At 64.5% G+C, this 55,467-nt stretch carries 53 protein-coding genes and 1 tRNA gene (1 of these 54 only partly in view); 30 read left to right on the top strand and 24 right to left on the bottom strand.

Going from position 1 to position 55,467, the window contains the following annotated elements:
- Nucleotides 1-45: 45 nt before the first annotated feature.
- Complete coding sequence (locus BBA01S_RS27350; protein ID WP_027819229.1) at nucleotides 46-822, bottom strand: enoyl-CoA hydratase; 777 nt, start codon at nucleotides 820-822, stop codon at nucleotides 46-48.
- 139 nt (nucleotides 823-961) lie between these two features.
- Here BBA01S_RS27350 and paaN point away from each other — a divergent pair, with 139 nt between their 5' ends.
- The 5 genes from paaN (at nucleotide 962) to paaK (ending at nucleotide 6,652) form a co-directional block, all read left to right on the top strand.
- Complete coding sequence (paaN, locus tag BBA01S_RS27355) at nucleotides 962-2,662, top strand: phenylacetic acid degradation protein PaaN (RefSeq protein ID WP_027819230.1); 1,701 nt, start codon at nucleotides 962-964, stop codon at nucleotides 2,660-2,662.
- 97 nt (nucleotides 2,663-2,759) lie between these two features.
- Nucleotides 2,760-3,962, top strand: coding sequence for a 3-oxoadipyl-CoA thiolase (gene pcaF / locus BBA01S_RS27360; RefSeq protein WP_027819231.1), 1,203 nt, complete (start codon nucleotides 2,760-2,762; stop codon nucleotides 3,960-3,962).
- A gap of 67 nt (nucleotides 3,963-4,029) precedes the next feature.
- Nucleotides 4,030-4,821 (top strand): 2-(1,2-epoxy-1,2-dihydrophenyl)acetyl-CoA isomerase PaaG, encoded by a 792-nt coding sequence (gene paaG / locus BBA01S_RS27365; RefSeq protein WP_027819232.1) that lies wholly within the window; start codon nucleotides 4,030-4,032, stop codon nucleotides 4,819-4,821.
- Between the two features lies 1 nt (nucleotide 4,822).
- A complete protein-coding gene (gene paaI / locus BBA01S_RS27370; protein ID WP_027819233.1) occupies nucleotides 4,823-5,290 on the top strand; it encodes a hydroxyphenylacetyl-CoA thioesterase PaaI in 468 nt (155 codons plus the stop codon).
- A 63-nt stretch (nucleotides 5,291-5,353) separates the two neighbouring features.
- Nucleotides 5,354-6,652 carry a phenylacetate--CoA ligase PaaK gene (paaK, locus tag BBA01S_RS27375; protein ID WP_027819234.1) on the top strand — a complete coding sequence of 433 codons (1,299 nt, stop codon included), beginning with the start codon at nucleotides 5,354-5,356 and terminating at the stop codon, nucleotides 6,650-6,652.
- Nucleotides 6,653-6,748: 96 nt separating this feature from the next.
- On the opposite strand, the gene mltA is transcribed toward paaK, so the two are convergent.
- Together mltA and apaG are read right to left on the bottom strand one after the other, a co-directional pair.
- On the bottom strand, nucleotides 6,749-8,068 hold the full coding sequence (gene mltA, locus BBA01S_RS27380; RefSeq protein WP_084162579.1) for a murein transglycosylase A: 1,320 nt from the start codon (nucleotides 8,066-8,068) through the stop codon (nucleotides 6,749-6,751).
- Nucleotides 8,069-8,190: 122 nt separating this feature from the next.
- Entirely contained in the window at nucleotides 8,191-8,565 is a 375-nt protein-coding gene (apaG, locus tag BBA01S_RS27390; RefSeq protein ID WP_027819237.1) for a Co2+/Mg2+ efflux protein ApaG, read from the bottom strand.
- 334 nt (nucleotides 8,566-8,899) lie between these two features.
- Between apaG and rpe the strand changes: the two genes are divergently transcribed.
- The 8 genes from rpe (at nucleotide 8,900) to BBA01S_RS27430 (ending at nucleotide 16,558) form a co-directional block, all read left to right on the top strand.
- Nucleotides 8,900-9,595 carry a ribulose-phosphate 3-epimerase gene (rpe, locus tag BBA01S_RS27395; protein ID WP_027819238.1) on the top strand — a complete coding sequence of 232 codons (696 nt, stop codon included), beginning with the start codon at nucleotides 8,900-8,902 and terminating at the stop codon, nucleotides 9,593-9,595.
- A complete protein-coding gene (locus tag BBA01S_RS27400) occupies nucleotides 9,592-10,299 on the top strand; it encodes a phosphoglycolate phosphatase (RefSeq protein WP_027819239.1) in 708 nt (235 codons plus the stop codon). Before rpe ends, BBA01S_RS27400 begins: the two co-directional genes overlap by 4 nt.
- Before the next feature lie 490 nt (nucleotides 10,300-10,789).
- Nucleotides 10,790-12,283 carry an anthranilate synthase component I gene (gene trpE / locus BBA01S_RS27405; RefSeq protein ID WP_027819240.1) on the top strand — a complete coding sequence of 498 codons (1,494 nt, stop codon included), beginning with the start codon at nucleotides 10,790-10,792 and terminating at the stop codon, nucleotides 12,281-12,283.
- 18 nt (nucleotides 12,284-12,301) lie between these two features.
- Entirely contained in the window at nucleotides 12,302-12,877 is a 576-nt protein-coding gene (locus BBA01S_RS27410) for an anthranilate synthase component II (RefSeq protein ID WP_027819241.1), read from the top strand.
- A gap of 25 nt (nucleotides 12,878-12,902) precedes the next feature.
- The gene (gene trpD / locus BBA01S_RS27415) at nucleotides 12,903-13,931 is read left to right on the top strand and encodes an anthranilate phosphoribosyltransferase (RefSeq protein WP_027819242.1); all 1,029 of its coding nucleotides are present in this window, start codon (nucleotides 12,903-12,905) and stop codon (nucleotides 13,929-13,931) included.
- A 37-nt stretch (nucleotides 13,932-13,968) separates the two neighbouring features.
- A complete protein-coding gene (gene trpC, locus BBA01S_RS27420) occupies nucleotides 13,969-14,754 on the top strand; it encodes an indole-3-glycerol phosphate synthase TrpC (RefSeq protein ID WP_027819243.1) in 786 nt (261 codons plus the stop codon).
- Nucleotides 14,755-14,775: 21 nt separating this feature from the next.
- The gene (locus BBA01S_RS27425; RefSeq protein WP_027819244.1) at nucleotides 14,776-15,402 is read left to right on the top strand and encodes a CYTH domain-containing protein; all 627 of its coding nucleotides are present in this window, start codon (nucleotides 14,776-14,778) and stop codon (nucleotides 15,400-15,402) included.
- A gap of 184 nt (nucleotides 15,403-15,586) precedes the next feature.
- Nucleotides 15,587-16,558 (top strand): uracil-DNA glycosylase, encoded by a 972-nt coding sequence (locus BBA01S_RS27430; RefSeq protein ID WP_027819245.1) that lies wholly within the window; start codon nucleotides 15,587-15,589, stop codon nucleotides 16,556-16,558.
- A 139-nt stretch (nucleotides 16,559-16,697) separates the two neighbouring features.
- Here the strand turns inward: BBA01S_RS27430 and BBA01S_RS27435 are convergent, their stop codons facing one another.
- The 4 genes from BBA01S_RS27435 to BBA01S_RS27450 all read right to left on the bottom strand — a co-directional run bounded on the left by BBA01S_RS27435 (nucleotide 16,698) and on the right by BBA01S_RS27450 (nucleotide 21,584).
- Entirely contained in the window at nucleotides 16,698-17,294 is a 597-nt protein-coding gene (locus tag BBA01S_RS27435) for an FMN-dependent NADH-azoreductase (protein WP_027819246.1), read from the bottom strand.
- Between the two features lie 224 nt (nucleotides 17,295-17,518).
- Nucleotides 17,519-19,309: a M61 family metallopeptidase gene (locus BBA01S_RS27440; RefSeq protein ID WP_027819247.1), complete on the bottom strand. Its 1,791-nt coding sequence runs from the start codon at nucleotides 19,307-19,309 to the stop codon at nucleotides 17,519-17,521.
- A gap of 184 nt (nucleotides 19,310-19,493) precedes the next feature.
- Nucleotides 19,494-20,225, bottom strand: coding sequence for a DsbC family protein (locus BBA01S_RS27445; RefSeq protein ID WP_027819248.1), 732 nt, complete (start codon nucleotides 20,223-20,225; stop codon nucleotides 19,494-19,496).
- A 186-nt stretch (nucleotides 20,226-20,411) separates the two neighbouring features.
- Entirely contained in the window at nucleotides 20,412-21,584 is a 1,173-nt protein-coding gene (locus BBA01S_RS27450) for a UbiH/UbiF family hydroxylase (RefSeq protein WP_027819249.1), read from the bottom strand.
- A 370-nt stretch (nucleotides 21,585-21,954) separates the two neighbouring features.
- Here BBA01S_RS27450 and ychF point away from each other — a divergent pair, with 370 nt between their 5' ends.
- From ychF to BBA01S_RS27470, 4 genes are all read left to right on the top strand, one after another.
- A complete protein-coding gene (ychF, locus tag BBA01S_RS27455) occupies nucleotides 21,955-23,049 on the top strand; it encodes a redox-regulated ATPase YchF (RefSeq protein ID WP_027819250.1) in 1,095 nt (364 codons plus the stop codon).
- A gap of 104 nt (nucleotides 23,050-23,153) precedes the next feature.
- The gene (locus BBA01S_RS27460) at nucleotides 23,154-23,471 is read left to right on the top strand and encodes a DUF3761 domain-containing protein (RefSeq protein ID WP_027819251.1); all 318 of its coding nucleotides are present in this window, start codon (nucleotides 23,154-23,156) and stop codon (nucleotides 23,469-23,471) included.
- A 202-nt stretch (nucleotides 23,472-23,673) separates the two neighbouring features.
- On the top strand, nucleotides 23,674-25,338 hold the full coding sequence (ettA, locus tag BBA01S_RS27465) for an energy-dependent translational throttle protein EttA (protein WP_027819252.1): 1,665 nt from the start codon (nucleotides 23,674-23,676) through the stop codon (nucleotides 25,336-25,338).
- Nucleotides 25,339-25,494: 156 nt separating this feature from the next.
- Nucleotides 25,495-26,694 carry a DUF748 domain-containing protein gene (locus BBA01S_RS27470; RefSeq protein WP_042297999.1) on the top strand — a complete coding sequence of 400 codons (1,200 nt, stop codon included), beginning with the start codon at nucleotides 25,495-25,497 and terminating at the stop codon, nucleotides 26,692-26,694.
- Between the two features lie 8 nt (nucleotides 26,695-26,702).
- On the opposite strand, the gene BBA01S_RS27475 is transcribed toward BBA01S_RS27470, so the two are convergent.
- The 3 genes from BBA01S_RS27475 to BBA01S_RS27485 all read right to left on the bottom strand — a co-directional run bounded on the left by BBA01S_RS27475 (nucleotide 26,703) and on the right by BBA01S_RS27485 (nucleotide 29,566).
- A complete protein-coding gene (locus tag BBA01S_RS27475; RefSeq protein ID WP_027819254.1) occupies nucleotides 26,703-27,326 on the bottom strand; it encodes an HAD family hydrolase in 624 nt (207 codons plus the stop codon).
- A gap of 78 nt (nucleotides 27,327-27,404) precedes the next feature.
- Nucleotides 27,405-29,219, bottom strand: a complete 1,815-nt coding sequence (locus tag BBA01S_RS27480) for an aminopeptidase P family protein (protein ID WP_027819255.1) — start codon at nucleotides 29,217-29,219, stop codon at nucleotides 27,405-27,407.
- Nucleotides 29,220-29,293: 74 nt separating this feature from the next.
- Nucleotides 29,294-29,566, bottom strand: a complete 273-nt coding sequence (locus BBA01S_RS27485) for a hypothetical protein (RefSeq protein WP_027819256.1) — start codon at nucleotides 29,564-29,566, stop codon at nucleotides 29,294-29,296.
- A 196-nt stretch (nucleotides 29,567-29,762) separates the two neighbouring features.
- Here BBA01S_RS27485 and BBA01S_RS43030 point away from each other — a divergent pair, with 196 nt between their 5' ends.
- From BBA01S_RS43030 to BBA01S_RS27520, 7 genes are all read left to right on the top strand, one after another.
- Nucleotides 29,763-30,509: a response regulator transcription factor gene (locus BBA01S_RS43030; RefSeq protein ID WP_042298000.1), complete on the top strand. Its 747-nt coding sequence runs from the start codon at nucleotides 29,763-29,765 to the stop codon at nucleotides 30,507-30,509.
- A 27-nt stretch (nucleotides 30,510-30,536) separates the two neighbouring features.
- Nucleotides 30,537-31,907 carry a glutamyl-tRNA reductase gene (gene hemA / locus BBA01S_RS43035; protein ID WP_084162580.1) on the top strand — a complete coding sequence of 457 codons (1,371 nt, stop codon included), beginning with the start codon at nucleotides 30,537-30,539 and terminating at the stop codon, nucleotides 31,905-31,907.
- A 142-nt stretch (nucleotides 31,908-32,049) separates the two neighbouring features.
- A complete protein-coding gene (gene prfA, locus BBA01S_RS27500; protein WP_027819257.1) occupies nucleotides 32,050-33,132 on the top strand; it encodes a peptide chain release factor 1 in 1,083 nt (360 codons plus the stop codon).
- 14 nt (nucleotides 33,133-33,146) lie between these two features.
- Nucleotides 33,147-33,995 carry a peptide chain release factor N(5)-glutamine methyltransferase gene (gene prmC / locus BBA01S_RS27505; protein WP_245641605.1) on the top strand — a complete coding sequence of 283 codons (849 nt, stop codon included), beginning with the start codon at nucleotides 33,147-33,149 and terminating at the stop codon, nucleotides 33,993-33,995.
- 124 nt (nucleotides 33,996-34,119) lie between these two features.
- Nucleotides 34,120-34,431, top strand: coding sequence for a Grx4 family monothiol glutaredoxin (gene grxD / locus BBA01S_RS27510; RefSeq protein WP_027819259.1), 312 nt, complete (start codon nucleotides 34,120-34,122; stop codon nucleotides 34,429-34,431).
- A gap of 33 nt (nucleotides 34,432-34,464) precedes the next feature.
- The gene (locus tag BBA01S_RS27515; RefSeq protein WP_027819260.1) at nucleotides 34,465-35,076 is read left to right on the top strand and encodes a UbiX family flavin prenyltransferase; all 612 of its coding nucleotides are present in this window, start codon (nucleotides 34,465-34,467) and stop codon (nucleotides 35,074-35,076) included.
- Between the two features lie 141 nt (nucleotides 35,077-35,217).
- A complete protein-coding gene (locus BBA01S_RS27520; protein WP_027819261.1) occupies nucleotides 35,218-36,015 on the top strand; it encodes a DODA-type extradiol aromatic ring-opening family dioxygenase in 798 nt (265 codons plus the stop codon).
- Nucleotides 36,016-36,115: 100 nt separating this feature from the next.
- On the opposite strand, the gene BBA01S_RS27525 is transcribed toward BBA01S_RS27520, so the two are convergent.
- A complete protein-coding gene (locus BBA01S_RS27525; RefSeq protein WP_027819262.1) occupies nucleotides 36,116-37,711 on the bottom strand; it encodes an APC family permease in 1,596 nt (531 codons plus the stop codon).
- A 434-nt stretch (nucleotides 37,712-38,145) separates the two neighbouring features.
- Here BBA01S_RS27525 and BBA01S_RS27530 point away from each other — a divergent pair, with 434 nt between their 5' ends.
- Entirely contained in the window at nucleotides 38,146-38,349 is a 204-nt protein-coding gene (locus BBA01S_RS27530) for a cold-shock protein (RefSeq protein ID WP_027819263.1), read from the top strand.
- 155 nt (nucleotides 38,350-38,504) lie between these two features.
- Here the strand turns inward: BBA01S_RS27530 and BBA01S_RS27535 are convergent, their stop codons facing one another.
- The 3 genes from BBA01S_RS27535 to BBA01S_RS27545 all read right to left on the bottom strand — a co-directional run bounded on the left by BBA01S_RS27535 (nucleotide 38,505) and on the right by BBA01S_RS27545 (nucleotide 41,954).
- Nucleotides 38,505-39,767 (bottom strand): Hsp70 family protein, encoded by a 1,263-nt coding sequence (locus tag BBA01S_RS27535; RefSeq protein WP_027819264.1) that lies wholly within the window; start codon nucleotides 39,765-39,767, stop codon nucleotides 38,505-38,507.
- Between the two features lie 189 nt (nucleotides 39,768-39,956).
- Nucleotides 39,957-40,559, bottom strand: a complete 603-nt coding sequence (locus BBA01S_RS27540) for a nitroreductase family protein (protein WP_027819265.1) — start codon at nucleotides 40,557-40,559, stop codon at nucleotides 39,957-39,959.
- A 111-nt stretch (nucleotides 40,560-40,670) separates the two neighbouring features.
- Nucleotides 40,671-41,954, bottom strand: coding sequence for an MFS transporter (locus tag BBA01S_RS27545; RefSeq protein WP_027819266.1), 1,284 nt, complete (start codon nucleotides 41,952-41,954; stop codon nucleotides 40,671-40,673).
- A gap of 131 nt (nucleotides 41,955-42,085) precedes the next feature.
- Between BBA01S_RS27545 and BBA01S_RS27550 the strand changes: the two genes are divergently transcribed.
- Together BBA01S_RS27550 and BBA01S_RS27555 are read left to right on the top strand one after the other, a co-directional pair.
- Nucleotides 42,086-42,739, top strand: a complete 654-nt coding sequence (locus BBA01S_RS27550) for a TetR/AcrR family transcriptional regulator (protein WP_027819267.1) — start codon at nucleotides 42,086-42,088, stop codon at nucleotides 42,737-42,739.
- 17 nt (nucleotides 42,740-42,756) lie between these two features.
- Entirely contained in the window at nucleotides 42,757-43,344 is a 588-nt protein-coding gene (locus BBA01S_RS27555) for a DUF1415 domain-containing protein (protein ID WP_027819268.1), read from the top strand.
- Nucleotides 43,345-43,379: 35 nt separating this feature from the next.
- On the opposite strand, the gene BBA01S_RS27560 is transcribed toward BBA01S_RS27555, so the two are convergent.
- The gene (locus BBA01S_RS27560; RefSeq protein WP_027819269.1) at nucleotides 43,380-44,240 is read right to left on the bottom strand and encodes a class I SAM-dependent methyltransferase; all 861 of its coding nucleotides are present in this window, start codon (nucleotides 44,238-44,240) and stop codon (nucleotides 43,380-43,382) included.
- A gap of 374 nt (nucleotides 44,241-44,614) precedes the next feature.
- Between BBA01S_RS27560 and BBA01S_RS27565 the strand changes: the two genes are divergently transcribed.
- Nucleotides 44,615-44,935, top strand: coding sequence for a hypothetical protein (locus tag BBA01S_RS27565; protein ID WP_027819270.1), 321 nt, complete (start codon nucleotides 44,615-44,617; stop codon nucleotides 44,933-44,935).
- Between the two features lie 159 nt (nucleotides 44,936-45,094).
- Here BBA01S_RS27565 and BBA01S_RS27570 read toward each other — a convergent pair whose 3' ends face one another.
- Nucleotides 45,095-46,240, bottom strand: a complete 1,146-nt coding sequence (locus BBA01S_RS27570; protein ID WP_027819271.1) for a methyltransferase — start codon at nucleotides 46,238-46,240, stop codon at nucleotides 45,095-45,097.
- A 248-nt stretch (nucleotides 46,241-46,488) separates the two neighbouring features.
- On the opposite strand from BBA01S_RS27570, the gene BBA01S_RS27575 reads away from it, so the two are divergent.
- A complete protein-coding gene (locus BBA01S_RS27575) occupies nucleotides 46,489-48,783 on the top strand; it encodes an Eco57I restriction-modification methylase domain-containing protein (protein WP_027819272.1) in 2,295 nt (764 codons plus the stop codon).
- 18 nt (nucleotides 48,784-48,801) lie between these two features.
- Here BBA01S_RS27575 and BBA01S_RS27580 read toward each other — a convergent pair.
- The 7 genes from BBA01S_RS27580 to BBA01S_RS27610 all read right to left on the bottom strand — a co-directional run bounded on the left by BBA01S_RS27580 (nucleotide 48,802) and on the right by BBA01S_RS27610 (nucleotide 54,074).
- Nucleotides 48,802-48,877, bottom strand: a tRNA-Thr gene (locus BBA01S_RS27580).
- Nucleotides 48,878-48,895: 18 nt separating this feature from the next.
- On the bottom strand, nucleotides 48,896-49,390 hold the full coding sequence (locus BBA01S_RS27585) for a ClpXP protease specificity-enhancing factor (protein ID WP_027819273.1): 495 nt from the start codon (nucleotides 49,388-49,390) through the stop codon (nucleotides 48,896-48,898).
- Nucleotides 49,391-49,475: 85 nt separating this feature from the next.
- Nucleotides 49,476-50,087: a glutathione S-transferase N-terminal domain-containing protein gene (locus tag BBA01S_RS27590; protein WP_027797364.1), complete on the bottom strand. Its 612-nt coding sequence runs from the start codon at nucleotides 50,085-50,087 to the stop codon at nucleotides 49,476-49,478.
- Between the two features lie 114 nt (nucleotides 50,088-50,201).
- Nucleotides 50,202-50,978, bottom strand: coding sequence for a cytochrome c1 (locus BBA01S_RS27595; RefSeq protein WP_027819274.1), 777 nt, complete (start codon nucleotides 50,976-50,978; stop codon nucleotides 50,202-50,204).
- Between the two features lie 24 nt (nucleotides 50,979-51,002).
- Nucleotides 51,003-52,400: a cytochrome b gene (locus BBA01S_RS27600; protein ID WP_027819275.1), complete on the bottom strand. Its 1,398-nt coding sequence runs from the start codon at nucleotides 52,398-52,400 to the stop codon at nucleotides 51,003-51,005.
- Nucleotides 52,400-53,020, bottom strand: a complete 621-nt coding sequence (gene petA / locus BBA01S_RS27605) for a ubiquinol-cytochrome c reductase iron-sulfur subunit (RefSeq protein ID WP_027819276.1) — start codon at nucleotides 53,018-53,020, stop codon at nucleotides 52,400-52,402. The genes BBA01S_RS27600 and petA overlap by 1 nt, the downstream gene beginning before the upstream one ends.
- Before the next feature lie 307 nt (nucleotides 53,021-53,327).
- The gene (locus BBA01S_RS27610; RefSeq protein ID WP_027819277.1) at nucleotides 53,328-54,074 is read right to left on the bottom strand and encodes a Nif3-like dinuclear metal center hexameric protein; all 747 of its coding nucleotides are present in this window, start codon (nucleotides 54,072-54,074) and stop codon (nucleotides 53,328-53,330) included.
- Nucleotides 54,075-54,093: 19 nt separating this feature from the next.
- Here BBA01S_RS27610 and BBA01S_RS27615 point away from each other — a divergent pair, with 19 nt between their 5' ends.
- Entirely contained in the window at nucleotides 54,094-55,311 is a 1,218-nt protein-coding gene (locus BBA01S_RS27615; RefSeq protein WP_027819278.1) for a Do family serine endopeptidase, read from the top strand.
- Between the two features lie 103 nt (nucleotides 55,312-55,414).
- Here the strand turns inward: BBA01S_RS27615 and tatC are convergent, their stop codons facing one another.
- Nucleotides 55,415-55,467 carry the 3' end of a twin-arginine translocase subunit TatC gene (tatC, locus tag BBA01S_RS27620; protein WP_027819279.1) on the bottom strand. Its footprint extends 730 nt past the window's final position, so only the last 53 of its 783 coding nucleotides appear in the window; its start codon lies beyond the right edge, outside the window; its stop codon occupies nucleotides 55,415-55,417.

Consider the following 55,467-nt stretch of genomic DNA (forward strand, 5'->3'; position numbering starts at 1 on the left):
TAGCGGGAAATAAAACCGCCCGCCCCCGGCAAGCACATCAACCGATCACTTGTTCTTGAACGCCGGCTTGCGCTTTTCGACGAACGCGGCCATGCCTTCCTTCTGGTCTTCCGTCGCGAACAGCGAATGGAACATGCGACGCTCGAAGTGGACGCCTTCGGCGAGCGTTGTCTCATATGCGCGGTTCACCGCTTCCTTGGCCATCATGACCGCCGGAAGCGAGTATTCGCTGATCGTCGTCGCGGCGGCGATCGCGTCGTTGAGCAGATCCGCCGCCGGAATCACGCGCGACACCAGCCCCGCGCGCTCCGCTTCCGCCGCATCCATCATGCGCGCCGTCAGGCACAGATCCATCGCCTTCGCCTTCGACACGGCGCGCGGCAGACGCTGCGTCCCGCCAGCCCCCGGAATAACGCCCAGCTTGATCTCTGGCTGGCCGAACTTTGCCGTATCCGCCGCAAAAATCATGTCGCACATCATCGCCAATTCACAGCCGCCGCCCAGCGCGAAGCCGGCGACCGCCGCGATGATCGGCTTGCGGATCGAGCGGATCGTCTCCCAGTTACGCGTGATGTAGTCACCCTTATAGACATCCATGAAGCTGTAGGTCGCCATCATGCCAATGTCGGCGCCCGCAGCGAACGCCTTCTCGCTACCCGTGATGACGATTGCGCCGATGTCTTCGTCCGCGTCAAACGCCTTCAGCGCCGCGCCCAGTTCGTCCATTAGCGCATCGTTCAGCGCGTTGAGCGCTTTCGGGCGATTCAAGGTGATCAAGCCGACTTTGCCGCGCGTCTCAACCAGGATGTTTTCGTACCCCATACGTCCTCCGTCCATCTAAAGAAAGTCCCCAAAAAAATTTTTCACGCCGTACTTTGACTAATGCTAACATTTGCCAACCAACCGGTCGGTCAATTAATTGGCGCGGGCCTCTACTCACCTCTCAATTCAAAGTCGAGCCATGACACATCCGTTGTTCGCCAAGCACGAAGGCCAGCTGCTGAAAGCGTTGGCCGCCATCGAGACGCGCGGTTACTGGAGCCCGTTCGCCGAAATGCCGAGCCCCAAAGTGTACGGGGAAACCGCCAGCGCAGACGGTGAAGCCGCTTTCAAGGCGCATCTCGACCGCACCTTCGCACTCGACCAGCCGTCCACCGGCGAAGCCGTCGGCAGCGAAGCGTCGCCGTTCGGTTTTGCACTTGGCGCACGCTATCCGAAATCGACGCCCGATCAATTGATCGACGCCGCTCAGAAGGCACAACGCGACTGGCGCGCAGCTGGCCCGCGAGCGTGGGTCGGCGTGAGCCTGGAGATTCTCGAACGTCTGAACCGCGCAAGCTTCGAAATTGCGTTCAGCGTGATGCACACGACCGGCCAGGCCTTCATGATGGCCTTCCAGGCAGGCGGCCCGCACGCGCAGGATCGCGCGCTGGAAGCCGTCACCTACGCATGGGATCAGCTGCGCCGCATTCCCGCCGACGCTCATTGGGAAAAGCCGCAAGGCAAAAACCCAGCGCTTGCGATGCAAAAGCGCTTTACCGTCGTGCCGCGTGGCGCCGGTCTCGTGCTCGGCTGCTGCACGTTCCCGACATGGAACGGTTATCCCGGCCTGTTCGCCGACCTCGCGACAGGCAACACCGTGATCGTCAAGCCGCACCCCGGCGCGATCCTGCCGCTCGCCATTACCGTACGCATTGCACGTGACGTGCTGCGTGAAGCCGGTTTCGATCCGAACGTCGTGACGCTTCTGGCCACCGATCCCAACGACGGTGCACTCGTCCAGCAACTCGCGCTGCGCCCCGAAATCAAGCTGATCGATTTCACCGGCAGCACCCAAAACGGCGACTGGCTCGAACGTCACGCGCATCAGGCACAGGTCTACACCGAGAAAGCCGGCGTGAACCAGATCGTGATTGATTCCGTGGCTGACCTGAAAGCGGCTGCACGCAACATCGCATTCTCGCTCTCGCTCTACTCGGGCCAGATGTGCACCGCGCCCCAGAACATCTATGTACCGCGCGACGGCATCCAGACCGCCGATGGCCACATGAGTTTCGAAGCCGTCGCGCAGGCGATCGCCGGTGCCGTCACGAAGTTCGTGGCCGATCCCGCCCGCGCCGTGGAAGTGCTCGGAGCAATCCAGAACGACGGCGTCACCGCCCGCATCGACGAAGCCCGCAAGCTGGGCGCCGTGCTTGCTGACAGCCAGACGCTCGAACACCCGCAATTCCCCGCTGCGCGCGTGCGCACCCCACTCGTGCTCTCGCTCGACGCAGCACGCGACGCGGCCTCGTTCACGCGCGAATGGTTCGGCCCGATCTCGTTCGTGATCGCCACTGATTCGACCGCGCAATCGCTCGAACTGGCCGGCGCGACCGCCCGCGACCACGGCGCGCTCACGCTGTCCGTCTACAGCACGAGCGACGATGTGATCGAAGCCGCTCACGACGCCGCGATCACTGGCGGCGTGGCGCTCTCGATCAATCTGACGGGTGGCGTGTTCGTTAACCAGTCGGCGGCTTTCTCGGATTTCCACGGTACTGGCGCCAATCCCGCCGCCAATGCCGCGCTGGCTGACGCCGCTTTCGTGGCGAACCGCTTCCGCGTGGTTCAGAGCCGCGTTCATGTTGAACCGAAAGCGACCCCGGCGGCAGTCAGCTGAACGGCCTATGCCGTTTGGCCGAATGGCGCACGAATCCCCTTCCCTCTAGCATGACCGGCACGAGTGCATTTCCGCGCTCGTGCCGCAGGAATCCGAGATGACCGAAGCCTATATCTGTGATGCGATTCGCACTCCGTTCGGCCGCTACGGCGGCGCCCTCAAGGACGTGCGCGCCGACGACCTCGGCGCCGTGCCGATTCGCGCGCTGATCGAGCGCAATCCCGACGTGGACTGGCGCGCGCTCGACGACGTTCTTTACGGCTGCGCGAACCAGGCCGGCGAGGACAACCGTAACGTCGCACGCATGTCCGCGTTGCTCGCCGGCCTGCCGGCAGACGCGCCTGGCGCTACGCTCAACCGCCTGTGCGGATCGGGCCTCGACGCCGTCGGCAGCGCCGCGCGCGCAATCAAGGCGGGCGAAGCGCATCTGATGATCGCCGGCGGCGTCGAAAGCATGACGCGCGCTCCGTTCGTCATGGGCAAAGCCGCGTCGGCGTTTTCGCGCGAATCTGCCATTTATGACACCACCATCGGCTGGCGTTTCGTCAACAAGCTGATGAAGCAGCAATACGGCGTCGATTCCATGCCGGAAACCGCCGAAAACGTCGCCGTCGATTTCAACATCAGCCGCGCCGATCAGGACGCGTTCGCGCTGCGCAGCCAGCAGAAGGCCGCTCGCGCGCAACGGGACGGCACGCTCGCGCAGGAAATCGTGCCGGTCGAAATCGCACAGAAAAAGGGCGATCCCGTGCGCGTGACGCTCGATGAGCACCCGCGTGAAACGTCGCTCGAAGCACTCGGCAAGCTCAAAAGTGTGGTGAAGCCGGATGGCACCGTGACCGCTGGCAATGCCTCTGGCGTGAACGACGGCGCTTGCGCGCTGCTGCTCGCAAGCGATGCGGCCGCCAGCCAGTACGGCCTGCGCCGCCGCGCGCGGGTGCTCGGCATGGCAACGGCCGGCGTCGAGCCGCGCATCATGGGCTTCGGCCCCGCGCCCGCCACGCAGAAGCTGCTCAAACAACTCGGCATGACGCTCGACCAGTTCGACGTGATTGAGCTCAATGAGGCTTTCGCGTCGCAAGGGCTTGCGGTGCTACGCGCGCTCGGCGTCGCCGACGACGATGCACGCGTGAATCCAAACGGCGGCGCGATTGCGCTGGGTCACCCTCTCGGCGCGTCGGGCGCGCGGCTCGTGACCACGGCGCTGCATCAACTCGAACGCACGCAAGGTCGCTACGCGCTTTGCACAATGTGCATCGGCGTCGGCCAGGGCATTGCGCTAGCAATCGAGCGCGTCTAACGACGCAACGCATTAAAGAGCGAGTCTGCGCAGACAGCCTTGCATCGGATGAGACAGGAGACACGCAATGCCTTTTGAAACGATCCGCGTCGATATCGACACTTCCACGCGCGTGGCCACGATCACGCTGAACCGCCCGGATAAGCTCAACAGCTTCACGCGCACGATGCACGGCGAACTTGCCCACGCGCTCGACGAAGTGGAAAACGCCGGTGCGCGCGCACTCGTGCTGACCGGCGCGGGCCGGGGCTTCTGCGCGGGCCAGGATCTCGCCGACCTCGATTTCACGCCGGGTGCGATGACCGATCTCGGCGACCTGATCGACGCGCATTTCAATCCGCTCATCAAGCGCCTGCAAGCGCTGCCGATGCCCGTGATCGCCGCCGTCAACGGTACGGCGGCCGGTGCAGGCGCGAATCTCGCACTCGCCTGCGATCTCGTGGTGGCCGCGCGCTCCGCAAGCTTCATTCAGGCGTTCGTGAAAATTGGTCTGGTGCCGGATTCGGGCGGCACCTGGTTCCTGCCGAAACGCGTGGGCATGGCGCGCGCACTCGGCCTCGCGATGACCGGCGACAAACTCAGCGCTGAAAAAGCCGAGAGCTGGGGGCTCGTCTGGCAGGTGACCGACGACGCAGAACTCGCTGCCACGGCTAACGCACTCGCAGCGCAGCTGGCGAAGCAGCCCACTCGCGCGATTGTCGCTACGCGCGAAGCGCTGCGCGCATCGGCAACCAATACGCTCGGCCAGCAGCTCGATCTCGAACGCGATCTGCAGCGCGAACTGGGCAACTCGCACGATTACGCCGAAGGCGTGCAAGCCTTCATCGAAAAGCGCGCACCGCGCTTCGAGGGCCGCTGATATGTCCACGTCTTCCTCGCTTCGCGCACACGCCGACATGTCGCCCGACGAACTCGCCCGCGCCACCGCGCAGTCCATGTACGAAGCGGACGGTTGCAGCCGCGCACTCGGCATGAAACTGCTCGACGTGCGCGCCGGTTACGCACGCCTGTCCATGGCCGTGCGCCCCGAGTTTCTCAACGGTCACCAGATCTGCCACGGCGGCATGATTTTCACGCTCGCCGATTCGACCTTTGCTTTCGCCTGCAACTCGTACAACGTCAGCACGGTCGCGTCGGGGTGCTCCATCGAATTCCTGCGCCCGGTTCAACCCGACGACGTACTCACCGCCGAAGCCATCGAACAGGTGCTCTCGGGACGCAACGGCATCTACGACATCCGGGTGACGAATCGCTCGGGCGAGACCGTGGCCATGTTCCGGGGCAAATCGGCGCAGATCCGCGGCACCGTGATTCCCGTCGAAGAATAAGCAAGCCTTGCGCAAGCGCCAGATTCGCCCCGCATACCATTCTTAAAGCATCCGGAGACATCCATGACAACCACGCTGCCGCTCGAGCCCATCGAAACCGCCAGTCGCGATGAACTCGCGGCGCTTCAGCTCGAACGGCTGAAATGGTCGCTCAACCACGCGTACGAGAATTCGCCGGTGTACCGGCGCAAGTTCGACGAAGCAGGCGTCCATCCGTCCGAACTGAAAACGCTCGCCGATCTCGCGCGCTTTCCGTTCACGACCAAGAAAGACCTGCGCGACAGCTATCCGTTCGGGATGTTCGCGGTGCCGCAGGAGCAGATTTCGCGTATTCATGCGTCGTCGGGCACGACCGGCAAGCCGACCGTGGTCGGCTACACGGCGAAGGACATCGACACATGGGCGAACCTGGTGGCGCGTTCGGTGCGCGCGTCGGGCGCGCAGCGCGGCGACAAGGTGCATATCAGCTACGGCTACGGCCTGTTCACGGGCGGCCTCGGCGCACACTATGGCGCGGAGCGCGCGGGGCTGACGGTGATTCCGTTCGGCGGCGGCCAGACCGAGAAGCAGGTGCAACTGATCCAGGATTTCCGCCCCGACATCATCATGGTCACGCCGAGCTACATGCTCGCCATCGCCGATGAAATGGAGCGCCAGGGCATCGATCCAGCGTCGACGTCACTGCGCATCGGCATCTTCGGCGCGGAGCCTTGGACGAACGACATGCGCACGGCCATCGAAAAGCGCATGGGCATCAAGGCCGTCGACATCTACGGTCTTTCCGAAGTCATGGGCCCGGGCGTGGCGTCCGAGTGCGCCGAAACCCAGGACGGCCCGACCATCTGGGAAGATCATTTCTACCCGGAGATCATCGATCCGGAAACCGGCGAAGTGCTGCCTGACGGCGAATTCGGCGAACTCGTCTTCACGTCGCTCACGAAGGAGGCACTGCCGATCGTGCGTTATCGCACGCGCGACCTGACGCGCCTGCTGCCGGGCACCGCACGGACGATGCGTCGCATGGAAAAGATCACGGGGCGTTCCGACGACATGCTCATCATCCGTGGCGTGAACGTGTTCCCGACGCAAATCGAAGAGCTGCTGCTCAAGCAGCCCGCGCTCGCGCCGCACTATCAGATCGTCCTCACCAAGGAAGGCCCGATGGACGTGATGACGCTGAACTGCGAACCGTGCCCGGAAACGGCGCCCGACTACGGCGCGCTCGACGCTGCGGCGAAGGCGCTCGCCTATGACATCAAGGCGCTGATCGGCGTGACGGCGAAAATCAATGTGCTCGACGTGAACGGTATCGAGCGCTCGGTCGGCAAGGCTCGCCGCGTGGTCGACAAGCGGCCGAAGTAAGCTCAGCGGAACGTGCCGCTCACGACGATGCAAAAAAGCCGGCTTGCGCCGGCTTTTTTGCATCGTCGTGAGCGTCGCGAGATACGTGAGATGCGCTCAGGAGTTCGGGAACAGCAGCCACATGCGGCCACCCTGCTTCATCTTCCCCGCAAGGTCGCCCGCATCGTCGCCGAGTCCCCAGAAGTAGTCGGCGCGCACGCCGCCCTTGATCGCCGTGCCCGTGTCCTGCGCGAATACGAGACGGTTGAGCGGCGTGTTCGTCAGCGGGCGCGTGGTCGTCAGGAACACCGGCGTGCCGAGCGGGATCGACGATGGATCGACCGCGATCGAGCGCTCCGGCGTAAGCGGCACACCCAGCGCGCCGATCGGGCCATCGGCGCCGCCTTGCGCCGAGCCTTCGGCAGACGGCATTTCGCGGAAGAACACGAAACGCGGATTGGTGTCGAGCAGCGCATCCACGCGCGTCGGGTTCGCGCGCGCCCACGCCTTGATGCCCTGCATGGTCGCCTGCGCGGGCGTGAGTTCGCCGCGGTCGAGCAGCCAGCGGCCAATCGACTTGTACGGCTGGTTATTCGTGCCGCCGAAGCCCACCCGCATCACGCTGCCGTCTTCCATGACGACGCGCCCCGAACCCTGCACCTGGAGAAAGAACGCCTCGATGGGATCGTCGACCCAGACGAGTTCGTTGCCGTTGAGGATGCCCGCGCGTTCGAGCTGTGCGCGCGCCGGCAGCGCGGAGCCCGCGCGATAGCCGGACGGCCAGCGATACAGCGCCGTCTGGTAGATGCCGTGGCGCGTGCGCGAGCCGTGCAGCAGCGGCTCGTAGTAGCCGGTCACGAGGCCGTCGAGCGTGCCGTCGTTATTGGCGAACTGATACGGCGTGAAGTACGTCTCGAAGAACGTGCGCGCGCCAGAGGCGTCGAGATCGTCGAGTTGCGAGGCTGCCGCACAGGCGCGCTGCCAGCGCACTTCACGCGCGAGCCGCGTACAGTTGGCGCGCAGCGCGGCCGTCGCGCCGATCAGCGAATCGTCCTGCCAGCCCGGCACCTGCTGCCAGGCGACCGGCGTGAGACGCGCCGCGGCGATCTGTCCGGGCAGCGTGGGCGCGCCCTTGGGCGGGGCCGTGCGCACGTAGTTCGAGCCGCCGCACGCGGCCAGCAGCGCCGCGAGCGTTGCCGCGCCGACCCAGCCGACGACCTGCCTGCCAAGCTGCACGTTCGCGCGATTTCCGATGAACCGGCGCATCAACCTACGCGCCGCCGTTAATTCCGACATCAGGCCGGAAGCGCGCGCCAATTCTGGCGCACAATCTGCGTTGTTTTCGATGGAAGCCGCCATGTCTGATCTGCTCGACGAATACCCGATGCTCATGTTTGGGCTGGAAGCGCTGATCGCGCTGTTCCTGCTAATTTTCATCGTTGTGTGGACCGCGTCGGGCAGGAAAAAGCGAGCCCCGCACAACCGGCGTGACTAGCAGACCCCAAATTCGGGCAACGGTTCAAAACGGTGAACAAGAAGGCGCGCGACAACGCTTCGGTTCAGTGAAGCGTGCGCGGCATACGCAGGACGAACTCGGGAACGGGCGCCTCGAAACGCTCGGCGTCCTCGGCCACGCAGAAGTATTCGCCGCGCATGGTGCCCACGGGCGTGGCGATCACGGCCCAGCTGGTGTACTCAAACTGCTCGCCGGGTTTGAGCAGCGGTTGATGGCCTACTACGCCCAGGCCCTTCACTTCCTGCACGTGATCTTCGCTGTCAGTGATGACCCAGTGGCGCGCGATGAGTTGCGCGCTCACCTGCCCCGTGTTGCGAATCGTCAACGTGTAGGCGAACGCATACTGGCGGCGCTCCGGATCCGATTCTTCGGGCAGGTAGCGGACCTGCGCGGTCACGCTGAATTCGTACTGACTCATCCTTGTTCCATATGCCGGGCCTCGCGGCCGGTCAAACCTGGTTAAGCGGGCCGCCCGTCATGCGGGGGACATGGAATGGCATTCTGCTTGATGCGCCCGCCCCCCGCAACCCGCAATCCCTAACGAGGCCGGGCCCGCACAGCCGCCACCGGCGCGGCTCTCGCGCGATCTCGCCGCGACGCGCGCACGACGGCGCCGCACCAGCGCGGTGCACAGGTCGGACTGCGTCCTGGCCGAATGGCCAACGTTGCCGCAAAACCGCCCACGAGGGCGCAGCCCGCCCCCGCGCTGACGGTAAAATACGATTTTCCCGTCTGTCTTTCCGATTGCCGCCATGACGCAATTCCGCATCGCTCCCAGCATCCTCTCGGCCGACTTCGCACGGCTGGGCGAGGAAGTCCGTAACGTTGTCGCCGCCGGCGCCGACTGGATCCACTTCGACGTGATGGACAACCATTACGTGCCGAATCTCACCATCGGCCCGCTCGTGTGCGAGGCGATCCGCCCGCACGTGGACGTGCCCATCGACGTGCATCTGATGGTGCGCCCGGTCGATCGCATCGTGCCCGATTTCGCCAAGGCCGGCGCGAATCTCATCAGCTTCCACCCGGAAGGCTCGGATCACATCGACCGCACGCTGTCGCTGATCCGCGACCACGGCTGCAAGGCCGGTCTCGTGTTCAACCCGGCCACGTCGCTGAACTACCTCGACCACGTGATGGACAAGGTCGACCTCGTGCTGATCATGTCGGTGAACCCGGGTTTTGGCGGCCAGTCCTTCATTCCCGAGGCGCTCAACAAGCTGCGTGAAGCGCGCGCGAAGATCGACGCCTACACCGCACGCACGGGCCGCGAAATTCACCTCGAAGTCGATGGCGGCGTGAAGATCGACAACATCGCCGAAATCGCCGCAGCAGGCGCGGATACCTTCGTCGCCGGCTCGGCCGTGTTCGGCAAGCCGGACTACAAGGCCGTGATCGACCAGATGCGCGCGCAGCTCGCCACGGTCAAGGGCGCGGGCGCAGCATGAGCGCCACCGTCAAGTTCACGGCGCCGCGCATCGAAGCGGCGCTGATCGACCTCGACGGCACCATGGTCGACACCGCCGACGATTTCGCGGCGGGCCTGAACGGCATGCTCGCCCAGTTCGACGCCGAGGAAACGACGCGCGAAGAGGTCATGGGCTATGTCGGCAAGGGTTCGGAACATTTGATCAAGAGCGTGCTCGCGCCGCGCTTTGCGCAGGACGACGCCCAGGCGCGCTTCGACGAAGCGCTCGCGCTCTACCAGGACGAGTACGCGAAGATCAACGGCCGCCACACGCATCTGTATCCCGATGTGGAAGCCGGGCTTTCCGCGCTGCGCGACCAGGGCATTCGCCTTGCCTGCGTGACCAACAAGCCGCACCGCTTCGCCGTCGAGCTGTTGCAGCAATACGGCCTCGCGCGCTACTTCGAGGCCGTGCTGGGCGGCGACAGCCTGCCGAAGAAGAAGCCCGATCCGCTGCCCATGCTCACGGCGTGCGAGCGCCTGGGGGTGCAGCCGCAGGCGGCGGTGGCCATTGGCGATTCGGAGAACGACGCGCTCGCGGGCCGCGCGGCGGGCATGGCGACCCTCACGGTGCCCTATGGCTACAATCATGGCCAGCCTGTACAAAAAATTGAGTCGGATGGTATAGTTGCCACGCTGCTCGAAGGCGCCAAAGCCATCGCAGCACACAATCTTCTGACCTAAGTTCTGTACTTACCGTCACCTTATCCTCATGTTTCTGAATAAAAAACGGAGTCTGAGCAGCATCGACCGGGGAGCCTGGCCCTGGCGTCGCTGGTCGCGCTAACCTCACTCGAGGTTCGCTGAAGTCGCGCGCAAGCTCCTCTTCAGCTCCGTTTTTTACTTCGCTGCGCGCTTGCGCGTGTTTCGTCTCTCTCGTCTCTAAACTGTTGCGGTTACCCGTCGGCTGGTTTTGCCGTGGGCTTTCGCCGTCCTTGCATGCCGATCCCGCGCATGCCGGGCCGCCAGCGCCTACGTCACGCACCTGCTGCCGATTCTCCGCACACCGGCCCGGCACAGGTTTGCGCCTTTGCACGACAGCGGGCCGCACGAGCGAGCGCCAGCGTACTCAAGCACTCAAAACAGACGCCATCGCGCACACGCCGCGCCCCTTTTTGAGCCGCACAGGGCCCGCACCCGACGTCGCGAACGGCAGCACGCACAGGATCGGAACATGACCGAACTCGAATTTCAGTCCCTCGCCAACGAGGGTTACAACCGCATCCCGCTGATCGCCGAAGCCCTCGCCGATCTCGAAACGCCGCTTTCGCTGTACCTGAAGCTCGCGCAACCCGAGCGCGGCGGCGCCAACTCCTTCCTGCTGGAATCCGTCGTGGGCGGCGAGCGCTTTGGGCGCTACTCGTTCATCGGCTTGCCCGCACGCTCGCTGATTCGCGTGAAAAACGGCGTCTCGGAAGTCGTGCGCGACGGCCAGGTGATCGAGACGCACGACGGCGATCCGCTCGAATTCATCGCCCAGTACCAGGCGCGCTTCAAGGTCGCGCAGCGTCCGGGCCTGCCGCGTTTCTGCGGCGGCCTGGCCGGTTACTTCGGCTACGACGCGGTGCGCTATATCGAGAAAAAGCTCGCGAGCACCTGCCCGCCCGACGATCTCGGCCTGCCCGATATCCAGTTGCTGCTCAGCGAAGAAGTCGCCGTGATCGACAATCTCGCGGGCAAGCTCTACCTGATCGTCTACGCCGATCCGCAAACGCCAGAGGCCTACACCAAGGCGAAGCATCGCCTGCGCGAACTCAAGCAGCGCCTGCGCGCAACGGTGCAGCCGCCGGTCACCTCGGCGAGCGTGCGCACCGAGACCTATCGCGAATTCAAGAAGGACGATTACCTCGCGGCCGTGCGCAAGGCGAAGGAATACATCGCCGCGGGCGAGCTGATGCAGGTGCAGGTCGGCCAGCGCCTGACCAAGCCGTATCGCGACAATCCGCTCTCGCTTTATCGCGCACTGCGCTCGCTCAATCCGTCGCCGTACATGTACTACTACAACTTCGGCGACTTCCACGTGGTGGGCGCGTCGCCGGAGATTCTGGTGCGCCAGGAGCAGCGCGGCGAAGACCGCATCGTGACGATCCGTCCGCTCGCCGGCACGCGCCCGCGCGGCAACACGCCCGAGCGCGACGCCGAACTCGCGACCGAGCTGCTCAACGATCCGAAGGAAATCGCCGAGCACGTCATGCTGATCGACCTCGCGCGCAACGACGTGGGCCGCATCGCCGAAATCGGTTCGGTGACGGTGACCGACAAAATGGTCATCGAAAAGTACTCGCACGTGCAGCACATCGTGAGTTCGGTCGAAGGCAAGCTCAAGGCCGGCATGACCAACTATGACGTGCTGCGCGCGACCTTTCCGGCGGGCACGCTCTCGGGTGCGCCGAAAGTGCGCGCGATGGAACTGATCGACGAGCTCGAACCGGTGAAGCGCGGCCTGTACGGCGGCGCGGTCGGCTACCTCTCGTTCAACGGCGAGATGGATCTGGCCATCACGATCCGCACCGGCGTCATCCACAACGGCAATCTGTACGTGCAGGCCGCCGCGGGTGTCGTAGCGGATTCGGTGCCCGAGTCGGAATGGCAAGAAACCGAAAACAAGGCGCGCGCTGTGCTGCGCGCCGCCGAGCAGGTGCAGGACGGCCTCGACAGCGACTTTTGATTTGAGCGGAGATAGACCATGTTGCTCATGATCGACAACTACGATTCGTTTACCTACAACATCGTCCAGTACTTCGGCGAACTCGGCGAAGACGTCCGCACGCACCGTAACGACGAAATCACCATCGACGAAATCAAGGCGCTCAATCCCGAGCGCATCTGCCTGTCGCCGGGCCCAAGCAACCCGCAGAACGCGGGCATCACGCTCGACGTGCTGCGCGAATTTGCGGGCAAGACGCCGATTCTGGGCGTGTGCCTCGGCCATCAGGCCATCGGCGAAGCATTTGGCGGGCGCGTCGTGCGCGCCAAGACCATCATGCACGGCAAGGTGAGCCAGATCGAGACCGACTGCAAAGGCGTGTTCGCCGACCTGCCGAAGCATTTCAACATCACGCGCTATCACTCGCTCGCGATCGAGCGCGAATCGCTGCCCGATTGCCTCGAAGTGTCCGCATGGACGGAAGACGGCGAAATCATGGGCGTGCGCCACAAGACGCTTGCGGTCGAAGGCGTGCAGTTCCATCCGGAATCGATTCTCTCGGAGCACGGCCACGCCCTGTTCGAGAATTTCCTGAAGCAGACCAAGCGCGCGTAAAGCAGCTCAAGCCGGAGGCCAGAACATGATTACCCCCCAGGAAGCGCTGCAACGCACGATCGAGCACCGCGAAATCTTCCACGACGAGATGCTGCATCTCATGCGCATGATCATGCGCGGCGAGCTTTCGCCGGTGCTGTCGGCGGCCATCATCACCGGCCTGCGCGTGAAGAAGGAAACCATCGGCGAGATCGCGGCGGCCGCGACCGTGATGCGTGAGTTCGCGAATCACGTCGAGGTGAAGGACAACTCGAACTTCATCGACATCGTCGGCACCGGCGGCGACGGTTCGCACACCTTCAACATCTCCACGGCGTCGATGTTCGTCGTCGCGGCGGCGGGCGCGAAGGTCGCCAAGCACGGCAATCGCGGCGTCTCCAGCAAGTCGGGCAGCGCGGACGTGCTCGACGCGCTCGGCGTGAACATCGACCTCCAACCGGATCAGGTCGCCGCGTCGATCGCCGAAACCGGCATGGGCTTCATGTTCGCGCCCAACCATCACCCGGCGATGAAGAACATCGCCGCCGTGCGCCGCGAACTGGGCGTGCGCACGATCTTCAACATCCTCGGCCCGCTCACGAATCCGGCCGGCGCGCCCAATCAGCTGATGGGCGTGTTCCACCCCGACCTCGTCGGCATCCAGGTGCGCGTGATGCAGCGCCTCGGCGCGAAGCACGTGCTCGTCGTGTACGGCAAGGACGGCATGGACGAGGTCTCGCTGGGCGCGGCAACGCTCGTCGGCGAGCTGAAGGACGGCGAGATTCGCGAGTACGAGATCCATCCGGAAGACTTTGGCCTGCAGATGGTGTCGAACCGCTCGCTCAAGGTCGAGAACGCCGAGGAGTCGAAGGCGATGCTGCTTGGCGCGCTCTCGAACGAAGCGGGCACCGCGCGCGAAATCGTCGCGCTCAATTCAGGCACGGCGCTTTATTCGGCCAACGTCGTCGACTCGATCGCCGACGGCATCGCGCTTGCGCGCGAGACCCTCGCCAGCGGCCGCGCACGCGCCAAAGTCGACGAACTGGTACGCTTCACGCAGCAATTCAAGCGCTAAAACCCCGCTGATCCAGCACCGTTTTTTGTAGACCATCATGAGCGACATCCTCGAAAAGATCATTGCGGTGAAGCGCGAAGAAGTGCGCGCCGCCGAGCAGAGCGCCCCGCTCGAAGAACTGCGCCTCGCGGCGAGCACGCGCGACCTGCGCGACTTCGTCGGCGCGATCCGCGCAAAGCACGCGAACGGCCAGGCGGCCGTGATCGCCGAAGTCAAGAAGGCGAGCCCGTCGAAGGGCGTGCTGCGCGAGAACTTCAATCCCGCCGAAATCGCGCGCTCGTATGCCGAAGGCGGCGCGGCGTGCCTGTCCGTGCTCACCGACGTGCAGTTCTTCCAGGGCAGCGTCGCCTACCTGGAAGCCGCGCGCGCGGCGTGCAACCTGCCGGTGATCCGCAAGGACTTCATCGTCGATCCGTACCAGGTCGTCGAAGCCCGCGCGATGGGCGCCGATGCGATCCTGCTGATCGCCGCCGCGCTCGAACCGTCGCAGATGCGCGACCTCGAAGCGCTCGCGCATTCGCTCGGTCTCGCTGTACTGGTCGAAGTGCACGACCGCGAAGAACTCACGCACGCGCTCACCTTGAAGACGCCGCTGATCGGCATCAACAACCGCAATCTGCGCACCTTCGAGACCACGCTGCAAACCACCATCGGCATGCTGGACGACGTGCCCGAAGACCGCATCGTCGTGACGGAATCGGGCATTCTTTCGCGCGCCGATGTCGAGAAGATGCGCGAGCTGGCCGTGCACACGTTCCTGGTCGGCGAGGCGTTCATGCGCGCCGACGAGCCGGGCGCGGAACTCGCGCGCATGTTCTTCTGAGCGTCACGGGAACACGCAGTCATGGGTATCGAACGCGAAATCAAGCTCGCGCTGCCGCAGGATCAGGTGGACGCCGCGCTGCGCTTCTTTGCGACCCGCACGGGCGCAGAAGGCCACGCCATCCGGCTGGAGAACATCTACTTCGACACGCCCGAGCTTGCGCTCGCGCGGGCGAAGAGCGCGCTGCGCCTGCGCCGCGCGCCGCAGGGCTGGCTCCAGACGTTCAAGACCGTGGGCGTGGCGCAAAACGGTCTGCACGCGCGCCACGAGTGGGAAATGCCGGTTGCGGGCGAGGCGCTGGAAGTCGACAAGCTGCTGCACGAATGCGATGAAGCGGGTGTATCGACGGCGCTTTCCGCAGCGGCCGCGAACCTGATTCCGCTCTTTCGCACCGACTTCACGCGCACGCTGTGGACGTTGACGGTCGCGGGCACGCAGGTCGAAGCCGCCGTCGATCAGGGCGAAGTCAGCGCGGACGTGAACGGCGAAGCGCGCCGCGCGCCGATCTGCGAAATCGAGCTCGAATTGAAAGACGGCGACGAAGCGGCGCTGCACACGCTCGCCGACGAACTCGCCAAAGCGCTGCCGGGCCTCGCGCCCGACGACATCAGCAAGGCGCAGCGCGGTTACAGGCTGCGCGAAGGCTGAAAGCTGAAAGGTCGAAACACAAGGTCGAAACAAAAGGCCGAAACCACTGACAACGGCGCGATCAACTTCGCGCCGTTTTTTCTCTCGCTGACCTCGCTGTTAGTTGCAACATGAAGTTGCAATATACGCGCCGAAGCGCCCGCCGCATTGAACCGCCGCGCGTTTACTGCGACACTTCCGGCCCATGACATCCACGAAACGCACGCACGCTGCGACGCCGGTGCAAGCCTCGCTCTTCGAGGACGCTTTGCCCGATACCGCGCAGGCCACCCTGGACGATCCGTCCGTACCTGAAGTCGATCCGCGCCAGATCACGATTTTTTCGCTTTTCGAGGATGACGAGTTTCCGCTGCCTGCCGTCGACTCGGCCGTGGCGACCGCTACGACAGACGACGCACCCGCACCCGCCCAAGCCATGACCCAGACCGCCGCCGCACCCGCGCGCCTCGAAGACCAGTTCGCCGCCCTGCCCACCGCGTGGCGCGATTTGCTCGAACCGTTTATCGCAAGCGATGCGTTTGCGCCGCTCTGCCAGTTCGTCGATGCCGAACGCGCGGCGGGCAAGACCGTCTATCCCGCCGATGTGTTCCGCGCGCTGCGCCTCACCTCGCCCGACGACGTCAAGGTGGTGATCCTTGGCCAGGATCCTTATCACGGCGACGATCGCGGCACGCCGCAGGCGCATGGCCTCGCGTTTTCGGTGCCGCCGGGCGTGCGTCCGCCGCCCTCGCTGCGCAACATGTTCAAGGAAATCGCGGCGAGCCTCGGTATCGAAGCGCCCGCGCACGGTTGTCTCGACGCCTGGGCGCGTCAGGGCGTGCTGCTGCTCAACACCGTGCTGACCGTCGAGCGCGCGAACGCCGCGAGCCACGCGAAGCGCGGCTGGGAGCGTTGCACCGATACGCTGATCCACGAACTCGCCACGCGTCACCAGCATCTGGTGTTCATGCTCTGGGGCGCGCACGCGCAGAACAAGCGCGCGCTGCTCGGCAATGGTGAACATGGCGTGCTGGAAGCGCCGCATCCGTCGCCGCTGTCGGCGCATCGCGGCTTTCTGGGCTGCGGACATTTCGTGCAGGCGAACGAATACCTGGAGGCGCATGGCCGCCAGCCGATCGACTGGCGCTTGCCGGAAGTCGGCGAAGTGCTTGCCTGACGAACTGACGTTTCGACGCTAAGAACCCAGGCTTCAAGCGCAGAATAAAAAAAACGCCACGAAATCGCTTTCGTGGCGTTTTTCTTTTGCAGCTCGCCATGCCGCGCAACGAAGCGCGGCATGGTAACCCAGGTACGACTCAGGCTGCGGCGATTGCTTCGCGCGCGCTGGCGAGCGCTGCGCTGGCTGCGTCGGCGCCCATGTTCAGGCCTTCGGCGTAGATGAAGTTCACATCGGTCATGCCCAGGAAGCCCAGGAACGACGTCAGGTACGGCGTCTGGCTGTCGTGCGCCGTGCCTTGATACTTGCCGCCGCGAGCCGAAACGACGAACACCTTCTTGCCCTTCACGAGGCCCTCGGGGCCGTTTGCCGTGTACTGGAACGTGATGCCGGCGCGGGCGATCCAGTCGAAGTACGTCTTCAGTTGCGACGAGATGCCGAAGTTGTACAGCGGAGCGCCGATCACGACGATGTCAGCGGCTTGCAGTTCGGCGATCAGGGCTTCGCTGCGTGCGGCGATGGCCTGCTGCTCCGGCGTGCGCTGGTCAGCCGGCGTGAAGAACGCGCCGAGGACGCTGTCGTCCAGGTGCGGCAGCGGATCGGCTTGCAGGTTGCGCGTAACGACTTGCGCGCCCGGATTCGATTGTTGCAGCTTGGCCGTCAATTCGTTGACGAGCAGCGTCGATTGGGCGCCTTGCGAGCGGGCGGCGGAATTGATTTGCAGGATCGTGGTCATGGTCACTCCTTCGGGGTCGGTGTGCGCAACGTTGCGCGAGTGAAGCCATTGTGTTTTTTTGCTGCGCGCCGAAAAAGTAGCCCGCCGATGACGGATTGTTGCAACGATAGAACAATCGGGACGAAAAAAAGCGGCGGGGCCGGATGGGCCTCGCCGCTTTCAATGTGCGGGTAAAAAGCTGAGGAAAGCGCTTGCCTGCCCTCAGCCTCTAGTACGAGCGACGCTCAAGCCGCCAGCCAGCGATCGCGCAGCGCGCGTGACGCGGGACGCTTGTCGGTGACGCTGAGCTTGTAGCGCGCGATATCGGGCGCGTCGAGCGTCAGGCGCGCGATGCGCAGTTCGTCGCGACGGAACGCGTGGATCTCCACCTTTGCGCCCGGCTGATAACGCGAGAGCAGCGCGTCGAGATTGCCGCCCGTCACGCGCAGGCCGTCGAGCGCAATCAGCACGTCGCCTGCCGACAGCCCGGCCTTCTGCGCCGCGCCGCCTTCGTACACGACCGCCAGCGCCGCTTCGGCGCCGCCACGCAGACGCGCGCCCAGCGACGGCTTCGCGCCGCGCTCCGGCTCGCCTTCGAGCTTCACGCCGAACGGCTCCAGCAGCGTCGCCAGCGGCAGGTCACGCGTGCCGCGCACGGCATCGGCGAACAAGGCGCCCAGCTCCACGCCGGTGGCTTCGGCGATCAGCGCTTCGACGTCCTCCTCGCCCACGCCCACCGGCTTGCCGCGATAGAAGTCGCGGCCGTAGCGCTGCCACAGCAGACGCATCACATCGTCGAGCGACTTGCGCCCATTCGTTTCGGTGCGGATCGTCAGGTCGAACGCGAGCGCGACGAGCGAGCCCTTCGTGTAGTAGCTGACGATGGCGTTGGCCGCGTTCTCGTCCTGGCGGTAGTACTTGACCCACGCGTCGAACGAGCTTTCCGCGACGCTCTGCTTCAGACGCCCCGCGCCACGCAGCACGCCTGCAATCGTCTTGCCGACCAGGCCGAAGTAGTCATCGACGGAAATCAGGCCGCTGCGCAGCAGCATCAGGTCGTCGTAGTAGGACGTGAAGCCTTCGAACAGCCACAGCAGCGAGGTGTAGTCCTCGCTCGCCAGGTCGTACGGCACGAACGCGGCTGGCTTGATGCGCTTGACGTTCCACGTATGGAAATACTCGTGGCTGCACAGGCCGAGGTACGTACGGTAGCCCTCCGTCGTCTCGGGCTTGCCCTTCACGGGCAGGTCGGTGCGGTTGCAGATCAGCGCGGTGGACGCGCGATGTTCCAGGCCGCCGTAACCGTCGCTGACCGCCTGGGTCATGAACACGTAGCGCTCCATCGGCGCGCGTTTGGTGCGCGGCTCGAACAGCGCAATCTGCGCTTCGCAGATTTTTTGCAGGTCTTTCGCGAGACGTTCCGTGTCGAGCGCCGCCACGCGGCCCGCGATCACGATGTCGTGCGGCACGCCATGCGCCTTGAAATTGGCAAGCGTGAATTCGCCGAGCGTCACCGGATGATCGATCAGCTCGTCATAGTTCGCCGCCGCGTAATCGCCGAAGCCGTAACGCTTGGTGCCGCGCGCTTCCGGCAGCGCGGTGGCCACGCGCCAGTGGCGGAACGCGTGACCGTCCGGGCGCTGGATATCGACGATATGCTGCGCATCCTCATGGCCGAGCGCCGCGAGGAACACGCTCGTGCCGTTGAAGAAACCGCCCGTGTCGTCCAGATGCGCAGCGCGCACCGACAAGTCCCACGCGTAGACCTCGTAGCGCAGCGTGAGCGCGCCCTTCACCGGCGCGGCCTGCCACGAATGCTTGTCGGTCTTGGTGATGCGCACCTTGCGGCCCGCTTCGTTGACCGCGCGCAGCGTGACGATGTTGCGCGCGAATTCGCGCACCATGTAGCTGCCCGGAATCCACACGGGCAGCATGAAGCGCTGGCCGTCCTGCGCGGGATCTTCGATGGTGAGCGTCACCTCGAACAGATGCGCGGCGGGGTTCTTCGGGACGATGGTGTATCGGATCGGCTTCATCGGCTGGATGGGGTGACGGAGTGACGATTCGCGGGAGCGACTCGGTAAGCGTTAGGCCCAGCGCTCGCAGGGCGCGGCGCTCGTGGCGCGCGTCTGCGATCGTAGGAAGGCAAAATTCGGGACAAAAATCCGGCAGACAAAAAAGTACCGGCCGCGAAGGCGGCCGGCGGATTCGGGCTTGGCGTCAGTGCGCGGCGCTCAGCTCGCTTTCGAGCCGGTCGGCGCTGACCGCGCCCGGCAGGCGGCGGCCATCGGCCAGAATCACCGTGGGCGTGCCGGTCACGTTCATCTTTGCGCCCAGCTTCAGGTTGCTGTCGATCGCGGCCGTGTTGCAGGTGCCGGCGGCGGTAGGTTTCTTGCGATCCACCATCCACGATTCCCACGCCTGCGCGCGGTCGGTCGAGCACCAGATCGACTTGGCCTTGGCCGTCGAATCGTCAGAGAGCACCGGGTACAGGAAGGTGTAGACCGTCACGTTGTCGATCGACTTGAGCGTCGATTCGAGCTGATGGCAGTACGGGCAGTTCGGGTCGGAGAACACCGCGATCGTGCGCTTGCCATTGCCCTTCACCACTTTCACTGCGTTCTCGAACGGCAGCTTGGCGAAGTCGATCTTGTTGAGTTCGGCCAGGCGCGCTTCGGTGAGGTTGCGGTGCGCCTTGGTATCGACGAGGTCGCCCGTCATCACGTAGTCGCCGTTGACGTCGCTATAGATGATCTGCGTGCCGAGGTTCACCTCGTACAGACCGGCGACGGGCGCCTTCTGGATGCCCTTGATGTCGCCGGCGTCGACGCCCAGACGCTGCTGCAGCGCAGCCTTGATCTTGTCGGTGGTCTGGTCGGCCTGCGCCGAGCAGCCGAGCACCGAGGCGGCCGCCGCGACGACCAGCGCGGCAATGCGGATACGCTTTTGCATGGAATGCTTTCCTGATTCGGGAGCGCGGCGCACGCACGGCGCGCGACACGTTCCAGGTGAAATTCGGGTGCGGATCGAATCGGCCAGGCACCGCGCCGACCATCCCCGATCCGTCATTCTAAGCCGCTTGGGGCGTGCAGCAACGCAAATGCCCGCGTAGCAGCAAGGGTGGGAGCGGTTCGTCGCCTAGCCGAGCGCGGCGGCTACGAGCCAGCGCTTGACGAGCGGCTGCGCGCCGACGAAGGCCATGCCGGTGTTGCGCACCGCGCGCGCGATCGTGCCGGGCACGGCGAAGAGGCGTTGCAGACCGTCGGTGGCGACCACGAGCTTTTGAATGTCCTCGCGGCGACTGCGTTCGTAGCGGCGCAGCAGCACGGTATCGCCGAGATCGCGAAACGCTTCCTTCTGCGCGATCACGTCGACGAGCGCGGCCACGTCGCGCAGACCCAGATTGACGCCCTGCCCCGCGAGCGGGTGGATCAGGTGCGCGGCGTCGCCGATCAGCGCGACGCGCGGCGCGATCAGCTTGTCGACCGTTTGGAGCGAGAGCGGGAAGCCGCGCGCGGGCGTCACGCATTCGAGGCCGCCGTGCAGGTTCTGCGTCGCGCGCTCGACTTCGGCGGCGAGCTGTTCGGGTTCGAGCTTGAGCAGCGCTTCGGCGTGTTCGGTCTGCGCCGACCACACCAGCGAGACGTGCTGATCGGGCAGCGGCAGCAGCGCGATGATTTCGCCGTCGCGGAACCACTGGTACGCGCATTCGCCATGCGGCTTCTGTGCGCGGAAATTGGCGACCACGCCCGTCTGGCGATAGTCGCGGCGATCGACCTTCGAGCCGATCTGCGAGCGCACCCACGAGTGCGCGCCGTCAGCGCCCACGGCCAGGTCGGCTTCGATCGTGCGGCCGTTGGCGAGGCCGATCACGGCGGCGTCCGGCTGGATGTCGAGCGTCTGCGCGCGCGAATCGATCCAGGTGAGATTGGGCTGGAAGTGCAGCGCGGAGTCGAGCGCGCGCTCGACCAGCGACGATTCGGCGATCCAGGCGAGATGCGAAACCGACGCCTGGTACGCCGAGAAGTGCAGCTCAGCCGCGGCGTCGCCGAACACGCGCATGTCGTAGACGGGCGTGAGGCGCGTGGCGTCGACGGCCTGCCAGACCCGCAGCCGCTCGAACAGCGCCTGCGAACTGCGCGAAAAGGCATAGACGCGCGCATCGAACACGGCGCCGTGCGGCAGCGGCGCACAGGGTTGCGCGAGCAGCGCCACGCGCAGGCCGTTCTGGGTCAGCGCGAGCGCCGCCGACTTGCCGACGAGGCCGCCGCCGATCACGGCGACATCAAAGGTCTGGTTGCTTGCAGTCATCCGCGCATTATAGCTGTGGGGCCTTGTCTGACAGGGCCGGATGGGCAGCCCGATGGCCGGCGCTTGCGTTGCGGCAAGCGGGGCGCGGTGGCTTGCCGCAGGCGCTCAATGCAGGCTCGATGCGCGCCCCGAAGCGGCGCGCAGATCGCGCCCCTTTCGTTGCTCGCCCGTCGCGCCACAGCCATCGTCGAAGCGGTGCGCGGACGAGGTTACAATTACGGTTTTCGTGACTTCGCGTCACGCCCCTGACGTGCATTTTCGTGCCATCCGGGCCGCCCGCGCGGCGCACTCGCGCCAGCCCGTCCGGCCTTGCAGCTCACGCCCGACCCCGGCGAGCCGCACGTCGCCACCCTGACATGCAGAGAATTTCATGAGCCTCCAATGCGGCATCGTCGGCTTGCCTAACGTCGGCAAGTCCACCCTCTTCAACGCGCTGACCAAGGCCGGCATCGCGGCTGAAAACTACCCGTTCTGCACGATCGAGCCGAACGTCGGCGTCGTCGAAGTGCCGGATCAGCGCCTGAAAGCCCTCTCGGAGATCGTCAAGCCCGAGCGCGTCGTGCCGGCCGTGGTCGAGTTCGTCGACATCGCGGGTCTCGTGGCAGGCGCCAGCAAGGGTGAAGGCCTCGGCAACCAGTTCCTCGCCAATATCCGCGAAACGGATGCGATCACGCACGTCGTGCGCTGCTTCGAAGACGACAACGTGATTCACGTCGCGGGCAAGGTCGATCCGCTCTCCGACATCGAAGTCATCAACACCGAACTCGCGCTCGCCGACCTCGGCACGGTCGAGAAGGCGCTCACGCGCTACTCGAAGGCCGCCAAGTCGGGTAACGACAAGGAAGCCGCGAAGCTCGTCGCCGTGCTGGAAAAAGTGCGCACGCAGCTCGACCAGGCCAAGCCGGTTCGCGGCCTCGACCTGAACGAAGACGAACAGGCGCTGCTCAAGCCGTTCTGCCTGATCACCGCGAAGAAGACGATGTACGTCGCGAACGTGAAGGACGACGGCTTCGAGAACAACCCGTACCTGGACGCCGTGCGCAAGTACGCCGAAGCCGAGAAGGCGCCGGTCGTCGCAGTGTGCGCCGCGATCGAGGCGGAAATCGCCGATCTCGAAGACGAAGACAAGGCCGCGTTCCTCGCCGACATGGGCATGGAAGAGCCGGGCCTGGATCGCGTGATCCGCGCGGGCTTCAAGCTGCTCGGCCTGCAAACCTACTTCACGGCAGGCGTGAAGGAAGTGCGCGCGTGGACGATCCATATTGGCGATACGGCCCCGCAGGCGGCCGGCGCGATCCACACGGACTTCGAGCGCGGCTTCATTCGCGCGCAGACGATTGCGTTTGACGACTACATCCAGTTCAAGGGCGAAGCCGGCGCGAAGGAAGCCGGCAAGATGCGCGCCGAAGGCAAGGAATATGTCGTGCACGACGGCGACGTGATGAACTTCCTGTTCAACGTTTAAGCCACCAGGCCGTGCTTCGCGCATGATGAAAGCCCGCTCCCGAGCGGGTTTTTTTACGACCGCAGTTCAGCCGCACGACAACAACGATACGAGAGATAACAACAATGACGGGACTTTGCGCGCCTTCGCGCGCCACACGTTCGATTGGCGCGGCCCTTCTCGCGCTCTGCCTGATTGCGCCGACGTCGGCTTTCGCCTTCCAGCCCTCTCCCGGCACCTACGCCACGCCAGACGAATCCGACCTCGACAATCACAACGGTTACGTGAACCGCGATGGCCAGGCCGTCCATTCGCCCGCGCATACGCGCTCGGGCCGCGTGCCCGAAGGCGCGAGCGCGCGATGCCGCGACGGCAGCTACAGTTTCAGCCGCCATCACAGCGGCACCTGCTCGCGACACGGCGGCGTCGCGCAGTGGCTTTGACGTGCCGGCACGTCGCTCGCAGCCACGCGCTGCTCCCCCACCGCCCGCGCCCCGTACAATAGCGGTTTGCGCATCCCGCGCGATGGCGCGTCATCGCGCGGTTTGAGCGCGGCTTGAGCGCGTTTGAACGTGGTTCTCGCCGCGTTTCAAGACAGAATTCCGCCCCTTTTTCTCCCGTTTTTCAGACTCCAAAGACACTCTCATGGCCCAATACGTCTTCACCATGAACCGGGTCGGCAAGATCGTGCCGCCCAAGCGCCAGATCCTGAAGGACATTTCGCTGTCGTTCTTCCCGGGCGCGAAGATCGGTCTGCTCGGCCTGAACGGCTCGGGCAAGTCCACGCTCATCAAGATCATGGCTGGCGTCGACAAGGACATCGAAGGCGAAGCCACGCCGATGCCCAACCTGAACATCGGCTACCTGCCGCAGGAACCGCAGCTCGACCCCGAAAAGACCGTGCGCGAAGCGGTCGAAGAGGGTCTGGGCGACGTGTTCAACGCGCAGAAGAAGCTCGACGAGATCTACGCTGCCTACGCCGAGCCGGACGCCGACTTCGACGCCCTCGCCGCGGAACAGGCCAAGTACGAAGCGATCCTCGCCACGACCGACGGCAGCGCCGAACAGCAGATCGAAATTGCCGCCGACGCACTGCGCCTGCCGGCATGGGACGCCAAGATCGGCAACCTGTCGGGCGGTGAAAAGCGCCGCGTGGCGCTGTGCAAGCTGCTGCTCGAAAAGCCGGACATGCTGCTGCTCGATGAGCCGACCAACCACCTGGACGCCGAATCGGTCGAGTGGCTGGAGCAGTTCCTCACGCGCTTCCCGGGCACCGTGGTCGCCGTGACCCACGATCGCTACTTCCTGGACAACGCCGCCGAGTGGATTCTCGAACTCGACCGTGGCCACGGCATTCCCTGGAAGGGCAACTACTCCAGCTGGCTCGACCAGAAGGAAGAGCGCCTGAAGCAGGAAGAAGCGACGGAATCGGCGCGCCAGAAGGCGATCAAGAAGGAACTGGAGTGGGTGCGCCAGAACCCGAAGGGCCGCCAGGCCAAGTCGAAGGCGCGTATCGCCCGCTTCGAGGAACTGTCGAGCACGGATTACCAGAAGCGCAACGAAACGCAGGAAATCTTCATTCCGGCGGGCGAGCGTCTGGGCAACGAAGTCATCGAGTTCAAGAACGTCAGCAAGTCGTACGGCGACCGTCTGCTCATCGACGACCTCAGCTTCAAGATTCCGGCAGGCGCAATCGTCGGCATCATCGGGCCGAACGGCGCCGGTAAGTCGACGCTGTTCCGCATGCTCACGGGCAAGGAACAGCCGGATTCGGGCGAAATCGTGCAAGGCCCGACGGTCAAGCTCGCTTACGTCGATCAAAGCCGCGATGCGCTCGAAGGCGACAAGACCGTGTTCGAAGCCATTTCGGGCGGCGCGGACGTGCTGACCGTGGGCAAGTACGAAACGCCGTCGCGCGCCTACATCGGCCGCTTCAACTTCAAGGGCGGCGACCAGCAGAAGATCGTCGGCAACCTGTCGGGTGGTGAGCGCGGCCGTCTGCACCTGGCCAAGACGCTGATTTCGGGCGGCAACGTCCTGCTGCTCGACGAACCGTCGAACGACCTCGACGTCGAAACGCTGCGTGCGCTCGAAGACGCGCTGCTCGAATTCGCGGGTTCGGTGATGGTGATCTCCCACGATCGCTGGTTCCTCGACCGTATCGCCACGCACATCCTGGCGTTCGAAGGCGACTCGCAGGTCACGTTCTTCGACGGCAACTATCAGGAATACGAGGCCGACAAGATCAAGCGCCTGGGCGAAGAAGCCGCGCGTCCGAAGCGTCTGCGCTACAAGCCGATCAGCCGCTAAGCGTTACTGCGGTCATCGACGCGAACGGCAGCCTGCGGGCTGCCGTTTTTTTTGCGCGTGCACCTGCGGCACGGCGGTTGCTGGAAGCGGCTACGCTTGATGCTGCTTTTCATTTGCTGCTTACCCAGACGCTTTATTGAGCGCGAGGTGTTCCACATGTCGACGCCGAATCGCAATCGCCCGGCTTCCCGCGTCGTCCTGGTCGTCGCGGTCGTGATCGCGGCGCTCGCCGTGCTCGCGCTCGGCGGCCTTTACGCGCTCCAGCGCGAAGCCAGAGCGCGCGTGGAAGCGTTGCTCGCCCCCATCGGCACGGCAAGCCAGGTGCACGTGGCGTTCTGGCTCACCTCCGTCGAACTCACCGATGTGCGCCTCAAGCCGCCGCCCGACTGGCCCAGCGCCGACGTGCTGCGCGCCCAGCGCATCACCGTCACGCCCGACTTGCGCGCCCTGCTCTCGCACCGCGTGCACATTCGCGAAATCCGTGTGAGCGACTTTGTGATGACGGTGTTGCGCCGCCAGAACGGCTCCATCCAGATCCTGCCGAATCTGCGCCGAGAGATGGAAGCCGCCAGTGCCGCCGACGGCGCCAGCGCCACATCATCGGCTTCGTCGCCTTCATCAACGTCCACGCCTTCCGCCAGCACCGACCTGCCGGGCGACAAGCTGATCGACCACATCGTCCTGGAGAACGGCAGCTTCGTGTTCTACGACCGGTCGGTGAGCAATCCGCCGTGGCGCGTCACGGTGAGCGACGCCAACGCCCGCGTCGATCACGTGCATCTTCCCGCGCTCGACGAACCCACGCACATTGCCGTGACCGGCTCGCTCAAAGGCCCGGCGCACACCGGCCACGTGAGCTTCGACGGCACCCTGCGCATCGCGAGCAAGGACTCGCAGACGCACACGACGCTGCGCAGCGTGGACATCGCCATGCTCGACCCCTATCTGCTGAAAAAGGCCGGCGCGCGGGCCAACGTCACGGGCGGCACACTCGATCTCGACCTCACCGCGACGGTGCGCGGCTATCGCCTGCACGCGCCGGGCACGGTCACGCTGCACCACCTGCAACTCGCCGAAAGCAAAGATCCGCTCGACTCTTTCCTGTCGATTCCGACGCGCGCAGCCGTCGCCGCGCTCAAATCGCACCAGGGCGACATCACGCTGCACTTCGTACTCGATGGGGACTTGCACGATCCGAAGTTCAAGCTCGACGACAGCCTGATGACCGAATTACGGGCGGGTTTCGCGCAGGCGCTCGGGGTGAGCGCGCAAGGCGTGGCGCAGGGCGCGGGACAAACCGCGAAGGGGATCGCCGACGCGCTGCGCAATCTGTTCGGCGCGTCGGGGACGAAGTAACTGTCCGGTTAGACCGGCAGGCCGAGCTCGCGCAGCGTCGCGTCGGTGCTTGCGTTGCTCGTGTGATGCACGCCGTGCCAGCCGAGCGCGTTGGCGGCTTCGGCGTTAAGCGCGTTATCGTCGATAAAGACGAGCTCGTCCGGCTGAATGCCGGGCAATTGCGCCTCGATACGGCGAAACATCTCGTGGAAGATCGCCGGATCGGGCTTCACGAGTTTCACGCGCCCCGACACCACGACATCGCGGCAACGGCGCAGGATGCCGAAACGCTCCCACGCCCACGGAAACGTCTCCGCCGACCAGTTCGTGAGGCCGAAGACCGGCACATTCGCCGCTTCGAGCCGCTCGAAGGTGGCCACGCCGCCCTCCAGCAAGCCGCCGATCATCTCGTGCCAGCGCTCGTAGAACGCGCGGATCAGCGCCTCGTGTTCCGGAAAGCGCGCGACCCGTTCTTCGGTGCCGACCGCGATCGGCTCGCCGCCGTCCTGGCGCACGACCCAATCCATCGCGCAGACGTGGGTGAGAAACCAGCGGCGTTCGTCGTCGTTGGGAATCAGCTTGCGATAGAGATACTCGGGACTCCAGTCCACCAGCACCCCGCCGAAGTCGAACGCCACTGCCTTGATCGCCATGCGCCTGCGCTCCGTTGCCTATGACCTGTGCACTACGTGCGGTCGTTGACGGGATTGAACCGGGGATTGAACCGGGGATCAGACCGGCTGCGTGCGCCTTTCGAGCCACGCCAGCGCGTCGCCGCTCACGTGCGGCGAGACGCGCTCACGCACCGTCTGGTGGTACGCGTTGAGCCACGCGCGCTCGTCCTCGCGCAACAGCGCCAGATCAATACAACGCGTATCGATCGGGCAGAGCGTGAGCGTTTCGAATTTCAGGAAATCGCCGAATTCGGTCTTGCCCGCGCTCTGGTTGAGCACGAGGTTTTCGATACGCACGCCCCACTTGCCCGGACGATAGATGCCCGGCTCGTTCGAGGTGATCATGCCTTCTTCCATCGCCGTCCACGGCTCGGCGGGCGCGTAGTGCGAGATCACCTGCGGGCCTTCGTGGACGTTGAGGAAGTAGCCCACGCCGTGACCGGTGCCGTGGCCGTAGTCGGCGCCCGCTTCCCAGATCGGCGCGCGCGCGATGGCGTCGAGCATCGGCGAGCGGATGCCGCGCGGGAACTGCGCGCGCGAGAGTGCCACCATGCCCTTGAGCACGATCGTGAAATCGCGCTTCTGTTCGGCGCTCGGCGTGCCGACGGGCACCACGCGCGTGATGTCGGTCGTGCCGTCCAGGTACTGGCCGCCCGAGTCGATCAGCAGCAGGCCGTCGCCTTCGATCACGCTGTGCGACTGTTCGGTCGCGCGGTAATGCGGCATCGCGCCATTGGCGTTGAAACCGGCGATCGTCCCAAACGACGGCGACACATAGCCCGGACGGCGCGCACGCGCGGCGGTGAGCTTTTCGTCGACGGTGAGTTCGGTGATGGTTTCGCGGCCCAGCGCCGCTTCGAACCACGCAAAGAATTCGGCCAGCGCCGCGCCGTCCTGCTCCATCGTTTCGCGCACATGCTGCGCTTCCGCCGCGGTCTTGCGCGACTTCAGGTAGGTGCTCGGGTTCAGCGATTCGACGAGATTCACCTGCGCGGGCACCGTCTCCAGCAAGCCGAGCGTCACGCGGCGCGGGTCGACCAGCAGCGTGTCGCCTGCGGGCAGCGCGCCGAGCGCTTCGACCGCCGTGGCATACGGCGCCACGCGCACGCCGTCGCGTTCGAGCGCCTGCGCAAGATCGGCGCTCACCTTGCCTTCCGTGACGAACAGCGTGGCGGCGTCCGGGCCGATCAGCGCATGCGCGACGAACACCGGGTTGTAGTTCACGTCGGCGCCGCGCAGATTGAAGATCCACGCGAGATCGTCGAGCGTCGAGACGAAGTGCCACTGCGCGCCCAGTTCACGCATCGCGCTGCGCACTTGCGCCAGCTTGGCGGGACGTTGCGCGTCGGCGTGCGGCGCGACGTGTTCGTAGACGGGCTCAACGGGCAGCGACGGGCGACCGCTCCAGACCGCGTCGAGCAGATCGACATCGGTACACAGCGCCACGCCGCGTGCCTGCAGCGCGTCGGCCAGCGCGCGCGCCGACGCCACGCCCAGCACCGCGCCGTCCACGGCAACCGCTCCGCCAGTGGGCACGTTCTGCGCAAGCCAGGCGATGTGCGGCGCGCTCTGCTGGCCCGCCGTCATTTTCATCAGCTCGATGCCGGTGCCCGCGAGCTGGTTTTCGGCCTGCACCCAGTAGCGGCTGTCGACCCACACGCCCGCGAAGTCCTTCGTCACGACCAGCGTGCCCACCGAGCCGGTGAAGCCCGACAGCCACTCGCGGCCCTGCCAGCGGCGCGGCAGGTATTCGGAGAGGTGCGGATCGGCGGACGGCACGAGGGCGGCGTCCACACCCGCAGCGGACATCGCGGCGCGTAGCGCGGCGATGCGTTCGGGAGTCGTGGACGTTTCGGGAAGTCGGGCGTTCATGTTTTCACCTGCGAGAGTTGTGGAGCGCGTGTTGTGCGTATTGAGGTGCGCTGTAAGAAGCAATGCGGGGTCTGTCAGTGCTGGCGTCGGCGGGCGCACAGCGACATCGACACCGCCACGAAGACGAACGCGACCGCCGTGCAGACCGGCCATTCGAGCAATTCGCCATCATAGAAGAGGCCGGTGGCACGGCCCGCCGCTTTCGCGAGCGCTGCGCCTGCGAGCGCGGCAACGACGGCAAGCCCAAGTGCGCGGCCAGCAGGGCCCGCGGCGCGGCGCTGGGGATGCAGCAGCCATCCCGCCAGCCCAATGGCCAAACCGAGTACGACGATGCCTGGCCAGCCCATTAGCGCCGTGTCCTAAGGCATTTCAGACGAGTCCTATAGGACTGCGGGGGGACGGCGAATAGCATTCTGAGGTCTCATTTACAACAGTTTTTTTACTGGAAAACGGTCGGCTCGACGCTTCCCGCGTAGCGGTTGAGTGTAGGGGGCGGGATGGCTCAAGGCAAGCGCACCCGACCGGCCCCGGCTGCACTCCCCTATGCGAATCGCTCTAGTCGAACCTGATGCGCGCCAGGCTGAAATCATCGAACGTCTGCTCATTGCAGGCGGACACGCCTGCCGCTATTTCCCCCACGGCACCCCGCTTGTCGAAGCGCTGGAAGATGACGCCTTCGATCTCTTGATGGCGGCCTACTGGTGCGGCGACCTCGGCGGCGACGAACTCATTCCGCGTGCGCGCCGTCTGCTGCCGGGCCTGCCCGCCATCGTCCTGATGGCCTCGCCGCACGAAAGCGAGATCGTCGCGAGCCTCCAGGCCGGCGCCGACGACTGCATCGCCAAACCCGTACGCGGCCCCGAAATGCTCGCCCGCATCGACGCGCTGCTGCGCCGCGCCGGTGTGCGCCGCCCGCGCAACCGTGCGCACTATGGCTTCGGCGATTACCAGTTCGATTCGGCGCGCTACGCGGTCACTTTCCGGGGCCATAGCGTCACGCTCACGCCCAAGGAATTTCGCTTCGCCCTGCTGCTATTCACCAATGCATCGCGCCCCGTTTCTCGCGCGCGCATCCTGGAAACGGTCTGGAATCTGAACCGCGACGTTCGGTCGCGCACGCTCGATACCCATGCCTCGCGGCTGCGCAGCAAATTGCAGCTCGGGCCCGAGCACGGCTGGCGCTTAACCACGCTATACGGCTACGGATATCAACTCGAACGCCTGACGATTAATACTGGGGACGATGCTGACATTGCCGACGCCAATGTCAGAAGCGCGGAAAAGTTATAATATCCGCCTAAATCTTCGCCCCATGGTATGCAGCTTCTAACGATCGGAATTAATCATCACACCGCGCCCGTCGCCTTGCGCGAACGCGTGGCGTTTCCGCTCGAACAGATCAAGCCCGCCCTGGAGCTGTTCAAGGAAGCCTGGACCGGCGGCAAGCGCACCCTGAGCGCGCCCGAAGCTGCCATCCTCTCCACCTGCAACCGCACCGAGCTCTATTGCGCGACCGACGCGCAGGCCTCGCGCGACTCCGCGGTGGAATGGCTCTCGCACTACCACGGTATCCGCGCCGAAGAACTCGCGCCGCACGTCTACACGCTGCCGCAGTCCGAAGCCGTGCGTCACGCGTTTCGCGTGGCGTCGGGGCTCGATTCGATGGTGCTCGGCGAAACCCAGATCGTCGGCCAGATGAAGACGGCGGTGCGTACCGCCACCGAAGCCGGCGCTCTGGGCACCTACCTGAACCAGTTGTTCCAGCGCACCTTCGCCGTGGCGAAGGAAGTGCGCAGCAGCACGGAAATCGGGGCGCAATCAGTTTCGATGGCCGCCGCCGCCGTGCGCCTTGCGCAACGCATCTTCGACAAGATCGCTAACCAGCGCGTGCTGTTCATCGGCGCTGGCGAAATGATCGAGCTGTGCGCCGCGCACTTCGCCGCCCAGCAGCCGCGCGAACTCGTGGTCGCCAACCGCACCGCCGAGCGCGGCCGCGCGGTCGCAGAACGTTTCGGCGGCAAGTCGATTCCGCTCTCCGAGCTGCCCGCGCGCATGCACGAGTTCGACATCATCGTGTCGTGCACGGCCTCCACGCTGCCGATCATCGGTCTGGGCGCGGTCGAACGCGCCGTGAAAGCGCGCCGCCATCGCCCGATTTTCATGGTCGACCTCGCGGTGCCGCGCGACATCGAAGCCGAAGTCGGCCAGCTCGAAGACGTGTTTCTCTACACCGTCGACGATCTCGGCACCATCGTGCGCGAAGGCAATGCCTCGCGCCAGGCCGCCGTGGCGCAGGCCGAAACCATTATCGAAACGCGCGTGGCGAACTTCATGCAGTGGCTCGACTCGCGCAGCATCGTGCCGGTGATCCGCCACATGCACACGCAGGCCGACGCGCTGCGCCGCGCCGAACTTGATCGCGCCCGCAAGATGCTCGCGCGCGGCGACGATCCGTCCGCCGTGCTCGACGCGCTGTCGCAGGCGCTCACCAACAAGCTGATCCACGGCCCGACGCACGCGCTCAACACGTCGAGCGGCGAAAGCCGCGACTCGCTGATCGAGCTGATGAGCGGCTTCTACCGCCATGGCCAGCCGGCCAAAGGCGGCGACGCTCCCGCGCAGCAGGTTGCCGCGCAGGCGTCGAATCTCGACGAATCATCCGACGCGTCCGGTTCTTCGGATCGTTAGCGGCACTCGCCGCATCCGGCGTTCGCGCACGCGGTTTGCGCGCTAACGCAAGACAGCGCACAAAAAGTGCGCGACAACACCAGGGCCTCCGCCCGCTCCTCCTTTCCCGTAGTCCTGACCGGAGTCCGCTCCGCACCGCCCGATGAAAACGAGCATGCAATCGAAGCTCGACCAGCTGACGACACGCCTGGCCGAGCTAAACGACCTGTTGAGCCGTCCCGACGTGACGTCCAACCGCGACCAGTACCGCAAGCTCACGCGCGAGCATGCGGAAATCGGGCCGGTGGTCGAGCATTACGCGCTGTGGCGGGCGGCATTGAGCGACGAGGCGGCCGCGAAGGATCTGCTGTCCGACGCCTCGATGCGCGACTTCGCCGAAGAAGAAGTGAAAGCCTCGCGCGAGCGCATGGCGCAGCTCCAGCACGAGCTGCAGATGATGCTGCTGCCGAAGGATCCGAACGACGACCGCAACGTGTTCCTCGAAATCCGCGCGGGCACGGGCGGCGACGAATCGGCGCTGTTCGCGGGCGACCTGCTGCGCATGTACCTGCGCTACGCGGAACGCAACCGCTGGCAGATCGAGATGATGTCGGCGAGCGAGTCGGATCTGGGCGGCTACAAGGAAGTGATCGTGCGCATCGCGGGCGAGGCGGCGTACTCGAAGCTCAAGTTCGAGTCCGGCGGCCATCGCGTGCAGCGCGTGCCCGCCACGGAAACGCAGGGTCGCATCCACACCTCGGCGTGTACCGTCGCGGTGATGCCGGAAGCCGATGAGATCGGCGAAGTCGAGATCAATCCCGCCGATCTGCGCATCGACACGTTCCGTGCTTCGGGCGCGGGCGGTCAGCACATCAACAAGACCGATTCGGCCGTGCGCGTGACGCACATGCCGACGGGCATCGTCGTCGAGTGCCAGGACGACCGCTCGCAGCACAAGAACAAGGATCGCGCGCTCAAGGTGCTGGCCGCGCGCATCAAGGACAAGCAATACCAGGAGCAGCACGCCAAGGAAGCGGCCACGCGCAAGAGCCTGGTCGGTTCGGGCGACCGCTCGGAGCGCATCCGCACCTATAACTTCCCGCAAGGGCGTCTCACCGATCACCGCATCAACCTGACGCTCTATCGCCTCGAAGCGATCATGGACGGCGACCTCGCGGAACTGATCGGCGCGCTGCTCTCCGAGCATCAGGCCGAGCAGCTCGCGTCGCTGGGCGATGCGGATTGAGGCCCGATAGCATCTTGAGCGATTCGCCCGTCACCGCCGACGCCCTGCTGAGCGCCTCGCCGCTGCCCGCCCTGGAGACGCGCATCCTGCTGATGCACGTGCTCGGCTGGCGCCGCACCGAACTCATCACGCGCGGCGACCAGCCGCTGGACGCCGCGAACGTCGTCACGTATCGCGCGCTCGAAGCGCGCCGCGCGGCGGGCGAGCCGATCGCGCAGCTCGTGGGCGCGCGCGAGTTCTTCGGCCTCGAATTCGAGGTCACGCCCGACGTGCTGATTCCGCGCCCGGACACCGAAGTGCTCGTTGAAACCGCGCTCGCGGCAATGGAAGGCATCGCGCAGCCGCGCGTGCTCGACCTTGGCACCGGCAGCGGCGCGATCGCCGTGGCAATCGCCTCGGTGCGGCCCGACGCGCGCGTGTGGGCCGTCGACCGCTCGCCGGGCGCGCTCGCCGTGGCCGCGCGCAACGCCGCGAAACTGCTCGACCCTGCGCGTGCAGGCGGCGCGCTCACGTTCATCGAAGGCAGCTGGTACGACGCGCTGGACGCGGCGCTGCGCTTTGACGTGATCGTCAGCAACCCGCCCTATATCGCGAACGGCGACCCGCATCTGGATCAGGGCGACCTGCGCTTCGAACCGCGCGGCGCGCTCACCGACGAAGCCGATGGCCTCAGCGCCCTGCGCACGATCGTCGAAGGCGCGCCGGTGCGCCTCGTCGCGGGCGGCGTGCTCTGGATGGAGCACGGCTACGATCAGGCGTCGGCGGTACGCGCCCTGCTCGACGCGCGGGGTTTCGCCGACGTCGCCTCGAAGCGCGATCTGGCCGACATCGAGCGCATCAGCGGCGCGCGCTTGAACGGCTAGCGCGCCTGAACCGCTTCACGCGCGTCCGGGCACGCCCGGCCCGCAGTGGCGAAATCCGCTATCATTTCGTTCTGCATCCCAACGTATTCCGCATCAACCTCATTCAAGCAAGCCAAGGTCAGACATGGACACCCAACAGCGCATCAAGCAGATCGTCGACGAAAACGCCGTCGTCCTCTTCATGAAGGGCACCGCGCAATTTCCGATGTGCGGTTTCTCCGGCCGCGCCATCCAGATCCTGAAAGCCTGCGGCGTCGATCAAATCAAGACCGTCAACGTCCTCGAAGACGACGAAGTCCGCCAGGGCATCAAGGAATTCTCGAACTGGCCGACCATTCCCCAGCTGTACGTGAAGGGCGAATTCATCGGCGGTTCGGACATCATGATGGAGATGTACCAGAACGGCGAACTGCAACAGCTGTTCGCCGCCGCTTAAGCGCCCTTTCAGGTCGCTCAAGCTCTGTCTCGCGTGAACGCCACGTCAGCCGTCCCGTCGGGCGTTCCTCGCCGTCTGATCATCGCGATCACGGGCGCCACGGGCGCCATCTACGGCGTGCGCATGCTGGAAACGCTGCGCGCGCTGGGCGGCGTCGAGACCCATCTGCTGGTCTCCGCAGCCGGCTGGCTCAACATCCAGCACGAGTTGCAGCTCAGCAAGGAAGACCTCCACGCGCGCGCCGATGTCGTGCATTCGGTGCGCGACGTGGGCGCCACGATCGCCTCGGGTTCGTTCGCGACCGACGGCATGATCGTCGCGCCCTGCTCGATGAAGACGCTCGCAAGCGTGGCCCACGGTCTGTCCGACAACCTCGTCGCCCGCGCCGCCGACGTCACGCTCAAGGAGCGCCGCCGGCTCGTGCTGCTGGTGCGCGAAACGCCGTTCAATCTTGCGCACCTGCGCAACATGACCGCGGTGACCGAAATGGGCGGCGTGATCTTCCCGCCCCTGCCCGCGTTCTACAACCAGCCCGCCTCGATCGACGAAATGGTCGATCACACCGTCGCGCGCGTGCTCGACCTGTTCGCGCTCGGCCCGGCGCTCGCGCCTGCGTGGCCGGGACTGCGTCCTTCGGGCGACTGAATTCTCCCGGATTGCCCGCGGCGTCGATTATCAACATCGGCGACACAATCAATTCTCTCGTCGCACGTTTAATTCCCGAGGGTTGAGTCTTATATTGATCGTAATGCGAAACTTTCCAGCCGCTTTGCGCGGCTCACGATCATGACCACCCGTACCCCCACGCTCTTCCTGTCGCACGGCGCGCCCACGCTGCCGATCGATCCCGCGATGCCGCGCGAAGGCTTCACCGCGCTCGCGCAGCACCTGCCGCGCCCCAAGTCGATCCTGATGCTGTCGGCGCACTGGTACACGCAGCGCCCGGCCGTCAGCACGGCGACGCAGCCCGAGACCATCCACGACTTCTACGGCTTTCCGCAGGCGCTCTACGAGATCCAGTATCCCGCGCCCGGCGCACCCGAAACCGCGCAGCGCGCAGCGGCGCTGCTGCGCGCCCAGGGCGTGGAAGTCGATGAAGAAGCGCACGGCCTCGATCACGGCGCCTGGGTGCCGATGCTGCTGATGTTCCCGGACGCCGACATCCCCGTCGCCCAACTGTCGATCCAGCCGCGCAACGACGCCGCGTATCACTTCGCCGTAGGCCGCGCACTGCGCGAGCTACGCGACGAAGGCGTGATGGTGGTCGGTTCGGGCCAGATCACGCACAACCTGCGTCAGGCCGACTTCTCGGCACGCCCCGAGGATGCCGATCCGCGCGTGGCCGAGTTCACCGACTGGTTCGAATCGCGTCTGGCCGCGCGCGACATCGACGCCCTGCTCGACTATCGCCGCCAGGCGCCGCATGCCGTGCTGATGCATCCGACCGACGAGCATCTGCTGCCGGTGTTCGCTGCGCTCGGCGCCGCAGACGACGATTACACGCTCGGCGTGCAGTCGCTCGGTACCTATCAGCGGGCGCTGGCGATGACGAACTACGTGTTCGGCCCGGCGACCGCTCAATAACACGACACGCGCCGCAGACGCAAAAAAGCCCGCCTGAATCACTTCAGGCGGGCTTTTTATCGACTATCCGCCGAGGCGGACAGTGCAGGCTCAACGCAGCTTAGTGCGCGCCGATGCCTTCGAGCACTTCGTCGTGTTCCTTGCGCTCTTCCAGATACGGCGTGCGGTAACCCGAATTCACGCCCCAGAAGTAGAAGACGAGCGAGATGACCGCGACGACCAGCATGTCCCAGCCGTAGGGAATCAGGTCGTGACCGCCAAACTGCTTGCTGCCGATCAGCGACAGAACCGCCATCGTCGGCAGGTAGGCGCACAGCCACCATGCTGCCTTCAGATCCTGGCCCCAGCCGCCGAAGCCCTGCTTCGCCTGGAAGTAGAAGTACACCGGCAGTGCGACAACCATCAGCAGAATGATTTCGCCCGTCAGCGGCCACTTGGCCCAGTACAGGATCATCGATGCGCAGACGAAGGCGAACGGCGCGATGACCTTCATGAACGGCACCGACAGCGGGCGCTCGATATCCGTCGCAGCACGCTTGAGAGCCATCAGGCTGATCGGGCCGGTGAGGTACGAAATGACCGTCGCCACCGAGATCACAGCCGCCAGCGAGCTCCAGCCGCGGAAGAAGAACATGAAGATGAACGACACGACCAGGTTGAACCACATTGCCTGGCGCGGCACGCCGTAGAACGGGTGCACGTTGCCGAACATCGCCGGCATCGTGTTGTTGCGCTCCATCGCATAGATCATGCGCGAGGTCGTTGCCATGTAGGTCGTGCCGGTGCCGCTCGGGCTCACGAATGCATCGACGTACAGCAGGATCGCCAGCCAGTTCAGGTTCAGCGCGATCGCGAGTTCCGCAAACGGCGACTTGAAGTTGAACGTGTTCCAGCCCTTCGCGACATCAGCCGGATTGACCGCGCCGATATAAGCAACCTGCAGCAGCACGTAGATCACCAGTGCGCAGACGATCGAGCCGATCACTGCGAACGGAATGCTCTTCGACGGGTTGCGCGCTTCGCCCGCGAGGTTGATCGGGCTCTGGAAGCCGTTGAACGCGAACACGATGCCGCTCGTCGCGACTGCCGTGAACACGGCCGACCAGCCATAAGGCGCGAACGTGCTGGCTTCGCCGAAGTTCTCGTGGTGGAAGCCCGATGCCATCAGGCCGATGATCGTCAGACCCGGAATGATGAACTTGAAGATCGTGATGGCGCTATTGGCGCGCGCGAACAGCTTCACGCCCCAGTAGTTCAGCATGAAGTACACGATCACGAGCAGCGCCGACAGGAACAGCCCGGAGTGGGTCAATGAGCCGTCGACGAAGAGTGCATGCGCCCACGGATAGGGCCAGGTGCTCATGTACTGGATCGAGGCTTCGGCTTCGATGGGAATCACCGAAACAATCGCGATCCAGTTCGCCCATGCACTGATGAAACCCACGAGTGCGCCGTGCGAGTAGCGGGCGTAGCGGACCATGCCGCCGGATTCCGGGAACATCGCGCCGAGTTCGGCATAGGTGAGTGCGATGGCCAGAATCACCACGGCTCCGATCACCCACGCGCAGACCGCAGCGGGACCTGCGATCTTGGCGGCTTTCCATGCGCCGAACAGCCAGCCCGAACCGATGATCGACCCGAGGCCGGTAAACATCAGCGCGAACGGGCCGATGTTCCGTTGAATAGAACTTTTCACGTCTTCTCCTGTATCAAGAGCAGTTCAACACCGCATGCCCCGTCTGTTGTGCGGGCGGGGTTCTAGCGGCAGTCGCACCTGCGCGCGATTGCGATTGCGCCCGTAGGCGCAACTCATGCGCGGCGCGTAGTTTAACGGTTGCACCGCCAAAAGGCCGCAGAAATCTTCAGCTACTACAAAAAAAACAGCTACTTAGCAAGCTTTGTAAGACTTTGTTTCGACCCCGGGCCAAAAATATATGGAGATTCCCTGGGTCCTAGTTGACCTTCAAGTCAATAAGCCGTATAAAGTTCGAGCAGGATTTCAAGCGGCGAGTGTGAATAGGTCTTTCGTAGTTCGCCCATCAACGGTACTCCGGTTGGTCCCATACCCCTTCCTTGATTTTCGTGCACCTCTCTGTGGCTTCGGCCTTCATTCATTTTTAGGAAAGTAATATGGAAACCGGTACCGTCAAGTGGTTCAATGACGCTAAGGGCTTTGGCTTCATCACGCCGGACGGCGGTGGCGAAGATCTGTTCGCTCACTTCTCGGAAATCAAGATCGACGGCTTCAAGACGCTGCAAGAGAACCAAAAGGTTCAATTCGAAGTGCGTACGGGCCCGAAGGGCAAGCAAGCTGCTAACATCAAGCCGGTCTAAGTTACCGTCTTTGACTGTCGGGATTTACCTCTGATCCTGACTGGCAAGCTTACAGAAAAACCCCACTCTTCTACTTGAAAGTGGGGTTTTTTGTCGCCTGCGCTTTTTGCGCTCCCCCACCTTCTCCCCGCCTTTTCCCCGTCTTTTCCTGACGCTCAGCCAAACAGCCGTCGAGCGTGAATGCCCAGCCCAGTCGCCACGCTGGCGAGGCGGTCGCCGAACACGGCCTGCGCCTGCGGAAATGCCTCGGCGAGCGCCTGGGTCAGGAACAGCAGACCCGTCGAGCCGCCCGTGAAGTACAGCGCGTTCACCGCGCCCGGAGCGACGCCCGCCGCCTGCACCGTGTCGCGCGCCGCCTGCACGATGCGGCGCGTTTCCTCGCGGCCTGCTTCCACCAGTTGCGCGTCGTCGAACGCCAGACGCAGATCGGTTTCCACCTGCTCCAGATCGATCATCGTTTCGCCGCCCGCGGACACGCCGATCTTCGCCTCTTCCGCACGCGCCGCCAGCGCGTGGCCCAGCCGCCAGTCGACCACGCGCATCAGGCGGTCGTGCTGCGCCGTGTCCGTATACAGATGGCGCATCAGCTTGAGCTCGGTCGCGCGCTTGGGCGTGTAGATCGTGTTGATCAGGTGCCAGGTCGCGAGATCGAAATAGACGCGGTTCGGCAGCTCGCGGCCTTCCGGATCGAGCGCCTGATAACCAAGTTCACGCAGGATCGTCGCCAGCTCCACACGACGGTCGAAGTCCGTGCCGGCCACGTGCACGCCGTGGTGCGCGAGCACGTCATCCTTGCGCTCCAGACGCGCCATGCGCTGCGGCCCGACACGCACAAGCGAAAAGTCCGACGTACCGCCGCCGATGTCGGCCACCAGCACGAGGCCCTCTTCCGTCAGGCGCGATTCATAGTCGAACGCCGCCGCAATCGGCTCGTACTGGAAGTGAATATCCTTGAATCCCACTGTACGCGCCGCCGCTTCGAGCTGATCCTGCGCGAGCTGGTCGGCACGCGGATCTTCGTCGACGAAGAACACCGGGCGGCCCAGCACCGCGCGCTCGATCGACGCCCCCGAGCAACGCTCGGCGCTGCGCTTGAGGTGGTCGAGGAAGATCGCGATGATTTCCGTGTAGCGCATCGCGCTACCGTCACCCAGGTCAGTGGTGCTTTCCGCCAGCGGCGAACCCAGGATGCTCTTCATCGAGCGCATCAACCGCCCATCGAAGCCATCGATATACGCCGCGAGCGCCGCGCGTCCGAATTCGCGCGTGTGCTCATCGGTGTTGAAGAACACCGAAGTCGGCAGCGTGGTGTGGGCGCCTTCCACGGGCGCGAGCCGCATGGCATCGCCGGGTGCAGCGCCTGGCAGCGCCACGGCCGAATTGGAAGTACCGAAGTCGATCGCGCAAAACGGGGTCATGGCAATGACGCACGGCACAAGGCGCGCGCGATGAGGAAAGGCTGGGAGGACGGGCTTTGTATCACGAAAGCGCGGCGCGGAGCAACCGCAGGCCCTTGATGCGGCCCCGTAAGACGAAGCGCGCGGGCCAGGCCGCGCGCTGATTTCACATTCGGTTTTTACCGATTTGAAGCGGGACTTTTAAACAGCTCAGCCCTTGAACGGTTGCTTCCAGGCGTTCGCGTAAGCGATCTCACCGACCGCCGAGCGCGTGCGCTCTGCCTTCTCGCGGTCGCGCAGCACCGGCTCAAGCTTTTCCAGTTCGCCGTAATGTCCGATCGAGATAATCGCGAGCGGCTCCACGTCGTTCGGCAGGGCGAACTCCTTGCGGAACGCGTTCACGTCGAAGCCGCTCATCTGGTGCGCGGCCAGACCCAGCGCGTGCGCCTGCAGCACCAGCGACATGGCCGCCGCGCCCGCATCGTACTGCGCGGTGCGATTGACTTCACCCTTGGCGTTGAGCGTCTGCGCCGTCACGGCAATCAGGATCGGCGCGGGCGCATTCCACTGCTGGTTGAACGGCACGAGCGTACCGAAGGCGCGCTTGAACGCGGCTTCGTCAGCCGTACGGTCGAACACGATGAAGCGCCACGGCTGCAAGTTGTATCCCGACGGCGCCCAGCGTGCGGCCTCGATCACCGCATGCAGGGCCTCGCGCGACACCGGCTCGTTCGAGTAGGCGCGCGGGCTCCAGCGGCCGGCGATCAGTTCGTGGATGGGCACGGCTGTCGGTGCGGGTTTGTGCTTCGTCATGCCTTGTCTGTCCTTGAGGATAGCGGGCGCTCGCCCGGGGCCATCAGCATACCCGCGCTGCACAAAACGCGCTCAAACGTCGAATATCGCGCGGCGGCCGCCGCAGTCACCTCAGGCCGCCTGCACGCCCACCTCGCGGGCACGGCGATTGATGCGCAGCACCAGAAACGACGCCACCAGGCACAAACCGCCCGAAATCATCGACGCCACCGTATAGGTGCCCAGACTCGAACGCAGCAGCCCCGCGCCAAACGCCGCAAATGCCGCGCCGAGCTGATGTCCCGCGACCACCCAGCCGAAGATGATGGGCGCGCGCTCCTTGCCGAACACGTCGGTGGCAAGACGCACGGTCGGCGGCACGGTCGCGATCCAGTCGAGCCCGTAGAACACGGCGAAGATCGGCAGGCCGAAAAAGTCGATCCCGAAAGCATGCGGCAGATAGATCAGCGACAGCCCGCGCAGCCCGTAGTACCAGAACAGCAGCACGCGGCTATTGAAGCGGTCGGAGAGCCAGCCCGAAAGCGTCGTGCCGAACAGATCGAAGATGCCCATGGTCGCGAGCAGCGACGCACCCTGCACTTCCGTCATGCCGTAGTCGCCGCACATGGCGATCAGGTGCGTGCCGACATAACCGTTGGTGCTCGCGCCGCAGATAAAGAAGCTGAAGAACAGCAGCCAGAAGTCGCGCGTGCGGCTCGCCGATGCGAGCGCGCCGAACGCCAGCGTGAGCGGATTCTGCTGCGGCGCGGGCGGCGCGATGGGCGCGTCGTGCGCTTCGCCGAACGGGCGCAGCTCGACGCTTGCCGGGCGCTCCGGCAACAGGAACGCGACCAGCGGCACCACCACGGCGGCGGCGATCGCCACCACCAGCACCACCAGTTGCCAGCCATGTTTTTCGGCGATGGCCGCGAGGAAGGGCAGGAACACGAGCTGCCCAGTCGCCGAGCTTGCCGTGAGAATGCCCATCGCGAGACCGCGATGCGTGGTGAACCAGCGCGTGACGATCGTCGCCGACAGTGACAGCGCCGCCACTCCCGTCGCGCCGCCCACCATCACGCCCCAGATCAGGATCATCTGCCACGGATGCGTCATCAGCGCCGACAGCGCCACGCCCGCCGCCATCGTGCCGAGCGCCGCGAGCAGCGTGGGCCGCACGCCAAAGCGCTGCATCGCCGCCGCCGCGAACGGCCCCATCAGGCCATAGAGCGCGATGTTGACCGAGATCGCCAGCGAGATCGTCGCGCGGCTCCAGCCGAACTGGTGTTCGAGCGGCACCATCATCACGCTCGGCGTCGCGCGCGTGCCGGCCGCCGCCAGCAGCACCAGAAACACCACCGCCACGACAAGCCATCCATAGTGGAAACGCCCGCCGACCATTCTCGCTGCCCAGTTCATCCCTGCTCCTCGCTGATGTTTTGGTGCCTGCCCCCAGCATCGGATTGTTACCGATCGGTCACAAGTGTGTTGCGATAGTAGTTACCGCTCGGTAACATGTCAAGCGTAACCCTGATGACGAGATGTCCACCATGTCCAAGCGATCCGACACTGCCACCCCCGCTGCCACGCGCACGCAGACGGCCGGCCCGCGCGCGCAGGAGCAACTGCTGCGCGCCGCCGATGAGCTGTTCTATCAGGAGGGCGTGCGCGCGGTCGGCGTGGACGCCGTGGTCGAGCGCGCGGGCGTCAACAAGATGAGTCTGTACCGGCAATTCTCGTCCAAGGACGATCTGGTCGTCGCGTACCTGAAGCGCTGCGATGTGCGCTTTTTCGAGCGTTTCGAAGCGAGCGCCGCTAAACATCCTGACGATGCCGCGCGGCAACTGCTGCAGTGTTTCGTGGACCTGGCGAAGCGCGCGTCCGCGCCCGACTATCGCGGCTGCCCGTTCGTGAACGTCGCCGCCGAGTTTCCCGATGTGGCGCATCCGGCGCGCCGCAGCGTCGTCGACAATAAAACCCGGTTGATAGCGCGCCTGAACGAAATGGCGCGCGCGGCCAACGCAAGCGATCCCGCCGCGCTCGCCGACGAACTCGCCTTGCTGGTCGAAGGCGTCTACGCCGCGAGCCAGACTTACGGCCCCGGCTGCGGCCCGATCCTCGCCGCGCCGCGCATGGCGAAGCTGCTGATCGAAGCGGCGTGCGGCAAGACGGTCGATTTCAAAGCACAAAGCCAGGAGTCGTGACGAGTAGAATCGCGGCCATGACCGACACCACTTCCCCCGCCGAGGGCAACTCGCCCGACCACGCCGAGATCATCGACGCCACGCGCCACTGGCTCACGCGCGCAGTGATCGGCCTGAATCTGTGCCCGTTCGCGAAGAGCGTGCACGTGAAGGGCCAGATTCGCTACGCGATCAGCGAGGCGACCGATCTGGAAGGCGTCCTGACCGATCTCGAAACCGAGCTGCGCACGCTCGCGGAAACCGACCCGGCCGACATCGACACCACGCTGCTGATCCTGCCGCACGCGCTCGCCGACTTCATCGATTACAACGATGCGCTGCATTTCGCGGATCGGCTGCTTGGCCAGTTGCGCCTCGACGGCACGCTGCAGATCGCGAGCTTTCACCCGCAATACCAGTTCGAGGGCAGCGAGCCCGACGACATCGAGAACTACACGAACCGCGCGCCGTATCCGATCCTGCATCTGCTGCGCGAAGACAGCATCGAGCGCGCCGTGGACGCCTTCCCGGACGCCGCCGACATCTACGAACGCAATCAGGAAACGCTGCGGCGCCTGGGCCTGAACGGCTGGCGTGAATGGATGGCGAAGCGCGGCGAAGACTGACTCCCGCGCTTCGCTAGAAGCAGGCTGACCGCGCGTCAGCTTGCGCTGGCTTCGGCCGCCGGCTCGCCTGCGTCGGAGAAGAAACGCTCGCGCAGTTCCGCGAGGCCGAAGGTATCGAGGATCTCGTTGAGCCGCTCGGTCGGCCGGCGGCGCGGCAGATCCTTGTACTGGGCGATGATGAGCTCGTTCTTCATCGAGTGCTCCCAGCCCACCAGTTCGGTCACGCTCACCTGGTAGCCGTGCGCCTCCAGTTGCAGGCAGCGCAGCACATTGGTGATCTGGCTGCCGAACTCGCGCGTATGCAGCGGGTGTCGCCAGATTTCCGTGAGCGCCTGGCCGAGCGACTTGCCCTTGTTGCGCCTCAACACTCCCGCCACTTCCGCCTGGCAGCACGGCACCACCACGATGTAGCGCGCCTGCTTCTTCAGTGCGAAGCGCAGCGCGTCGTCGGTGGCCGTATCGCACGCGTGCAATGCGGTGACGATATCGACCGTCGGCGGCAACGCCGTCGAGGTAGTCGAATCGGCCACCGACAGATTCAGGAACGACATCCCGCCGAAGCCCAGATGCTGCGCGAGTTCGCGAGAGCGCACAACGAGCTCGTCGCGTGTCTCAATTCCGAAGATATGCGACTTGTCGCGCAGTTCCTTGAAAAAGAGATCGTAGAGAATAAAACCCAGGTAGGACTTGCCCGCACCATGATCGACAAGCGTCACGTCGCGGCCATCCTGCTTGAGGTCTTTGAGTAGCGGCTCGATGAACTGGAACAGGTGATAGACCTGTTTCAGCTTGCGGCGGCTATCCTGATTCATCTTCCCGTCACGGGTGAGGATATGGAGCTCCTTAAGAAGCTCGATCGACTGGTTCGGACGGATTTCGTAAGTCTTGCTGGACATCGGGGCGGCTTTAAAAGAGAAGCGTTTCTCGCCTTATGTGCGGCAGGCGACGGAACCACGCAAATATATCTGTCATTTTACGGAAAAAGCAGGAAGAGGCCGCCAGCCCGCGCGGCTCATTCATACGATAGTTGGAGCATCCGGCACGCTGACCCACGTCCGGATGGCAGGGAGGGGTTGATTAAAAAAGACACGGCTGCGCGGTTGCGTCATGCCGATGTCCAGAAAGGACCGTTTTTGGGGCGCGACACTCCGGCAATGCATCGGGGCTGCGCGCATGGGAGGTCGCTGACGGATGTGCCGGCAGCGATAAATCAGGCTCGCAGACGCTGCGCAAGACGCACGGTGCTGCGCGACCTTGCATGGGGCATGCAATGAACACGACACCCGACGGTAACGCTGAGCAAAAATTCCAGGAAATGCTGGCCCGACTCGTTGAAGTGCCCGAGTGGACGGAAAAGCAGCAACTGGAGCTGGAGATGGCACGCGACATCTCAGTCGAGATGCTGCACCTGGCCGAAAATATGCGCGATGGCGCATCGGATCTGGAGAATTGCCTGATCCTGCTGAAATACGCCAAAGTCCTCGACTTCGTGATGTCCGCACTGGCCGCGCGCCGGGACATCAAGCCGCAAACGCTGCGGGTGATTTTCAAGCTCGCAGGGCTGCGGGTCGACGAGGCCTATCCTGGCTGACGTAGTCGACGCAGGTTGATGCAAGTTGATGCAGTCCGAAGCGCGCCCCCGATTCCGAGGTCGGTTCACGCGCTTCTCACTCTTCCAGTCTCACTGCCAGCCGCCGATTGAAACCCGGCGGCGCTTCACTTCTTTTCTTCGATCCCCGAATTATGCGAGTTATTCGCTACCCGCCTTGAGTCGCCACAGCGACGTGACTTCGGCTGCGCGGGCCCGATGCAGCGGATCGGACGGATCGCTCGCCTTCGGGTGACGCGGGCGGATATCTTCGCGCCCGACGACTTCCAGCCCTGCGTAGGCGATCATTTCCATCAACTCGTCGCGCGTACGCAAGCCCAGATGCTCGGCGAAATCGGACAGGATCAGCCAGCCTTCGCCATCCGGCTCCAGATGATCCTTGAGACCGTCGAGAAAGCCGCGCAGCATGCGGCTGTCCGGATCGAACACGGCGTATTCGATCGGCGCTGCGGGCCGCGCCGGTACCCACGGCGGGTTGCAGACGACGAGCGGCGCGCGCCCCGGAGGGAACAGATCGGCCTCCATTACCTCCACCTGTTTGCCGAAGCCCAGCTGATCGAGGTTCTCGCGCGCGCATGCCAGCGCACGCGCGTCCTGATCCGTCGCGACGATCTGCTTCACGCCGCGCCCCGCCAGCACGGCGGCAATCACGCCCGTACCCGTGCCGATGTCGAATGCCTTCTCGACTGAAGGCAGCGGCACGCGTGCGATCAGATCGAGATACTCGCCCCGCACTGGCGAGAACACGCCGTAGTACGGATGCACGTGCGCGCCGCCAAGGGCGGGAATCGCCACGCCCTTCTTGCGCCACTCATGCGCGCCGATCAGGCCCAGTACTTCGCGCAGCGACGCCACCGACGGCTCGCCGTCGGGCGCGCCCCACGCTTCCTCGCACGCGATCTTGACGTCGGGCGCGCGGCGCAGCGCGATCGAATAGTCACCTTCGAGCGGCAGCAGCACCATGCCGAGCGTGCGTGCGCGCTGCGACTGCGCCTGACGGTGCAGGTTGAACGCTTCGAGCGGCGTGGCCGGTACCTTCGGTGCGCTCTTGCGCGGCTTGCGCTCGGCGCGGCGCGACATCGCCAGCAGCAACTGACGCGCGTTCTGGTAGTCGCCGCGCCACAGCAGCGCGGTGCCCTCGCAGGCGAGACGGTACGCGTCGTCGGCCGTGGTGCGGTCGTCGGCGACGACGACGCGCTTCGGCGCGGCCGCGCCCGCTTCAGAACGCCAGCGAACCGTGCGGGGGCCGTCCGTATCGGGCCAGCTCAAGGTGGGAAAGTCGGTCATAGATTCTGGATGCCTGATGCTTGATGGGCTCGCCGTGACGGCGCGCCTCTGATGCGGCGCCATCTTATAGCAGAGCCGGGCCCTGTGTTCGGCGGCGAAGTCGTGCCGGATGGTCTGCGCGCCAGCCTTGCGTCATCATCGCGCAGCGGCGCGCGGGCGTCGATTAGGCCGGACGGCTTAGGCCAGACGGCACAGGCCGTCCCAGTAGAATGAGCGCCAAACCGCGCAACCGCGCCATCCAACAGAATATGTCAGAGACAAATCCGACGACGCGCCAGCCACCCGCGCGCAAGCAAAGCGTACGAAGAATCGGCGCGGCCCATGCGGGACTCGACGCGGATTTTTATGCCGGGCTGCTGCGGCTTGTCGGCGTGCGTGAGCAGGTGGCGCGCGGCAAGGTCGTGGTGGTGCGGTGCGAGCCTGGCGCGCGCAGACCCGATGCGCTGATCGAGCGGGCGATTGGGCACATCGAAGCGCACGGGGCGCACGGGGCACATTCGCCAGAAGCGGTCTTCGATGCGGCGTTGCGGCTTTGCATCGCGTGGATCGCGCGCGCGGTGCTGCGCAAGTTGCTGGACGCGCGCTTACAGGCGCTGGGTAGCGGCTTGCCCGGGCTGGTTGAATCTGCCGACCTCGCTTCATTCGACGCCACGCTGGCCCGGCACCCCATCGGCGACCTTGCCGACTTCTTCGACACTTTCGATTTCAGCGGCGAGACTGCTGCACCCGGCCTGATCTTCGAACGATTCAACGGTTATCGCGATGGCGCCTGGTACACGCCGGAAAGCGTGGCCAGGCTGCTCGCCGGCGAAGCGATCACGCGCGCAGTGCTCGGACGCTTCAACGGCCTGAAGAACTGGCAGTGCGAAACGCTCGATCAGCTATCCGAACGAATCGAAGACCACGCGGAAGCGCGCACGATTCTCGCCGGGTTACGGGTCTGCGATCCGGCGGTGGGAACCGGGCATCTGCTGGTTTGCGCGCTGGAAACGCTGCTGGATATCAAGACACAACTGGGCCTGATCGCTGGCGTCGATCTGGAAAGCGACGCCGTGCTCTATCGCGAAAAGCGCGCGATCATCGAGCAGAATCTTTTCGGCGTGGATATCGATGCAAGCGCGCTAGGTCTCGCGCGTCTGCGCCTGGCATTCGAGCTGCTCCAGCACGTCGGGCACGACAACGAAGACCATCTTCAAGCGCTGCCGGATCTCGCCGCGAACCTCAAGCAAGGCAACGCGGTGCTGGCGAACATCGGCCACGACCCGCTCAAGAACGGCGACTTCGCGTGGCACTGCGAATTTCCCACGCTCTGCGACGCGCAAGGACGCTTCACCGGCTTCGACGCGATCATCGCCAATCCGCCGTACGTCGATTCAGAGCGCATGATCAACGACGGCCAGAAGCCGCTGCGTGAAGCGCTCGCGCAACGCTGGCCGAGCGCTCGCGGCAACTGGGATCTCTACATTCCGTTCATGGAATTGGGTCTCGCGCTGCTGGCGCCTCACGGCGCGATGGCGTATCTCACGCCGGACAAATGGCTCGCGCGGCCCTTCGGCGCGGCGTTTCGCGAACTCCATCTCGACAGGATCGAGCGGATCGTCGCGCTGGGCCGCGACGTGTTCGAGCGCGCGCTGGTCGATTCGGTCGTGACGGTGTATCGCAAGGCCGGCACGCAGACGATCGAAACGGCACGGCTCGACGGAACCTCACTCACCTCGCTTGCAACAGTGAGCAAACGTGAACTCTCAGCACCTTGGACGCTCGACGCCCTGCTCTCGCCGCACTACGCATTCGTCGAACAACTGGCGCGTGCGCATCCGACGCTCGGTTCATTGCTTCGATGCGAGAACGCCTGCGCGACAGGCGACGCATATCTCCTCGCGCCCCTGATCGACGAAGCCTGCGAGCGCTTCGATGCCGCGCGCCACTACCGCGTCGTGAACACCGGCACACTGGGCCGCTACGTCTCGCGCTGGGCCAGCAAGCCGATGACCTACCTTGGACGTCTCTACACGCAACCGGTCGTCGAGCGCGAGCGCTTCGAAGCCGCTTTCGCAAACGGCTATCGCGCGAAGACCGCGGCGAAAAAGATCATCGTGAAAGGCCTCACGCACCTGCACGCCACGCTCGATCTTGTCGGCGATACGCTGCCCGGCAAGACCACGCTGATCCTGCGCAGCGACGACGAAGACCTGCTGAAATTTGCCGCCGCCGTGCTGAACTGCCCGCTTGCGGGGTTCGTCACGCGCGCGCGCTTCGGGGCGTCGAGCTACAACGGCGGCGTGGCGTTCACGAAAGCGATGATCGATGCGCTGCCAGTGCCTGCGCCAACGCCGTTGCGCGCAGACATCGCCCGCCAGGTCGACGAAGTGATGACGTTGATGCGCACCGGTGCGCAAGCGCAGGCCGCCGCCGCGGCACGCGCAATCGATCGCGCGCTTTACACCGCGTACGGCCTCGACGAAAACGACATCGCGCTGATCGAGCAACCCACGACACGCCGCGCCAGAAACGAAAAAAGGGTTACAGCTTTCAGGCTGTAACCCTTTCTCGAAGTATTTTGGTGCCGGCTGCAGGACTCGAACCCGCCACCTGATGATTACAAATCAACTGCTCTACCAGATGAGCTAAGCCGGCGTAGCCCGTGATTCTACTTCATTTCACGATCTTGAGGTGACCCTTACTGCCCTTTGATGCACCATCGTCGCCTTTTTCGGGGGCGGGCGAGGTGTTTTCATCGGCGACAGGCTCGATCGGCTCGACTTCGGCCGGGCCGCCAGGCACATCTTCGTGCTCGTCCTGCGCGGACGGCAGCACGTCGTTCGCATCGCCTGCCGGCGCTTCGACCGGGAACGCCATGCCCTGGCCGTTCTCGCGCGCGTAGATTGCCAGCACGTTCGACACGGGCACTTCGATCTTGTGCGACTTGCCCGAAAAGCGCGCGTTGAATTCGATCATCTCGTTGCCCATCTGCAACTGGCTCGTGGCCTCGAAGCTGATGTTCAGGACGATCTCGCCGTCGCGCACGAACTGGCGCGGCACGCGCGTGCGGTTGTCGACCCGCACCGCGATGTGCGGCGTGAAGCCGTTGTCGGTGCACCACTCGTAGAGCGCACGCAGCAGATACGGCTTGGTGGAAATCTCTTGCATCAACAATCCTCAGAAGAGGCAGCGCGCGCAGGCGTTGTGCGTCCGCGCGCGCGCCTCCTGTTGCAACAGGGACAACAGCGACGGCTTAGCGGCGCATCACCTTTTCCGACGGCGTCAGCGCTTCGATGTAGGCCGGACGGCTGAAGATGCGCTCAGCGTACTTCATCAGCGGAGCGGCGTTCTTCGACAGTTCGATGCCGTAGTGGTCGAGGCGCCACAGCAGCGGAGCGATCGCGACGTCGAGCATCGAGAACTCTTCGCCCAGCATGTACTTGTTCTTGAGGAAGATCGGCGCGAGCTGCGTGAGGCGATCGCGGATCGCCAGACGTGCCTTCTCGTGGTTCTTCTCGGCGGCCTTGCCCTTCTCGTTTTCGAGCGTGCTCACGTGCACGAACAGTTCCTTCTCGAAGTTGAGCAGGAACAGGCGCGCGCGGGCGCGTTGAACCGGATCGGCGGGCATCAGCTGCGGATGCGGGAAGCGCTCGTCGATGTACTCGTTGATGATGTTCGATTCGTACAGAATCAGGTCGCGCTCGACCAGAATCGGCACCTGACCATACGGATTCATCACAGCGATGTCTTCCGGTTTATTGAACAGGTCGACGTCGCGGATTTCGAAGTCCATGCCCTTTTCGAACAACACCAGCCGGCAGCGCTGGGAGAACGGGCAGGTAGTGCCGGAGTACAGAACCATCATGATTTACATTTCCTCAATAAACCCAAAAGGCCAGCGGGCGAAAACACCGCCCGACGGTCGCTAGACTGTCAGGCGGTGAGTCGTCATACCGGCCCCACGTCGGTCAGGACGTGCCTATTTGATATCTTTCCAGTACGCAGCGTTCAATCGCCACGCGAAAAAGCTCAGGACGCCGAGAAACAGGAGCACCCAGACCCCAAGCTGCTTGCGGGTGCGCTGCTCCGGTTCGGACATCCAGCCGAGGTACGCAACCAGGTCGGCCACGGCAGAATCATAATCTACCGGCGAAAGCTTCCCTGGCGTGACCTGTTGGTACCCCACAAACCGGCGGACCTTTTCCCCCGTTTCTTCATCCACCGTATCTTCGAACTTCGCCGTGCGCACGCCCTGCAACTGCCAGAGTACGTGCGGCATGCTCACGTTCTCGAACACCATGTTGTTCCAGCCAGTCGGGCGCGTGTCGTCGCGGTAGAAGCTGCGCAGATACGTGTACAGCCAGTCGCGCCCCTTTGCGCGCGCCTCGACGGAGAGATCCGGCGGCGGCACGCCGAACCACGACTTGGCGTCGTCCGGGCGCATCGCAATGGACATCGTGTTGCCGACCTTGTCCGTCGTGAACAGGAGATTATCTTCGATCTGCTTCTGCGGAATGCCGAGATCCTGCAACCGGCTATAGCGCATCAGATTCGCACTGTGGCAATTCAGGCAATAGTTTACAAACAATTGCGCGCCGTGTTGCAGCGAAGCAAGATTTTCGCCGTTATCGGGTGCGCGGTCGAGAGGAATGTTTTCCTGCGCCGCAACAGATCCGACCCCAAACGACAGCGCGCACGCCACGGCCAGCCCGGTGCGCACGCTCGCCCTTGCGAGCGTGGAAAAGAACAGTTTCATCATCATGTCTTCCTCGCTCGCAGGTTAGTGGGGCTTGAAGTGCACGCGCTCGGGCGGCTGCTTGAAGGTGCCAAGCGGCGTCCAGAACGGCATGCCGAGGAAGAACGCGAAGTAGATCAGCGCGCAGACCTGCGCGATCAGTGTGGCCGCGGGCGATGGTGGGCGTGTGCCGAGGAAGCCGAGCGTCAGGAACGCCGCCACGAAGATGCCGAGGAAAACCTTGTGGAAGAACGGCCGGTAGCGGATCGACTTCACCGGCGCGCGATCGAGCCACGGCAGGAAAAAGAGCGAGATCACCGCCGTGCCCATCACCACCACGCCCCAGAACTTCGACTCGGTGAAGGCCATCGCCAGAATCACCAGCACTGCCAGCACCGGCAGACCCCCTCGCCACTTGCCGCGCGCGCGCAGCAGCGCGAACAGGCCGAGCAGCCCAATCACGATCATCAGGACGATCTTGAAGGGGTCGGTAGTGGCGCGCAGCATCGCGTAGAACGCGGTGAAGTACCAGACCGGCGCAATTTCAGGCGGCGTTTGCAGCGGATTCGCCGGGATGAAGTTGTTCGCTTCGAGGAAGTAGCCGCCCATTTCCGGCGCGAAGAAGATGATCGCCGCGAAGATCATCAGGAAGATGCACACGCCCATGAAGTCGTGCACGGAGTAATAGGGGTGGAACGGAATGCCGTCGAGCGGAATGCCGTTCGCGTCCTTTTTCTCCTTGATCTCGATGCCGTCCGGGTTGTTCGATCCGACCTCGTGCAGTGCGACGATATGCGCCACCACCAGCCCGACCAGCACGAGCGGAATCGCGATCACATGGAACGCGAAGAAGCGGTTGAGCGTGACGTCGGAGACCACGTAGTCGCCGCGAATCCACAGCGACAGATCCGGGCCGATGAAGGGAATCGCCGAAAAGAGATTCACGATCACCTGCGCGCCCCAGAACGACATCTGTCCCCACGGCAGCAGGTAGCCGAAGAACGCCTCGGCCATCAGGCACAGGAAAATCGCGCAGCCGAAGATCCACACGAGTTCGCGCGGCTTGCGGTACGAACCGTACAAAAGCCCGCGGAACATATGCAGGTACACGACCACGAAGAACATCGACGCGCCCGTGGAGTGCATGTAGCGGATCAGCCAGCCCCACGGCACCTCGCGCATGATGTACTCGACCGACGCGAACGCGAGCGTCGAGTCGGGTTTGTAGTTCATCGTGAGGAAGATGCCGGTGACGATCTGGTTGACCAGCACCAGCAGCGCAAGCGAGCCGAAGAAGTACCAGAAGTTGAAGTTCTTGGGCGCGTAGTACTCGGAGACGTGCGCCTTCCACGTCGCCGTCATCGGAAAGCGCTTGTCGATCCAGCCTTGCAGACCGGACTCGCTGGACGTTTCCACCACTTCCTTGCCGGTTTCCGTAGCCATCACGCCTCTCCTTTTTCGTCCTTGCCAATCACGATCGTCGTCGCGGACGCGAACATGTAGCGGGGGATGTCGAGGTTCTGCGGCGCGGGTTTGTTCTTGAACACGCGGCCGGAGAGGTCGTAAGTGGAGCCGTGGCACGGGCACAGAAAGCCGCCTGGCCAGTCGTCGGGCAGATTGGGTTGTGCGCCTTCCTGGAAGCGTGGCGTCGGCGTGCAGCCCAGATGGGTGCAGACGGCGACGGCCACGAGGATGTTCTTGTGCTCGGCACGCGAGCGGTATTCGTTCTGGCAGTACTCGGGCATCGGCATGGAAAACGGATGCTCGGAGTTGGGATCCGCGAGTCCCGGGTCGGCCTTCTTGACGTCGGCCATCATGCGGTCGGTGCGGTTGAGGATCCACACGGGCTTGCCGCGCCAGGCGACGGTCATCATCGAACCAGGCTCGAGCCCGGTGATGTCGACTTCGACGGGCGCGCCGGCGGCGCGGGCTTTTTCGGATGGTGCAAACGAGCCTACGAACGGTACGACAGTGGCAACGCCTCCTATGCCACTTGCTACGGACGTCGCAATCAGCCAGGTACGGCGGCTGCCATCGACGCGGTCATTATCTTTGTCTCGCATCACATCGCCCCACTTCTGAGTTGGATTTTTCCGTCACGCCGTTGCTTACCCGCGGTGCTGCCGAACGCTAGTGTGCGCGAATGGAGTTGCCATTTACAAGGGGCGGTTACCAGAAAGCGCTCGAAGTCCTTGATATCTCGGGGTTTTCCCCGAATAAACGGGGACATTTTCTTTTGCTTTTGTAAATGCCCGACGAATACTGCAGCGATACCGCCGTGATATCGCAGTGCGCTGCGGCGCATCAATCGCCCCGCCCGCGATTAACGGGGCAAGGCGATTCGATGCGCCGTGAATGTCGTGCGCGTGCTTAAACCGGATTATCGATATCGATGAACAGGTGCTCGATGTCGAAGGCTTCGGCCAGATGCGAGCCGACCGCCTGCACGCCGAAGCGCTCGGTGGCGTGATGGCCCGCCGCAAGGAACGCGACGCCGCTTTCGGCGGCCGTGTGGGTGGTCTGCTCGGAGATCTCGCCGGTCAGGAAAACGTCGGCGCCCGCGTCGATAGCGGCATCGAACAGGCTTTGCGCCGCGCCCGTGCACCACGCCACGCGGCGGATCTGCCAGTCCGGGTCGCCCAGCACGAGCGGCGTGCGGCCGAGCGTCTGCTCGACTTCGGCGGTAAAGTGCGCGAGCGTGATCGGCATGGGGAGCGTGGCCATCCAGCCCAGATCCTGCTCGCCGAAGCGTTGTTCGCCGATCCAGCCGAATCGCGCACCCAACTGCGCGTTATTGCCGAGTTCCGGATGGCAGTCGAGCGGCAGGTGGTAGGCGAACAGGTTGAGGTCGTTGGCCAGCAGCGTCTTCAGGCGGCGATACTTGCGGCCCGTGATCTGCGGCGCTTCGTTCTTCCAGAAGTAACCGTGGTGAACCAGCACGGCGTCGGCGCCCCACTCCAGCGCGGCCTCCAGAAACGCCAGCGAGGCGGTCACGCCGGTCGCGATCTTCTCCACGCGCCGCCGGCCTTCCACTTGCAGGCCATTGGGGCAGTAGTCCTTGAACCGCGAGGTTTCCAGAAGATTGTTCAGATACAATTCCAGTTCGATCCGATCCATATAATCCTCTAATCTTCAGATGCTTAGACGCTTTTGGCTGTTCTTCGCCCAGGCGGTGACGGTCCTGCTGGCGTTGATGTTCATTATCGCGACGCTCAAGCCGCAATGGCTTCAGCACCAGGGGCAACTCGGCAAGCAGCTCGCCGAGCCGATCGTCGCGCTACGCGAGGTGGCGCCAGGCATCGGCGGCGGGTCTGCCCAGGGCTCCTACGCGGACGCCGCCCAGAAGGCCATGCCCGCGGTCGTCAACGTGTTCTCAAGCAAGGATGGGTCGCTGCCACCCGATCCGCGCCAGAACGACCCGCTATTTCGCTATTTCTTCGGCGATAAGAACAACAACCGCAAGCAGCAGGAACAGCCTGCGGCGAACCTTGGCTCGGGCGTCATTGTCAGTCCTGACGGTTACATTCTAACGAACCAGCACGTAATCGACGGCGCAGACCAGATCGAAATCGCGCTGTCCGATGGCCGCACCACGAACGCCAAGGTCATCGGCATCGATCCAGAAACCGACCTGGCGGTGCTCAAGATCAACCTGCCGAACCTGCCCACCATCACGCTCGGCCGCATGGACCAGACGCGCGTGGGCGACGTCGTGCTCGCCATCGGCAACCCGTTCGGCGTCGGGCAGACGGTCACCATGGGCATCATCAGCGCGCTTGGGCGCAATCACCTCGGCATCAATACGTTCGAGAACTTCATCCAGACCGATGCGCCGATCAATCCGGGCAACTCGGGTGGCGCGCTCGTCGACGTGAACGGCAACCTGCTCGGCATCAATACGGCGATTTATTCGCGCTCGGGCGGCTCGCTCGGTATCGGCTTCGCGATCCCGGTTTCGACCGCGCGCAGCGTGCTGGAAAGCATCATCACGACGGGTTCGGTCACGCGCGGCTGGATTGGCGTCGAGCCGCAGGATCTCACGCCTGAGATCGCGGAATCGTTCGGCATCAACCAGAAGTCAGGCGCGATCGTCGCAGGCGTGCTGCAAGGCGGCCCGGCGGACAAGGCCGGCATCAAGCCGGGCGACATCCTGCTGTCCGTGAACGGCGAGGAAATCACCGACACCACGCGCCTGCTCAACGTGATTGCGCAGATCAAGCCGGGCTCCGACGCCAAGGTTCACCTCGTGCGCAAGAACAAGGACATGGATCTCGACGTGATGATCGGCAAGCGCCCGCCGCCGCCGAAGCATCCGGCCAACGAGGACGGCGAAGGCGACGACGACGGCGGCTGAGGCCGGCGCCATCGCCCGCGATAGCGTAATCGCACAAGGCAAAAAGGCCGCGAACGTCACCGTTCGCGGCCTTTTCTTCATGCATCCGAAGCTGTCGATCCGATCAGCTTGTCGCTTCGCTTTCGTCCGGCGCGGCTTTCTCGCCGGTGCCGATAA

Origin of the sequence: Paraburkholderia bannensis NBRC 103871 (genome assembly GCF_000685015.1) — a bacterium.
Classification (GTDB): domain Bacteria; phylum Pseudomonadota; class Gammaproteobacteria; order Burkholderiales; family Burkholderiaceae; genus Paraburkholderia; species Paraburkholderia bannensis.

Excerpts from the sequence above, each read along its gene's own strand:
- paaI (WP_027819233.1), top strand. The coding sequence starts at position 4,823 with ATGTCCACGTCTTCCTCGCTTCGCGCACACGCCGACATGTCGCCCGAC.
- BBA01S_RS27545 (WP_027819266.1), bottom strand. The coding sequence starts at position 41,954 with ATGAACTGGGCAGCGAGAATGGTCGGCGGGCGTTTCCACTATGGATGG.
- BBA01S_RS27565 (WP_027819270.1), top strand. The coding sequence starts at position 44,615 with ATGAACACGACACCCGACGGTAACGCTGAGCAAAAATTCCAGGAAATG.
- ettA (WP_027819252.1), top strand. The coding sequence starts at position 23,674 with ATGGCCCAATACGTCTTCACCATGAACCGGGTCGGCAAGATCGTGCCG.
- paaN (WP_027819230.1), top strand. The coding sequence starts at position 962 with ATGACACATCCGTTGTTCGCCAAGCACGAAGGCCAGCTGCTGAAAGCG.
- BBA01S_RS27480 (WP_027819255.1), bottom strand. The coding sequence starts at position 29,219 with ATGAACGCCCGACTTCCCGAAACGTCCACGACTCCCGAACGCATCGCC.
- BBA01S_RS27600 (WP_027819275.1), bottom strand. The coding sequence starts at position 52,400 with ATGGCTACGGAAACCGGCAAGGAAGTGGTGGAAACGTCCAGCGAGTCC.
- BBA01S_RS27450 (WP_027819249.1), bottom strand. The coding sequence starts at position 21,584 with ATGACTGCAAGCAACCAGACCTTTGATGTCGCCGTGATCGGCGGCGGC.
- BBA01S_RS27400 (WP_027819239.1), top strand. The coding sequence starts at position 9,592 with ATGAGCGCCACCGTCAAGTTCACGGCGCCGCGCATCGAAGCGGCGCTG.
- BBA01S_RS43030 (WP_042298000.1), top strand. The coding sequence starts at position 29,763 with ATGCGAATCGCTCTAGTCGAACCTGATGCGCGCCAGGCTGAAATCATC.
- BBA01S_RS27590 (WP_027797364.1), bottom strand. The coding sequence starts at position 50,087 with ATGATGGTTCTGTACTCCGGCACTACCTGCCCGTTCTCCCAGCGCTGC.
- BBA01S_RS27575 (WP_027819272.1), top strand. The coding sequence starts at position 46,489 with ATGTCAGAGACAAATCCGACGACGCGCCAGCCACCCGCGCGCAAGCAA.
- BBA01S_RS27350 (WP_027819229.1), bottom strand. The coding sequence starts at position 822 with ATGGGGTACGAAAACATCCTGGTTGAGACGCGCGGCAAAGTCGGCTTG.
- BBA01S_RS27560 (WP_027819269.1), bottom strand. The coding sequence starts at position 44,240 with ATGTCCAGCAAGACTTACGAAATCCGTCCGAACCAGTCGATCGAGCTT.
- BBA01S_RS27615 (WP_027819278.1), top strand. The coding sequence starts at position 54,094 with ATGCTTAGACGCTTTTGGCTGTTCTTCGCCCAGGCGGTGACGGTCCTG.
- BBA01S_RS27585 (WP_027819273.1), bottom strand. The coding sequence starts at position 49,390 with ATGCAAGAGATTTCCACCAAGCCGTATCTGCTGCGTGCGCTCTACGAG.
- BBA01S_RS27475 (WP_027819254.1), bottom strand. The coding sequence starts at position 27,326 with ATGGCGATCAAGGCAGTGGCGTTCGACTTCGGCGGGGTGCTGGTGGAC.
- mltA (WP_084162579.1), bottom strand. The coding sequence starts at position 8,068 with ATGAAAATTAGCAGGAACAGCGCGATCAGCGCTTCCAGCCCAAACATG.
- BBA01S_RS27470 (WP_042297999.1), top strand. The coding sequence starts at position 25,495 with ATGTCGACGCCGAATCGCAATCGCCCGGCTTCCCGCGTCGTCCTGGTC.
- trpE (WP_027819240.1), top strand. The coding sequence starts at position 10,790 with ATGACCGAACTCGAATTTCAGTCCCTCGCCAACGAGGGTTACAACCGC.
- BBA01S_RS27530 (WP_027819263.1), top strand. The coding sequence starts at position 38,146 with ATGGAAACCGGTACCGTCAAGTGGTTCAATGACGCTAAGGGCTTTGGC.
- BBA01S_RS27435 (WP_027819246.1), bottom strand. The coding sequence starts at position 17,294 with ATGACCACGATCCTGCAAATCAATTCCGCCGCCCGCTCGCAAGGCGCC.
- apaG (WP_027819237.1), bottom strand. The coding sequence starts at position 8,565 with ATGAGTCAGTACGAATTCAGCGTGACCGCGCAGGTCCGCTACCTGCCC.
- paaG (WP_027819232.1), top strand. The coding sequence starts at position 4,030 with ATGCCTTTTGAAACGATCCGCGTCGATATCGACACTTCCACGCGCGTG.
- BBA01S_RS27430 (WP_027819245.1), top strand. The coding sequence starts at position 15,587 with ATGACATCCACGAAACGCACGCACGCTGCGACGCCGGTGCAAGCCTCG.
- BBA01S_RS27535 (WP_027819264.1), bottom strand. The coding sequence starts at position 39,767 with ATGACCCCGTTTTGCGCGATCGACTTCGGTACTTCCAATTCGGCCGTG.
- BBA01S_RS27540 (WP_027819265.1), bottom strand. The coding sequence starts at position 40,559 with ATGACGAAGCACAAACCCGCACCGACAGCCGTGCCCATCCACGAACTG.
- BBA01S_RS27550 (WP_027819267.1), top strand. The coding sequence starts at position 42,086 with ATGTCCAAGCGATCCGACACTGCCACCCCCGCTGCCACGCGCACGCAG.
- BBA01S_RS27570 (WP_027819271.1), bottom strand. The coding sequence starts at position 46,240 with ATGACCGACTTTCCCACCTTGAGCTGGCCCGATACGGACGGCCCCCGC.
- hemA (WP_084162580.1), top strand. The coding sequence starts at position 30,537 with ATGCAGCTTCTAACGATCGGAATTAATCATCACACCGCGCCCGTCGCC.
- BBA01S_RS27555 (WP_027819268.1), top strand. The coding sequence starts at position 42,757 with ATGACCGACACCACTTCCCCCGCCGAGGGCAACTCGCCCGACCACGCC.
- pcaF (WP_027819231.1), top strand. The coding sequence starts at position 2,760 with ATGACCGAAGCCTATATCTGTGATGCGATTCGCACTCCGTTCGGCCGC.
- petA (WP_027819276.1), bottom strand. The coding sequence starts at position 53,020 with ATGCGAGACAAAGATAATGACCGCGTCGATGGCAGCCGCCGTACCTGG.
- grxD (WP_027819259.1), top strand. The coding sequence starts at position 34,120 with ATGGACACCCAACAGCGCATCAAGCAGATCGTCGACGAAAACGCCGTC.
- BBA01S_RS27440 (WP_027819247.1), bottom strand. The coding sequence starts at position 19,309 with ATGAAGCCGATCCGATACACCATCGTCCCGAAGAACCCCGCCGCGCAT.
- BBA01S_RS27445 (WP_027819248.1), bottom strand. The coding sequence starts at position 20,225 with ATGCAAAAGCGTATCCGCATTGCCGCGCTGGTCGTCGCGGCGGCCGCC.
- BBA01S_RS27485 (WP_027819256.1), bottom strand. The coding sequence starts at position 29,566 with ATGGGCTGGCCAGGCATCGTCGTACTCGGTTTGGCCATTGGGCTGGCG.
- ychF (WP_027819250.1), top strand. The coding sequence starts at position 21,955 with ATGAGCCTCCAATGCGGCATCGTCGGCTTGCCTAACGTCGGCAAGTCC.
- BBA01S_RS27410 (WP_027819241.1), top strand. The coding sequence starts at position 12,302 with ATGTTGCTCATGATCGACAACTACGATTCGTTTACCTACAACATCGTC.
- prfA (WP_027819257.1), top strand. The coding sequence starts at position 32,050 with ATGAAAACGAGCATGCAATCGAAGCTCGACCAGCTGACGACACGCCTG.
- BBA01S_RS27595 (WP_027819274.1), bottom strand. The coding sequence starts at position 50,978 with ATGAAACTGTTCTTTTCCACGCTCGCAAGGGCGAGCGTGCGCACCGGG.
- trpD (WP_027819242.1), top strand. The coding sequence starts at position 12,903 with ATGATTACCCCCCAGGAAGCGCTGCAACGCACGATCGAGCACCGCGAA.
- BBA01S_RS27425 (WP_027819244.1), top strand. The coding sequence starts at position 14,776 with ATGGGTATCGAACGCGAAATCAAGCTCGCGCTGCCGCAGGATCAGGTG.
- rpe (WP_027819238.1), top strand. The coding sequence starts at position 8,900 with ATGACGCAATTCCGCATCGCTCCCAGCATCCTCTCGGCCGACTTCGCA.
- BBA01S_RS27460 (WP_027819251.1), top strand. The coding sequence starts at position 23,154 with ATGACGGGACTTTGCGCGCCTTCGCGCGCCACACGTTCGATTGGCGCG.
- BBA01S_RS27520 (WP_027819261.1), top strand. The coding sequence starts at position 35,218 with ATGACCACCCGTACCCCCACGCTCTTCCTGTCGCACGGCGCGCCCACG.
- BBA01S_RS27610 (WP_027819277.1), bottom strand. The coding sequence starts at position 54,074 with ATGGATCGGATCGAACTGGAATTGTATCTGAACAATCTTCTGGAAACC.
- paaK (WP_027819234.1), top strand. The coding sequence starts at position 5,354 with ATGACAACCACGCTGCCGCTCGAGCCCATCGAAACCGCCAGTCGCGAT.
- trpC (WP_027819243.1), top strand. The coding sequence starts at position 13,969 with ATGAGCGACATCCTCGAAAAGATCATTGCGGTGAAGCGCGAAGAAGTG.